The sequence below is a fragment of the Pseudomonas endophytica genome (genome assembly GCF_001411475.1).
GTDB classification, from domain to species: Bacteria; Pseudomonadota; Gammaproteobacteria; order Pseudomonadales; family Pseudomonadaceae; genus Aquipseudomonas; species Aquipseudomonas endophytica.
The window spans coordinates 1-56,895 of record NZ_LLWH01000002.1; the positions used below are offsets into that span (position 1 = coordinate 1).

Here is a 56,895-nt window from a genome sequence, read left to right on the forward strand (position 1 = left end):
TTAAAAACAAAAGATCGCAGCCTGCGGCAGCTCCTACAGCTACAGATTATTTCCCCCGCGAATCGGCAGTAGGCGCCAACGGCAAGCGCTCAGGCCGTGACCAGATCCACAGGTTGCCCAAGGTCATACCCGCAATAGCCAAGAACACCGGCCAGTCGTGGTCAAGTACGTACAGCATTAAGCCAGCACACAACACCATGCTGATGGTGGCGCTGACTTTGGCTTTGCGCTGGATGATTTTGCCGTTGCGCCAGTTAAACAAAATGGGGCCGAATAAACGGTGGTTTTCGAGCCAAGCACTCAGACGAGGGGAGCTTTTGGTCGCCGCCCACGCCGCGAGCAAAATGAATTCGGTGGTGGGCAAGCCAGGAATCACAATGGCGATCAAGCCAATGCCCAAGCTTACATACGCCAGCACTCCAAACAGGAAGCGAGCGATTTTGGATGAGGATTGCGTTGGGGGTGTCATAGGCTCAAGGCGCAGAAAAAGTTGCTCGGTCAGCGCTCGCTGACCGAGCAGATCCTGCTTAGGCCAGTTCAGGCTCAGCAGAGTAAGCGTGTTCGAGTAATACGGTAAAACGTTCAAAGGCTGCAACGGCACCTTTGTCTAAATCGGCTTCTTCTTCAGCGCTCAGTTCCAGGCCGTCGAGGGTTTTAACGAAGCGCTTCCAGCCTTCAGCACGGCCACCGGCCGGTTCGCCGAGGTGGCGAGCGCCGAAGGTTTCGCTCAGTTCCAGCGCTACTGCACGCTTGATCAAGAACGCGGCACCAAGCTTGGAGCCTTCTGAAACAAATATCCAGCCCAGCGCTTCAGCTTTGCTCGGCGCATTGACCGCGCCTGCTACTGGAGCAGGGACTTCAGTGTTCAGGTCAGCGAGGTCTGCTTTGGCTTGTTCTGCACGGCAGCGCTCAGGCAGGTCAGGCACGATTTGTTTCAAGTCAGCGTCGGTGTACAGCGCTTGAAGCTCCGACTGAAACAGGTATTGAGCGACCACAAAACGGGCAAAGTTTTCGCGGGTATCGAAAGGCTTGTGCGCTTTCACCAGCGCGTCGAGCTTTTGATGCGGCTCGTTGGTGATCTGGTTCAGGCGTTGTGAACGCAAGGCGGGACGCTGTGTGGAATCAGGGGTGGTCATGCCAATATCCTTGAGAATGAGATGCGCTTTGTAACTAGACGATCAAGAAGACGCATCACAGTAAAAATTCCTCACTGCGCAGATTAAAAGACTGCGCAGCGAGGTTTGAGGATCAGATGTCCCAGACCAGATTGACCGCAAAGTTGCGACCCGGAGCGGTCAGACGATCCATGTTGGCGGGGTTGAGCACACCGGCTTCACCGACGCTGTCGTAACCGCGAACGTCATCCCAGATCCAGTATTTCTTGTCGGTCAGGTTGTACAGGCCAGCGTTGACGGTGACGTCGTTGGTGACTTTATAGAACCCTGTAAGGTCGATGACGCCGTAGCCTGGCGACTTGAATTGTTTACTGGTGCCATCGGGTGCGAAGAAGCTGGTGTCATCCACTTGGTCTTTACGCTTGACCAGCGTCCAACTGACCAAGGCACCGTAGTTTTGCTGCTGATAACCCAGGCCCATGACGGCGGTCAGCGGGTTTACGCTGTTGATCGGCTCGCCATTGTCTTCGTTTTTGCCGTGGGCATAGGCGATCGAACCACGCGTGTACAGACCTTCTGGTGCGCCGAAGGCTCCCAGATCCAACTGCCCCTTAACTTCGGCACCTTTGATGGTGGCGCGCTTGATGTTGTTAGCTTGGAAGGTCGTTTCGCTGTAGCCGGGGGTGATGGCATCTTCGTTGATGAAGTCGCGGTACTTGTTATAGAACACCGCCAAATCGAAGGAGCCTGCCTCAAAATTGCCGCGCAGACCGGTTTCGAAACTTTTGCTTTTTTCTGGATCTAGATTCGGGTTGGCCGCGACTTTGTAACCGGCTGCCAGGTTTTCAAAAGTGCCATACAACGCTTTGGCAGTCGGTGTACGGAAGCCCTCGGCGTATTGGCCGTACCAGGTGTATTGCTCGGTCAGCGCGTAAGTCAGACCAAATTTAGGCGACACCCGGTGCCAGGTTTTTTTCTCGTCAGAGACGTTGGCTCGCTCACCCACTGGAATCGTGTTGAGGAACTCCTGAGTAATGTGCGGCGACAAGCGTGTGTGGTCGTAACGCAGGCTCGGGGTGAAAGTCCAGTCGTTCCAGCTGATCTGGTCTTGGGCGAACAGGCTGTAGGTGTTGATGGTCGGGTTCGGGAAGTCGCTGGATTTAACCAAGTAGTCTGACGGGCTGTCAGCGCCGATGGCTGTACAGCCTCTGCCGACTGCCAAACAGGTGCCCGAGCCGCTGCGCGAGCCGGTGACTTTTTGGTTTTTGTAGGTGGCGCCGTAGGTCAGCAAATGATCGGTTTCACCGATGCTGAACGCCTTGTCCGCTTGGGCGTCGAGTATCCATTGTTTTTCTTGATAGGTGGTGTCACGCGAGCGCATGACATTGCGGGTAAACGGGAAATAGTCTTCCAGCGTGGTCTCATCTGTTTTGGCAACTTGATAGTTCAGGCTGGTCTTGATGTGGTCAGCGAAAAGGCTGTTGACCGCCATGCTGTTGACCAGGCCGAAGCGTTCACGGCTTACGGTTTCGGTGCCGGTACGCGAGCGGTACATGTTTTGCCCTACACCATTGCCGACGGGGCCGCCGACGGCGCTCTTCACGTTCACGTCGAGGTGGCCTTTGTACTTCTCGTAAGTGAAGGCCAAGCGGTCATCATCGTTGTAGTTCCAGCCCGCCTTAGCCAGCACACTGGTGGTTCTCGCGTCTTCCGGGTTGGCGGCGGTGCGTGACAAGCCATTGCCGCCGCGGTTGCCGTAAGACTCGGTGTCGTGACCGTCACGCTGGCTAAAATGTAGCAAACCGTCGAACTCCCCCGAGCGACCGGCCAAGGTGCCGGACTTCAGCCAGCTGCGATCAGCAGAGCTGTAGCCGGTTTTGAAACGGGCGCCGACATCTTCGCCCGGCTTGATGATGTCATCCGGGTCAAGGGTGAAGTAGCTGACCGCGCCGCCAATCGCGTTGCTGCCGTACAGCACAGACGCCGGGCCGCGGAGGATTTCAACGCTCCTGACGATTTCTGGGTCAACGTAGTTACGTTGGGTTTGGGCATAAGGGCCGTTGAAGAAAGAATCCGGGATCTCAACGCCATCAATTTGGGTCAGGATCCGGTCGCCGTCGATCCCGCGAATGTTGTAGCCGGAGATGCCGCCGCGCTGGCCCGCGCCGCCGACCGAAACACCGGGCTCATAACGAACCAGATCTTTAATGGTGTTAACGTTTTCGCGGTCTAGGTCTTGACGGTCATGCACGGTGACAGTGCTGGGTACGGCACTGACATTTTGCTCGTTACGTGTTGCACTGATGGTCACTTGCTGCAAGGCCAAGGTGCCAGAAGCCGCGCTGCGCCTCTCGAGCACAATGTTGTTGTTGCTGAGTTTGCGGTAACTCAGGTTGGTCCCCAGGAGCAAGCGATCGAGAGCCTTTTCTGGGGTTAAAGAGCCACGAACGCCTGGCGAGGAAATGTCCTGCGCCAGCTCTGCCGGCAAGCCGACCTGCCAACCGGTCACGTCGCTAAAGTCATTCAATGCAGCCGCAAGAGGCTGTTGAGCGATCGCAAACTTGTAATTGCCCACGGTGCGATTGGTTGGCGGCGTATCGGTCGCGGCCATGACGGGGGCCGCTTGAACGCCAGCCAAAAGCATGGCAACGGTCAACAACGACAATGTGCACTGGTGCAAGCCGCCAGTGCGAGCGTTGGAAGTGGACCGACTGTTGAAACGTGTGGGCATTGATAGCGCTCCGAGGTAACAAGTCTTGTAGTTGCGAAGCTGACTCAAAATGCGAATCAGTTGCATTGATAAGTACGAGACGAATGACCTTAGGCTATCGAGTAAAAAAAGATTTAATTAATTGAGATTTGTTAATTGAGGATGACCAGCGACGGGTATTCCGAGATCCGGCTTGAGGTGATGTGGGCCAAAGAGCGCACGATGTCCAGTGGTTGATCGAGCCGGTAATTGCCCGTTACGGCCACGTTGGCCAGTTGTTCGTTCGTGTTGACGATCCAGCCGGGGTAGTAGCGGCGGACTTCATCCAGCACTTTGCTCATCGGACAATTTTCAAACACCAGCCGACCTTGGACCCAGGCCAGATCAGTCTGTGGGTTGAGCTTAGTAGGGCGGCTAAAGCCGTTAGGACCAATGCTGACGCTGTTGCCCGCCGATAAACGCATTTGCGTACCGGCACTGGCAACGCGTAAATCAACATCGCCGCGTTGCACCCGTACTTGCGCTTCGCCGTTCAGGTAACTCACGGCGAACGCGGTGTCGCGCACGCTGACGCGCACCGGGCCCGCTTCTACAATCAGTGGTAACTCAAGGTTGGCCGGGATTTCAAAAAACGCTTCGCCCTGTAACAGTCGGGCGCTGGGTTGGGCATTCACGACTTTGCTGGAAAATGCCGAGTTGGTATTGAGCAGCACCTTGGAGCCGTCTTCGAGTTGCAGACGTTGGCGTTCGCCCACCACGGTCAGGTGATCAGCTTGCAGGCGTAACGGCACGTTACTGTAACTGCCGACCGTCAACACCAACACCGCCGCAGTGGCAAGGTGCTTCCAATGTCGGCTGATGCGCCGCCATGCACTGGGTTTGCGCCGTGTTTGCAAGGTTTGGGCGGCTTCCAGCACCGGTTGCCCGTTCCAAATAGCGCTGGCCTTGGCAAATGCTTGGGCATGCGCAGGGTCGGCATTGAGCCAGTCGTTAAAAGCGCTTTGCTGTTCGTTGCTCGCACACTCAAGGGTGATCAGCCAGTCCAGTGCCTGATCCATGATGCTGTTTTGCAGCACCTCATGCGCCGGGTCAGGGGCAGCAGGTGTGTGAGTGTCCGTCACAGATGTTCCTTGGCAGTTTCGCAAGCGTTCGAGTGGGCGTTCAAAGGCAAGGTTAAGGCCGATTCACCCTGTCGGCTACCCCGATACAGATTGCCATGATCAATTTGAGTTCCTTTTGGACGGTACTCAATGAGACATCAAGCTCTTCGGCGATTTCTTGATAACTGCAACCATGCAACCGGCTGAGGATGAAAATCCGTTGCTGGCGTGCGCTTAGCTGGCTCAGGCTCACACTCAAACGCTCCAGTAATTGCGCAGCTTGATGGGCTTCTTCCGGCGTGCTGTGAGTAGAGGCAACCCCCTCAATGACTTCCACCGGCACATCTTCAACCACCGTTCGCGCTTGAATACGTCGCGCGCGCAGATGATCAAGCGCCAGATTGCGCGCGGTCTGATAGACAAAGGGTTCCAGATGCTCGACTGAGCGCTCGCTCAAGGCGCGGGTTACCCGCAAGTAAGTCTCTTGCAGCAAGTCTTCGGCGGTGCTGTGGTTATTCACCATCCGCTGTAACGTGCGCAGCAAGGTCACCCGCTGAGTAAGGAAGACTTGATTGAACTGGGACTGACTCACAGCGCTATCCGACCAATTTTGAGCGAATGATAATGCTTATCATCTGTGCGATTGGTCAAGTGATGTTTTGGATTTGTTTGGGGGCGCCTAAGATCAAGCGCTAAACAACCCTGTAGGAGCTGTCGAGGCACGAAGGCTGCGATCTTTTGTTTTTAAGATCAAAAGATCGCAGCCTTAGACAACGCCTACCTTTTATTTGTGTGCATGTTCATTGCTGCGGTGCACGCCGCGATAGGTCGTTAGACACGCCCTTTTAAATACGCGTTGTAATCCGGAATGCGGTGTTGGTGTGGCTGGTTCATGAGTGGGCTGCTAAGCAGGTAGTCCGCCGTACACTCATTGCTCGCGACGGGAATGTTCCAGACCGCTGCCACGCGCAATAGCGCTTTAATGTCTGGGTCGTGGGGCTGCGGCTCGAACGGGTCCCAAAAAAACACCAGCATGTCGATTTTCTGTTCAGCAATGTGTGCTCCCACCTGCTGGTCACCGCCCAGTGGACCACTGATCATGCTTTCAATCGGTAACTCTAGGCGTTTGCTTAATAGCTGGCCGGTAGTGCCGGTTGCGCAAAGATTATGCTGGCTGAGCGCGGCTTTGTGGCGTTCGGCCCAGTCGAGCAAAAAACCTTTGCAGTGATCATGGGCGACCAAGGCGATGCGCTTGCGCGCCGCCAAGGTCGACGTGGTGCAGCTTGCCGCTGACCTTGGTGTGATTAGCATCGAAGATCGACGACAACGGGTTGTGATTAAAGTCACTGGAAACCAGCGGCAGGCTGTTGTAGCCCAACACTTTGGAGTGCTGGCTGGCTTCTTTGAAAGCGGCGTTGACCTCGGCGGCAGTGACTTCACGGGTCAGTTCAACGGTCAGATCGACCAGCGATACGTTGATCACCGGAACGCGTACCGACATACCGGTCAACTTGCCAGCCAACTCGGGCAACACCAGACCCACGGCTTCGGCGGCACCGGTTTTGCTTGGGATCATGTTGTGCGTGGCCGAACGCGCACGGTAAGGGTCGGAGTGATAAACGTCGGTTAGATTCTGGTCGTTGGTGTAAGCGTGAATGGTGGTCATCAGGCCGTTGGCAATGCCGAACTCACGGTTAAGAATTTGCGCGACAGGTGCCAAGCAGTTGGTGGTGCACGACGCGTTGGAAATAATTTGATGCGATTGACGCAGAATGTCGTGGTTAACGCCATAGACCACAGTCGCATCGGCATTTTTACCTGGCGCCGAGATAATCACCTTGCGTGCGCCAGCGGTGATGTGAGCCTCGGCTTTGCTGCGCTCGGTGAAAAAACCGGTGCACTCAAATACCACGTCAATGTTGAGCGCGGCCCAAGGGAGTTCAGCTGGGTTGCGGATGGCCGTGACTGAAATGTGGTCACCATTGACGGTCAAACTTTCTGCATCATGCTCAACGGTCGCATCGAATGTGCCGTGCACGGTGTCGTATTTGAGCAAGTGCGCATTGATGGCACTGTCACCCAGGTCGTTAATAGCGACGATCTGTAAGTCCTGCCGGTAGCCTTGGGTATACAGTGCTCGCAGGACGTTACGGCCGATACGGCCAAAACCATTGATTGCGATTCGTAGTGTCATTGAAAGCACCTGTCATCAATTTGTTGTTGGAATTACAAGATTATTCTCATAAAAATAGAAAACAAGCCATTTAAGTGGCAATATTTTGTTTTATCTACAACGAGTGACCTGAATCAACGGGTCCGAAGGGCTGGGGCGCACGTGCGAACCCTAGTCAGCATAGGACACACACAGGTCGCCACATCCGTTAGCCTGGAGTTCAACACATGCATCCCCGCGTTCTTGAAGTCACCGAGCGTCTTATTGCCCGTAGTCGAGCTACCCGCGAGGCGTATCTGACGCTTATTCGTGACGCTGCCAGTGACGGGCCGCAACGCGGCAAGCTGCAATGTGCGAACTTTGCCCATGGCGTGGCCGGGTGTGGGACGGAAGATAAAAACACCCTCAAGCTGATGAACGCCGCCAACGTGGCAATTGTTTCGTCATATAACGACATGCTGTCCGCGCACCAGCCTTACGAGCATTTCCCTGAGCAAATCAAGCAAGCACTGCGCGAAATGGGCTCAGTAGGGCAGTTCGCTGGCGGCACACCGGCCATGTGCGACGGCGTGACTCAAGGCGAGGCGGGCATGGAATTGAGCCTGTTAAGCCGCGAAGTGATCGCGCTGTCGACCGCGGTTGCGCTCTCGCACAACATGTTCGATGCCGCGCTGATGCTGGGCATTTGCGACAAAATCGTTCCGGGTCTGCTGATGGGTGCTCTGCGCTTCGGTCATCTGCCAACCATCTTTGTGCCGGGCGGGCCTATGCCATCCGGCATTTCCAACAAGGAAAAGGCCGATGTACGTCAGCGCTACGCTGAAGGCAAGGCCAGCCGTGAAGAGCTGTTGGAATCTGAGATGAAGTCTTACCACAGTCCAGGCACCTGCACCTTTTACGGCACTGCCAATACCAACCAGTTACTGATGGAGGTGATGGGGCTGCACTTGCCTGGCGCATCTTTCGTTAATCCTTACACGCCACTGCGCGATGCGCTGACTCGCGAAGCAGCGCATCAAGTGACTCGTCTGACCCAGCAAAGTGGCGACTTCACACCGCTCGGTGAGATTGTTGATGAGCGCTCGCTGGTTAACTCCATCGTCGCCTTGCACGCGACTGGCGGCTCCACCAACCACACCTTGCACATGCCAGCCATTGCCATGGCCGCGGGTATTCAGCTGACCTGGCAAGACATGGCCGACCTGTCTGAGGTGGTGCCAACCCTGTCCCATGTGTATCCAAACGGTAAAGCTGACATCAACCACTTCCAAGCTGCGGGCGGCATGGCGTTCCTGATTCGTGAGCTGCTAGAAGCTGGTTTGCTGCATGAAAACGTCAATACGGTAGCGGGTTATGGGCTGAGCCGTTACACCCGCGAGCCTTTCTTAGTGGACGGCCAGTTGGTATGGCGTGATGGCCCGATTGAAAGTCTCGACGAGTCGATCTTGCGCCCAGTGGCCCGCGCGTTCTCTTCTGAGGGCGGCTTGCGGGTGATGGAGGGCAACTTGGGGCGCGGGGTTATGAAAGTCTCGGCGGTTGCGCCCGAGCACCAGATTGTTGAAGCCCCGGCGCGGGTTTTCCAAGATCAGCAGCAGTTGGCCGATGCGTTCAAGGCAGGTGAATTGGAGCATGACTTTGTGGCGGTGATGCGTTTTCAAGGCCCGCGCTCCAATGGCATGCCTGAACTGCACAAAATGACCCCGTTCCTTGGCGTGCTCCAAGATCGTGGCTTTAAAGTGGCGCTGATTACCGATGGCCGAATGTCCGGCGCGTCGGGAAAAATACCCGCAGCGATTCATGTCAGCCCCGAAGCGGCGATTGGCGGTGCGCTAGCGCGGGTTCAAGATGGCGATCTGATTCGGGTCGATGGCGTCAAAGGCACGTTGCAACTGCTGGTAGATGAGGCAGAATTCGCCGCGCGCACTCCGGCTGTTGGCACGCTGAGCAATGCCGTCGGTACTGGGCGCGAGTTGTTTGCGTTTATGCGTCAGGCCTTTAGTTCGGCCGAGCAGGGCGCGAGTACCTTTACCTCGTCTCTGGAATCCCTGAAATGAAACTCGCCCTTGTCGGTGATATTGGTGGCACTAACGCCCGTTTTGCCCTCTGGGAAAACGAGCAATTGCGTTCGGTCAGCGTGCTAGCCACTGCCGACTACGCCTGCCCGCAAGACGCCATCAGCGTTTACCTTAAAGCGTTAAACCTTGAGCTTGGGGCGGTGGGGTCGGTATGCCTGTCAGTTGCGGGGCCAGTGAGCGGCGATGAGTTTCGCTTCACCAATAACCATTGGCGTTTGAGTCGATCAGCGTTTTGCAACGACTTGCAGATTGATCATTTACTGTTGATCAACGACTTCAGCGCCATGGCGCTGGGCATGACGCGTCTGCAACCTGAGGATGTACGCCAAGTGTGCCCCGGTATTGCTGACCCAACGCGTCCGGCGGTGGTCATTGGGCCAGGCACCGGCCTTGGGGTTGGCACCTTGCTCAACCTTAACGGCGAACAGTGGATGGCGTTGCCGGGTGAAGGCGGCCATGTCGATCTGCCCATGAGTAACCCGCGTGAAGTGCAGCTGTGGCAGCACATCTATGACGAAATAGGGCACGTCAGTGCCGAAAGTATCTTGAGTGGCAGCGGATTGCCGCGCGTCTATCGGGCAATTTGTGCGCTAGATGGGCATGAACCGGTGCTCGACAGCGATCGGGCGATTACCGCGGCAGCATTGGCGGGCGATCCTGTGGCACTGCAAGTGCTCGAGCATTTCAGTTGCTGGCTGGGCCGGGTCGCAGGCAACAATGTGCTGACGCTCGGCGGCCGGGGCGGGGTGTATATCGTCGGCGGTGTGATCCCACGCTTTGCCGATATTTTCGTCAACAGCGGCTTTGCCAGCAGCTTTGCCGATAAAGGCTGCATGAGCGACTACCTCAAAGGCATTCCGGTGTGGCTGGTAACAGCGCCTTACCCTGGCTTGATTGGCGCAGGTGTCGCATTGCAGCAAGCATTTGGTTGAGGCGAGGTTTAACTGTAGGAGCAGCCGATCGACGCTCCTACAGGCAGTCTTTCGTCCATAACAACAATAAGGATCAGCACCTGTGAGCCCATCCGGCAAGTCCATTTTGCTGGTCGATGATGACCAAGAAATTCGAGAGCTTCTCGATATCTACCTCAGCCGTGCCGGTTTTCAGGTGCGCACCGTCGCTGACGGGGCTGGCTTTAGACGGGCGCTGAATGAGCAAGCCAGCGATTTATTGATCTTGGACGTGATGCTGCCCGATGAAGACGGTTTTAGCTTGTGTCGGTGGGTGCGGGAACATCCGCGTTTTGCGCACACGCCAATTATCATGCTCACCGCCAGTTCTGATGAAGCAGACCGGGTCATCGGCCTGGAATTGGGCGCTGATGATTATTTGGGCAAGCCTTTCAGCCCGCGCGAACTCCAAGCACGGATCAAAGCCCTGTTGCGCCGCACTCACTTTTCCAGCGCGAGCACCGGCAATGAAATCATGGCGTTCGAGGAGTGGCGGCTCAATACCGTGACTCACCGGCTGTTTCATACCGATGGAGAAGAGGTGATTTTATCGGGCGCCGACTTCGCCTTGCTCAAACTGTTTTTGGATAACCCACAGCAGATTCTTGATCGCGACATGATTGGCAACGCGACTCGAGGGCGAGATCTCATGCCGCTTGATCGCATTGTGGACATGGCGGTCAGCCGTTTGCGCCAACGCCTGCGCGATACCGATAAACCGCCGCGGTTAATAAGAACCATCCGTGGCAGCGGTTATCAGTTGGCGGCTGAGGTCAGCATCGGTAATGGACTTTAAATTTTTATCCAAACTGCCCGTTCCCCGATCTCTGTTGGGGCGCATGTTATTGCTGACCCTGCTCGCGATTTTACTGGCGCAGACCTTGTCGAGTGCCATTTGGCTTTCACAATTGCGCACCACCCAATTGGTGGGCTTGGTCAACAGTGCGCGGAGCATGGCGCATTCGATGAACGCCACGGTGACGTACTTACGCTCTTTGCCGCTGGCCTATCGTCCTCTGGTACTTGACCAAATGCGCAGTATGGGCGGCACGCGATTTGTCGTGAGCCTCAATGACAAGCCGCTGGTCATGGATGTACTGCCTACCACCCAGCGCAAACAGGCGGTACTTGAGGCGGTAGACCAAGTGCTGCGCCAGTCGTTAGGGGCTGATGTTGACCTGTCGGTGAAGTTTGTCAGCCCCCAAGACTTACGCATCTTCAACGCAGGTCTAAAGCTCGACGAACTGCCGCGTTCGTGGGCGCATTTTGCGTTGACTCTGGAGCCCGTCGACCCCCCGGTACTGGTCACGCAGATCCAGATGGCGCCGGGTGAGTGGCTGTATATAGCGTCCTTACTGCCCCAGCCTTACACCAGCCTTGAAGAAGAAGGGCTGCCTGCATTGCAGCTGTGGTTTATCGTCCTCAGCAGCCTCTTTTTATTAATGTTTATCGGTCTACTGGTGCACTGGCAGAGCCGCCCGCTTAAGCGCTTGGCCAGAGTCGCTCGCGACATGTCATTGGGCGAGGACGAGGTCCAGCCGGTCGAAGTGGGAGGGGGTAGCGAAGTGGTTGAGGTGGGGCGCGCCTTTAACACCATGCGCGCACGTATCAGCCGTTACCTGACCGAACGAGGCCAATTGTTTAGCGCTATCTCCCACGACCTGCGCACGCCCATTACTCGGCTTCGTCTGCGGGTGGAATTACTGGACGACGAGCAACTGCAATATAAGTTTGGCCGTGACTTGGATGAGTTAGAAATGCTGGTCAAAGGCGCGCTGCAATGCGTGAAAGACACAGATATCCACGAAAATATTGAGCCGGTGGATGTCAACGGCTTGTTGGATTGTTTAATCGAACCCTACGTGCTGCCGCACGGTAATGGCCGGGTCACCTTGCACGGGCGAGCCGCCAGTGCTTACCCCGGCAAGCCCTTGGCGCTGCGGCGCTGCATGGGTAACTTGATTGATAACGCGCTTAAGTACGGGACCAACGCGCATTTACGTATAGACGACAACAAGCAGGCGTTTGTACTGACCGTCGACGATGAGGGGCCGGGTGTGCCTCAACAGCGTCTTGAACAAGTGTTTGAGCCGCACTTTCGTTTAGCTGGGCAGCAACAAGGCTACGGCCTTGGGCTGGGTATTGCGCGCAGCATCGCTCACAGCCATGGTGGTGAAGTGAGTTTGCAAAATCTTCGTGCTGGCGGCCTGCGCGTCACTTTGTATTTGCCTCGAAATGTCGATTGATAGACAAATTCGCCTGTTGGGCGCTAATGGGCAGTATGCGTTCTGCTTGAGGGGTTGAGGCTTTTTCGGCCGAAAGCTTTGAGTCTCGAGCATTATGCATCGCCGCCATAATTCGATTTTCGCGCACACGCCGGCTGGTTTGGCTGAAGTGATGCTGGAGCTTTTCCATGGCGACATCATAGGGGTCGTTGCACAGAATTAACTGCCGCTCACGTTCCTCAAGTGCCATCTGTTTGGCCTGCTCGTCACCATAGCGATCAATACGAAAGCTTTTACTCAGGTTGTATCCATGAATGCGAGTTGTGGCGCGCCAATAATCAATTTGGTTGGACTGAACGCGATACACGCCCGGATGGCCGCTGGTGTTATGAGGCATTAAGCGTTGACGGTCTTCATAGCTGAACAACGGCGGCATTTTCAGCACCAACTGATTGCGTAACGCTTCGGCCGCTTCGAGGGCGGCAGTCTCGCCTCCATGTTCGGCGAAACTGAACTGGTGAACATGCACTTTGCCCGAGCGTTGAATATCAATTTTCCAAGCGTAAGGTCGGCCCTCCTTGTCTTTTAAAGGGTAAATGAAGCAATGGTTACGGGACGTTAGGTTACGTTCTGACATGGCTTAAATCTCCTGAATGGGTCGGCTTTCATTCTTTTGCTGCGACGATGATTAGGAGACTCGCTGATGTTATTTGCTGGTACAACGTGGGAAAACGACTTCGGGATGCGTCCTACAGGCAATGCGGAAAAAACCTTATTTTCTGAATCCTTAGGCAATCTCGGCGCATAGGAAGGCTCACGTTGTTCGTACTGAAATATCGCTAATTGGCTTCCACCCCCCCTGCATTCCAATTGTCACCATGTGGTGACAATCAAGCGTCTGTTCGTTACTTGAAGCGCAGGGGGCGTGGATACACTCAACCACAGCGCAAGCAAAAGACTTGCACAGCTATAACAACAAGAAAGGGCCTCTCATGAATTCATTCAATCGCCTCGCCGTCGTCATCTCACTCGCCACTCTTTTCCCTCTAAGCAGCTATGCCGCCGACTCAAAAGGTACGGTTGAGGTCGTGCATTGGTGGACCTCAGGCGGGGAAAAAGCGGCCGTCGATGTACTGAAGGCTCAAATTGAAAAAGACGGTTTCACTTGGAAAGACGGCGCTGTTGCCGGTGGCGGCGGTGCCACTGCGATGACGGTACTTAAAAGTCGTGCCGTGGCAGGCAACCCGCCCGGTATGGCGCAGATCAAAGGGCCGGACATTCAAGAGTGGGCCTCAACTGGGTTACTCGACACTGAGGTGTTGCAGGATGTCGCCAAACAAGAGCAATGGGACAACCTGCTCGACAAGAAAATCTCCGATACCGTTAAGTACGAAGGCGACTATGTGGCTGTACCGGTCAATATCCATCGCGTGAACTGGTTATGGATAAACCCGCAAGTCTTCAAGAAAGCGGGCATCGAAAAACCGCCTACCACCCTTGAAGAGTTCTACGCAGCGGGTGACAAACTCAAGGCCGCGGGCTTTATTGCGCTCGCCCATGGTGGTCAGCCTTGGCAGGACAGCACAGTTTTTGAAGCCGTTGTCCTGTCAGTGATGGGCGCAGATGGCTACAAAAAGGCCATGGTCGACCTTGATAACGATGCCCTCACGGGGCCTGAGATGGTCAAGGCGCTGACTGAGCTGAAGAAAGTGGCGACCTACATGGACGTCGATGGCAAGGGCCAAGACTGGAACCTAGAAGCGGCCAAAGTTATTAATGGCAAAGCCGGCATGCAGATCATGGGGGATTGGGCCAAGAGTGAATGGACCGCCGCTAAGAAAATAGCGGGCAAAGACTACGAGTGCGTTGCCTTCCCGGGCACCGACAAGGCTTTCACCTACAACATCGACTCACTCGCGGTGTTCAAGGTTAAGGATCAAGGCACGCAGGCCGGTCAACAGGACATTGCCAAAGTAGCCTTGGGTGAAAACTTCCAAAAAGTGTTCAGCATGAACAAGGGCTCGATTCCGGTTCGCAACGACATGTTGAACAACATGGAAAAACTCGGTTTTGACGCGTGCGCCCAGACCTCGGCTAAAGATTTCTTGACTGACGCCAAAACGGGCGGCCTGCAACCAAGCATGGCGCACAACATGGCGACCACGCTGGCGGTGCAGGGTGCGTTTTTTGATGTCATCACCAATTACATCAACGACCCGAAAGCCGACCCCGCGGATACCGCCAAAAAGCTTGGCGCTGCGATCAAGTCCGCCAAGTAACCGCCCTGTAGGCGCACGTCTCGCGATCTGTTGATTTTCTAACAGATCGCGACGCGAGCTCGCGCCTACAACTTTTCCTTTGCTCGGATTCCCTCCATGAACTCTACTGCTGCGTTCAGGAAAGTCTCACCCTTCGATGCACTGCAACGCTGGCTACCCAAACTGGTATTGGCGCCCAGCATGTTCATTGTCTTGGTGGGCTTTTATGGCTACATCCTGTGGACGTTCGTTCTGTCGTTCACTCGCTCAACATTCCTACCGAATTACACATGGGCTGGGCTGGCGCAGTACCAGCGCTTGTTCGAGAACGACCGCTGGTGGGTCGCGAGCAAAAATCTGCTGGTGTTCGGTGGCCTGTTTATCGGTATCACGCTGGTGATTGGCGTCACGCTGGCGGTATTGCTCGACCAACGCATCAGACGCGAAGGCTTTATCCGTACGATTTACCTGTACCCGATGGCGCTATCAATGATCGTCACCGGTACTGCCTGGAAGTGGCTACTTAACCCCGGCATGGGCTTGGACAAGCTACTGCGTGACTGGGGGTGGGAGGGGTTTCGTCTGGATTGGTTGATCGACCCTGACCGCGTGGTGTATTGCCTGGTTATCGCGGCCGTTTGGCAAGCCTCAGGTTTCATCATGGCGATGTTCCTCGCGGGGCTGCGCGGGGTTGACCAGTCGATCATCCGTGCTGCGCAGATTGATGGTGCCAGCTTGCCGCGTATTTACTGGAAAGTCGTGCTGCCAAGCCTTCGTCCGGTGTTCTTCAGTGCGGTAATGATTCTGGCGCACATCGCCATCAAGAGCTTTGACTTGGTGGCGGCGATGACGGCCGGTGGGCCGGGGTATTCGTCTGACTTGCCCGCCATGTTCATGTACTCCTTCACCTTTAGCCGTGGACAGATGGGCATGGGCTCGGCCAGTGCGATTCTGATGCTGGGTGCCATTTTGGCGATCATCGTGCCCTACCTTTACTCCGAGCTGAGGGCTAAGCGAAATGACTAGTCTTGTTGGCAAGCGCTCTTTAAGTCTGAGCCGCATCGCGATCTATGCGTTGTTGATGTTCGCAGTACTGCTTTATCTGGTGCCGCTGGTGGTCATGCTGCTAACCAGCTTTAAAACCCCAGAAGACATCAGCACCGGTAACTTGCTGAGTTGGCCAAGCGTGATTACCGGCATTGGCTGGGTCAAGGCGTGGGCCACCGTTGATGGTTACTTCTGGAACTCGATCAAAATCACCGTGCCAGCGGTATTGGCCTCGACTGCCATCGGTGCCTTGAACGGCTATGTGTTGTCGATGTGGCGCTTTAGAGGCTCGCAATTGTTTTTTGGTCTGCTGCTGTTCGGTTGTTTCTTACCGTTTCAGACCGTACTGCTGCCCGCTTCATTCACCCTCGGCAAGATGGGCTTGGCCAGCACCACCACCGGTCTGGTGATTGTGCATATCGTTTACGGCTTGGCCTTCACAACGCTGTTTTTCCGTAACTACTACGTGAGCATTCCCGATGCGCTGGTAAAGGCCGCACGTCTGGATGGTGCGGGGTTCTTTACGATTTTCAGGCGGATCATTCTGCCGATGTCGACGCCTATCATCATGGTCTGCCTGATTTGGCAGTTCACTCAGATCTGGAACGACTTCCTGTTCGGCGTGGTGTTCTCCAGCGGTGATTCTCAGCCCATTACCGTGGCGTTGAACAACCTGGTCAACACCAGTACCGGGGTCAAGGAATACAACGTTGATATGGCGGCGGCGATGATCGCCGGGCTGCCGACTCTGCTGGTCTATGTGGTCGCAGGCAAGTATTTCGTGCGCGGGCTAACTGCCGGCGCGGTGAAGGGGTAATCATGGCAACGCTCGAGCTTCGTAACGTAAACAAGACCTATGGTGCTGGTTTGCCAGACACCCTTAAAAACATCGAGCTGTCGATCAAAGACGGCGAGTTTTTGATTCTGGTAGGGCCTTCGGGCTGTGGTAAGTCGACCTTAATGAACTGCATCGCGGGTCTGGAGAACATCACGGGTGGCGCGATCATGATTGATGATCAAGACGTCAGTGGCATGAGCCCCAAAGACCGCGACATTGCCATGGTGTTTCAGTCCTACGCGTTGTACCCGACCATGAGCGTGCGCGAGAACATCGAGTTCGGTCTTAAGATCCGCAAGATGCCGCAGTCGGCTATTGATGAGGAAGTCGCGCGGGTTGCCAAGTTATTGCAGATCGAGCACTTGCTCAATCGTAAGCCGGGCCAGTTGTCCGGCGGGCAACAGCAGCGGGTTGCGATGGGCCGTGCATTGGCGCGTCGGCCCAAGATCTATTTGTTCGATGAACCGCTCTCCAACCTCGACGCTAAATTACGGGTTGAGATGCGCACCGAAATGAAACTGATGCATCAGCGTCTGAAGACCACCACCGTTTATGTGACCCATGACCAGATTGAGGCCATGACCCTTGGTGACAAAGTCGCGGTGATGAAGGATGGGATCATCCAGCAATTCGGTACGCCCAAACAGATTTACAACGATCCGGCCAATCTGTTCGTCGCCAGCTTCATCGGTTCCCCCCCAATGAATTTCATTGGTCTACGCTTGAAGCGTCAAGACGGCCGGCTAATGGCCGTTCTAGACAGCGGGCAGGCACGTTGTGAGTTGCCGCTGGCGATGCAGGATGCAGGGCTTGAGGGCCGGGATGTCATCGTGGGGATTCGTCCCGAGCAGATCATAGTGGCTGGGCAAGAGGCCAATGGCCTGCCAACACTTCGCGCTGAAGTCACAGTGACCGAGCCCACGGGGCCGGATACGTTGGTCTTCGTACAGCTCAATGAGGTCAAGGTCTGTTGCCGACTGGCGCCAGATACCGCGCCGCAAGTGGGCGAAAGCCTGAACCTGCAGTTCGACCCAGCCAAAGTCCTGCTGTTTGATGCTCAGACAGGTGAGCGCTTGGGCGTTTCATTGCCTGCTCTGAATACCTTGGGCGATAACGTCGCCCAATTAAAGGGGCGCTAAAGCTGCACTCAAGGACGCGTGTTGTTTCGAGCTAAAGAAGTTGTAAACCGCGTTAGATAAGAACAGTTAATAACAAAAGACGAGGATTTAGGGATGACAACGCGACACGGCAATACCCGATTAATCTGCCAACTGTCAGCGGCGGCCGTGCTGGTCATGTCTGCGAATGCGATGGCAGACGATGCTTTCAGTGCCGACTCAAAATGGATGACCGGAGACTGGGGAGGGGAGCGGACCAAGCTCATTGATCAGGGGATCGACATCAAGGCCGACTATGTGGGTGAAGTAGGCGCGAACCTGCATGGCGGCTACAACCACAACAAGACGGCGCGCTACAGCGACCAGTTTGGCTTGGGCGTGGCCTTAGACCTTCAAAAGCTGTGGGGCTGGGATAACACCCAAGCCAAGATCCAGCTCACAAACCGAAATGGTGAGAACATTTCCAATGACCGTGTAGGCGATCCGCGTGCCGGTACGTTGAGTTCGTCTCAAGAAGTCTACGGCCGTGGGCACATGGTGCGACTGACCCAGTTGTACATTCAGCATCAGTTCCTCGACGGCAAGCTGGATGTCAAAGCGGGTTACTTTGGTGAAGGCGAAGACTTCAACACCTTCCCGTGTGACTTCCAAAACCTGGCGTTCTGCGGTTCTCAGGTGGGTAACTGGGCGACCAATATTTGGTACAACTGGCCGGTTAGCCAAGCGGCTCTACGGGTGAAATACAACATCACGCCGGAGTTCTATGCGCAGATCGGTGCGTACAACCAAAACCCTTCCCAGTTAGAACATGGTAACGGCTTCAAACTCAGCGGCAGTGGCACCAAAGGTACGGTTTTGCCCGTCGAACTGGTCTGGTCGCCTCAGGTTAACAACCTACCAGGCGCATACCGCGTCGGTTACTCCCAGCGCCCGGCACCTGCGGCTGACCTGCGCGAAGACATCAATGGCCAAGACGCTGCCAGCACGGGGCAGAGTTACCGCGTGCACGACAGCAAGCACGGTTACTGGTTGGTTGTGCAACAGCAACTCACCAGCCACAACGGTGATGCGTCGCGCGGTCTGAACGTAGCAGCTAATGCGACGTTCCATGACAAAGCCACCAACATCGTCGACAACTATCAATCGCTGATGTTTGTGTACAAAGGCCCGTTCGATGCGCGTCCCAAAGATGACATCGGCATTGGCTTTGCGCGCATTCATGTCAACGATCAAGTGAAGAAAAACGCTGAACTGGCCAACGCTGCCAATAATGTCTCTAACTTCGACAACACGTTATACGCGCCACTGCGCAATACCGAGTACAACTACGAACTTAACTACGGCATCCACGTGACCAATTGGCTGACCGTGCGTCCCAACTTGCAGTACATCACTCACCCAGGTGGCGTGGACAAAGTCGACAACGCGCTGGTAGCTGGCTTAAAAATTCAGTCGGTGTTCTAAGGTTGTTGCGATAAGCTCATCGGGTTGTGCGTAATATCCGGATAGCCTGTGCTATCCGGTTTTTTTTGGGGTGTGGCGTCTTTGTTGCAACTGAGCCAGCTCCCAAAGGGTTGGGCGACATGATTTTCAGGACTGTGGGACATGCATGAGCATCCGCTTCACCGTTTTTTCAAATCAAAGCGTGAGCAGCCGATTTTCCAGTGGGAGCGTTTTCAGCAGCGCGACGTACTGGTGATCGACCATCCGCACTGTCAGGCTGTGTTCAGTCGTCAGGGTGCGCAATTGCTGCACTTCAAACCGACCGGGCAGAAGCCTTGGTTGTGGTGTGCGGCTAAATGGCCGCAGGTCGGTGCAATCCGTGGTGGGGTGCCGATTTTTTGGCCGTGGTATGGGCGTCATCCGAGCGAGAACGCTTGGCCGTCCCATGGTTGGGCGCGACTTATCGACTGGAAGCTACTGGACAGTAGCTCCGACGATGAGGGTGTGTCCCTGCACTGGCGTTTGCAGTTGTGTGATTGGCAGGTCGACCTGCATGCGCGGCTTGGTGAAAGCTTGGACCTGCGTTTGAGCACCGAGCATCAAGACGATGAACCTTGCCAAGTGAGCCAGGCGTTGCGTGCGTATTGGCGTATTGGTGATGTCGGTGAGGTAGCGCTGTCTGGGCTAGATGGCGTGCAGGGTTACGATGAGTTAAACCGCGAAGCGTGCCAGCAACAAGGCGAACTCCGGGTCGCCGGTGGATGCCAGCGAGTGTTCAAGCATGAAGGCGAAATGCAACTTAACGATCACGCTTGGCGGCGGGCGTTGAGCATTGATACGGGCGAGCATGCCAACACCGTGATCTGGCACCCCGGCAAGCGCCCCTTGCTGGGGGTGAGCTGGAGTGAGGTGATGGGCTTTGTGTGCGTTGAGTCTGCCAGCGCTGGCGCCCAGACCCAAAGCCTTGCCCCGGGCGAGCAAGCACACCTGAGCCTGCAAGCGCGGGCGGGGTTGTGTAACGCGTAATCAACAACCCCTCAATTGCTCGCGATCTTTTGATCTTTAACATCAAAAGATCGCAGCCTTCGTGCCTCGGCAGTCCACATTGCATGGGTAGTGGGGATGCAGGCAAGAATTTAGGCTGACCCCCGTAGGAGCTGCCGCAGGCTGCGTTCTTTTGATCTTTTAAAAGATCGCTCGCTCTTACAGGTTTTATGCGAGCCGTTTAGTTGAATTCATCTCCCACCGGATAACGGCTGGCATTCAGGCTCTCTTTGATTTTGCGCAGGTGCGGCTGGAAATCCACGCCTCGACGCAAGGTCATGCCGGTGGCCAGCACATCGAGCACCGTGAGCTGGATGATGCGCGAGGTCATCGGCATGTAGATGTCGGTGTCTTCGGGCAGCGGGATGTTCAAGCTCAGAGTACTGGCTTTGGCTAGCGGCGAATCTTCAGCGGTCAGACCCAGCACGGACGCACCGTTGGCGCGGGCGATACGCGCCACTTCGACCAGCTCGCGGGTGCGTCCGGTGTACGAAATAATCACGAATAACTCGCCGGTGTGCGCCACCGACGCAATCATGCGTTGCATCAGCACGTCGGCGTGGGCCGTGACCGCGAGGTTAAAGCGGAAAAACTTATGCTGAGCATCCAGCGCTACCGGGGCTGAAGCGCCCAGGCCAAAAAAATGAATCTGACGCGCCTGGATCAATAAATCCACAGCGCGACTGATGAGGTTCGGGTCCAAGGCTTGGCAGGCGCTGTCCAGCGATGCAATGGCGCTGCCGAAAATCTTTTGTGTGTAGGCTGCCGGATTATCATCCGCCTCAACGGCTCGGCTTACGTAAGCAGCACCGCTGGCTAAACTCTGCGCCAGTTGCAGTTTTAACTCTGGGTAACCACTGACCCCAAACGAGCGGCAGAAGCGGTTGACGGTCGGCTCGCTGACTGAAGCCGCCTGAGCCAGCGCAGCAATGCTGAACCGGGTCGCTTGCTGCGGGTTTTGAAGGATTATTTCAGCGACTTTGCGCTCGGCCTTATTCAGGTCTTCGAGGCGGCCCTTGATTTGTTCGAGTAAATTTCGCACGCGGTCCATTTATGTTCCTTGGTTCGGCGATGCATTAACCGTGCTAAAGCGATTCGTGAGGTGGCCTATCCTACTGATGGGCTGAGATGACCACTAGCGGGAATCTGTATTTAGAGAAAATGTTGTGTTTATTACTACATTTTTCCTTGAGTGATGCCTTGAAAAAAGGTATTTGTAGCTTAACTTGATAAAAGAACAAACATCATGTCTTTGATTACGGTTGAACCGTGCACCTTTGCCTTGTTCGGCGCCTTGGGCGATCTGGCCTTGCGCAAACTGTTCCCTGCCTTATACCAACTGGACCGCGCGGGTTTGCTACATGCCGACACGCGCATTCTGGCGCTGGCGCGTGAGCCCGGTGATGCCCCGGCACACTTGGCGAACATTCAAAGCCACTTGCGCCGGTATGTCAGTGCCAAGGAGATCGAAGATCAAGCGCTAACACGTTTTCTAGCGCGCTTGAGTTATCTGCATGTGGATTTTCTCAAGGCCGATGATTATCTGCCGCTGGCTGAAATTGCCGGGACGCAACAGCGCCTTATCGCCTACTTCGCCACTCCGGCAGCGGTCTACGGTGCTATTTGCGAGAACTTGTCCAAGGTCGGCTTGGCTGACAACACCCGCGTGGTGCTTGAAAAACCGATCGGTTCGGACCTCGAGTCCTCACGCAAGGTTAACGACGCGGTGGCGCAGTTCTTCCCCGAGAACCGCACCTATCGCATCGACCACTACTTGGGCAAAGAAACCGTACAAAACCTGATTGCTCTGCGCTTTGCCAACAGCCTGTTTGAAACCCAGTGGAACCAACGTTACATCTCCCACGTTGAAATCACCGTGGCCGAGAAAGTCGGTATTGAAGGGCGCTGGGGGTACTTCGACAAGGCAGGGCAACTGCGCGACATGATTCAAAACCACTTGTTGCAGTTGCTGTGCTTGATCGCCATGGACCCGCCTGCGGACTTGTCGGCAGACAGCATTCGTGACGAGAAAGTTAAAGTGCTCAAAGCCTTGGCGCCGATCAGTGCTGAAGGTTTGACCACCCAAGTGGTTCGTGGCCAATACATTGCAGGCTACAGTGAGGGCCAGTCGGTGCCGGGTTACTTGGAAGAAGACAACTCCAATACCCAAAGCGACACTGAAACCTTCGTCGCGCTGCGCGCAGATATCCGCAACTGGCGTTGGGCGGGTGTGCCTTTTTACCTGCGTACCGGCAAGCGCATGCCGCAGAAGCTATCGCAGATCGTGATCCACTTTAAAGAACCGTCGCATTACATTTTCGCCCCTGAACAGCGTTTGCAAATCGGCAACAAACTGATCATCCGTTTGCAGCCTGACGAAGGTATTTCCTTGCGTGTAATGACCAAGGATCAGGGGTTGGATAAAGGCATGCACCTGCGCAGCGGCCCGCTGCAATTGAACTTCTCCGACACCTATCACAGTGAACGCATCCCTGATGCTTATGAGCGTCTGCTGCTCGAAGTGATGCGCGGCAACCAGAACCTGTTTGTACGTAAAGATGAAATTGAAGCGGCATGGACATGGTGCGACCAATTGATCGCGGGCTGGAAAAAGTCCGGTGATATGCCTAAGCCTTACGCGGCGGGTTCTTGGGGGCCAATGAGCTCCATTGCACTGATTACACGAGACGGGAGGTCTTGGTATGGCGATATCTGATTTGAAACTGCCTGAGGGCGTTACTGCGCACACCTTTAAGAGCCCGGTAATACTGGCCGAGGGTTTGGCGCTCAGAGTGGCCGAGCAATTGAACGACGCCATTACCCAGCAAGGCTCTGCGACGTTAGTGGTGTCTGGTGGTCGCAGCCCGGTGGCGTTTTTTCAGAGCCTGATTAAACACCCTGTGGACTGGTTGAAAGTAACGATCAGCCTTGCTGATGAGCGTTGGGTGCCGGTGGAACATGCCGACAGCAATGCCGGTTTGCTGAAAAAACATCTGCTCCAAGGCCCGGCCGCCAAAGCGCGCTTCATCGGTTTGTACAACGTTGCTGCCAGCCTCGAGGCGGCCGCCGAGCAAGCGGATCACACCTTGGCTGAGTTACCGCCCATCGACGTTTTGATTTTAGGCATGGGCGATGACGGGCACACCGCTTCGTTGTTTCCAAACAGCCCACATCTACTCGAAGCGTTGAACCCGGACGATGCCCGTCGTTGCTGGCCGATGCTGGCCCCGACCGTGCCGCACCAACGTTTGAGCATGAGCCGCAGTCTGTTGGCGAGCGCCAAGCATACGGTGCTGTCGATACAAGGTCAGGCCAAATTAAACACCCTTAGCGATGCGCTGGGAGGCACCGACATTGCCGCCTTGCCGATTCGTGCCTTTTTGCAACCTACGTTAGAGATTTACTGGTGCCCATGAGCCAAGGATCAGCTGCCATGACAACACGCATTGCCAACGTCTCAATGGCGGAAAAAGTCGCCCTGATCGACGAGTTGTGCGCTAAAGCGCGCATTCTGCCGGTGATTACCATTGCGCGTAAGCAGGACATTTTGCCGTTGGCCGATGCGCTGGCGGCCGGTGGCCTGACCGCTCTGGAAGTCACCTTACGTTCGGAGTTTGGCCTAGATGCTATCCGTGTATTGCGTGATCAACGTCCTGAGCTGGTCACTGGCGCAGGCACTATTTTGGATCGCTCTATGTTGGCGGCTGCCGAAGCTGCCGGCTCGCAATTTATCGTCACGCCGGGCATTACCCGCGACCTGCTTGAAGCCAGTGTCGGCAGCGACATCCCACTGTTGCCGGGCATCAGCAACGCTTCCGGGATCATGGAAGGCTATGGTCTGGGCTATCGACGTTTCAAACTGTTCCCGGCTGAAGTCAGTGGTGGCGTTGCAGCGATCAAAGCGCTGGGCGGACCCTTTGGCGAAGTGAAGTTCTGCCCAACGGGTGGCGTGGGGCCAGCCAATATCCGCAACTATATGGCGCTGAAAAACGTGATGTGCGTAGGCGGTAGCTGGATGCTCGACAGTGAGTGGATCAAAAACGGTGATTGGTCGCGTATCCAAGAGTGCACAGCTGAGGCGCTGGCATTGCTGGGTTGATCAGCGAGTAACAAATTTGTTGTGTGTTCTACGGTTTTTGGTGCGCTTGGTCGGCGCACCTTTTTTTTGCCTGGCCTTTGATAGCGCGTATGTCAAAAACAAGCTGGATCGATATCAAAAGATCGCAGCCTGCGGCAGCTCCTACGGGGTATTCCGAGGTTGGCTTTTAGAGCTGGAATATAAATAAGTCACCTGTAGGAGCTGCCGAGGTACGAAGGCTGCGATCTTTTAAGATCAAAAGATCGCAGCCTTCGGCAGCTCCTACACGGTCATTTTGTGGTGTTAATGGCGAGGTTTGGGTTTCCCATGTTTAGCCCGCAATGGGTCGAGCAGATCTGAGAGTCCGTTATGGTCAATCTCTTGCATCAGCGCCAACAAACCCCCGAGTTCGCCGTTTGGGAAGCCTTCACGTGCAAACCAGTTCAGGTATTGGCCGGGCAGGTCGGCAATGATTCGGCCTTTGTATTTGCCGAATGGCATTTCTCGGGTGACCAGCAGTTCGAGTTTCTCGGGGTTCATTCAGTGGCCTTGGGTGTCTACGGCAGTAATATGAAAAATACAGGCATTTTGCATGCAGGCCAAATGACAGTTCATGCAAAAAAACCGGATGCGGATTTTTGTGTATTTGTTAACTAATTGTTTTTAAAGGATTTATTTATTATTAAAAGCTGGCACGAGGACTGCAATCATTAATGCACGATCCTCAACTCAGCAAGGAATTGAAAAATGACTGACCTCAACAAAGAAGCCATCTCTGTTCTGAACGATCTGATCGAAACCAGCAAAGATGGTCAGGAAGGCTTCAAGACTTGCGCCGAAGATATCAAGAACCCAGAGCTTAAAGCGCTATTTGTAAAGCGCTCCGCTGACTGCGGCACCGCTGCCACAGAACTGCAGGCCGAAGTGCGTAAGTTGGGTGGCGATCCAGAGACCAGCACCAGCGTCTCGGGCGATCTGCACCGCCGCTGGGTCGACGTGAAGTCGATCTTTACCGGTAAAGATGAAGAGGCGGTGCTCAACGAAGCTGAGCGCGGTGAAGATCATGCGCTGAAGGCATACAAAGAGGCGCTGGAAAAAATCTCCAAGCACAACTTGGTAGGCATTCGCGACGTGGTTGAACGTCAGTACCTGAACGTGCAGCGTAACCACGACCAAGTTAAGGCTCTGCGTAATCAAGCTCGTGACCGTGCTTAAACGCTCTAGAGTTAAAAAAACGCCGGCTAGCCGGCGTTTTTTTATGGGTTAGCCAATGCTAATCGCAGGTAACGCTGTGAGGGTCACGGTTTGCTGCTTACGCGGCGCAATGATCTCGGCTTCGCCATCAACCACGATTTCTTCGCGTTGGTTGAACACGCGGGTTGCAATACGCACGCGAAACTTAGGCAGCTTTTCCAGAATTTCAAGACGCACGGTGAGGGTGTCACCTATTTTTACCGGCTTCTGAAAGCTCATTTGTTGACCGACATAAATAGTGCCCGGCCCAGGCAGTTCGCAGGCCACGGCCGCGCTGATCAGTGCACCGCTGAACATGCCGTGGGCAATACGCTCTTTGAACATAGTGGCGGCTGCAAACTCAGGATCAAGATGCACCGGGTTATGGTCGCCAGACATGGCCGCAAAAAGCTGAATATCACGCTCTTCGACGTTTTTACTGTAGCTGGCAGTCTGGCCGACTTCGAGATCTTCGTACGGGGTGTTGGTAACCTGGGTCATCTAGCACGTGTCCTGTGACGGGTGATTGGTTTAAGGTTTTGATTTTAAAGTCTTTTCTAAAGTCTGTGGCGCGCTTATTCACTCCGCGGCGGGCGTGAGTAGCCTAGTGCCAGATTCAGCCATGCGATCACATCAGAGGTCACATCGTCACGGTTGGTTTCATTAAAGAGCTCATGTCGGGCGTTTGGGTAAAGGTTGAGTTGCAACTGTTCAAGCCCTGCCTTGCGTAACGCAGCGCTCAGATCGACCAAACGCTTGCCTTCACTGACCGGGTCACGGGCGCCGCCAATGATCAGTACGGGCAGGGAAGCGTCAATTTGCACGAGATTGGACGCTTTGCTGATTTGCTGCAAGCCACCCAGCAAATCGACCCATAACTGGTTGGTGCAACGAAAACCACACAAAGGATCGTTGGCGTAGGCATCGACCTCGATGGGATCGCGACTCAGCCAGTCAAAGTGCGTGCGACTGGGTTTGAACGCTTTATTAAATGAACCGAAAGACAGCCATTCAATCAGCGCACTGCGACCTTTAGGCCCCTGACGCCAACGCTCGAGGCAGGCGATCAGGCTCGCGCTGCGGTACAACGCAACCGCCTGAAAATTCGATCCGCTGAGAATGGCACCCTTAACGCTGGCGCTGTGATCCAGTAAATACGCTTGGGCGATGTAACTGCCCATGCTGTGACCTAATACAAAAATGGGCGTGTCAGGATGCGTCTGGTTGATGTGCCGATGAAGGCACGCCACATCGCTGACCACGGCACTCCACCCTTGGGCGTCGGCGTAATGCCCCAACGTTCCCTGTTGTGCGCTCTGGCCATGGCCGCGCTGGTCGTGGGCGTACAACCCACAGCCGGCTTCGCTCAAGGCGTGGCCTAAACGTGCGTATCGACCGCTATGCTCCGCCATGCCATGCACCAACAAGATGATGGCCTTAGGTTTAACCTCGGGTAGCCACTGATTAGCGAAAAGACGCGTGCGGTCATTCGTCTCCAGCCAAAAGGTTTCATGGAGCATGGCAGTTCCTTTGCATAAGGGCGTAGCCATGTATAGCGCATAAGCCGCATCAAAGGCGAAAACACGGTAATAAGATTCAAGATGTAAATGGCGGAGATCGACTTATTTGCCTACTACTTGATTACTGTTAACGTCCAGCACGCTGTGCTTTTACTGCATCACGGGTGCAGACAGACATGCTCAGGTAAGAGGATAAAAATAATGCAACCAGACTTCTGGAATGACAAACGTCCCGCAGGCGTTCCGCTGGACATTGATATGACGGCTTTTACGTCGGTAGTGGATGTCTTTGAGCGCTCCTGCAAAAAATTTGCAGACCGGCCTGCCTTCAGTAACTTGGGCATCACCCTTACCTATGCGCAGCTTGATCGCTACAGCGCAGCGTTTGCCGGCTACCTGCAACAGCACACCACGCTGGTGCCCGGTGATCGTGTCGCTGTTCAAATGCCCAACGTCCTGCAATACCCCATTGCGGTATTCGGCGCGTTACGTGCCGGGTTAGTAGTGGTCAACACCAACCCGTTATATACCTCCCGTGAAATGCGCCATCAGTTCAAGAGTGCGGGCATACGCGCGCTGGTGTTCCTCAACATGTTTGGTCAGCGTGTGCAGGAGGTGGTCGCAGACACCGAAATCGACTATTTGATTGAAGCCAAAATGGGCGACCTGATGCCCACGCTCAAAGGTTGGGTGACCAATCTTGTGGTCGACAAGGTTAAAAAGCTCGTACCGTCTTACCACCTGCCGCAGGCCATCCCCTTCAAAACGGTCCTTGAGCAGGGTGCGGGGCATACCCTTCAACCGCAGCAAGTTCGGCTGGATGACATCGCTGTACTGCAATACACCGGCGGCACTACAGGCTTGCCGAAAGGCGCGATGCTTACTCACGGCAATTTGGTCGCTAACATGCAGCAGATTCGTGGCTGTTTGTCCCAGCATGCCGAAGACGGTTTGCCGTTGCTTAAGGAAGGTCAGGAGATCATGGTGGCGCCGTTGCCGCTCTACCATATCTATGCTTTTACCGCGAACTGCATGTGCATGATGGTGACCGGTAATCACAACATCTTGATCACCAATCCGCGAGACATTAAAGGCTTCATCAAAGAGCTGAAAAATTGGCGTTTCAGCGCTTTCTTAGGGCTGAACACTTTGTTTGTGGCGCTGATGGATCACCCAGACTTCAAGACCTTGGATTTTTCCTCCCTCAAGCTCACTAATTCGGGCGGCACGGCGCTGGTCAAGGCCACAGCTGAGCGTTGGGAAAAACTCACTGGTTGCCGCATCGTCGAAGGCTACGGCTTAACCGAAACCTCACCGGTGGCCAGTGCCAACCCTTACGGCGGTCATGCAAGGCTGGGTACGGTGGGCATGCCGGTGCCGGGGACCCTCATGAAAGTCATCAACGATGACGGGGCTGAGTTAGGGCTTGGGGAACGCGGCGAGCTGTGCGTCAAAGGCCCGCAAGTGATGAAGGGCTACTGGAAAAACCCCGAGGCCACCGCCGAAGTACTGGATGCCGAGGGCTGGTTCAAAACCGGTGATATTGCGGTCATTGACCCTGATGGCTTTGTGCGCATCGTTGACCGTAAAAAAGACCTGATTATCGTCTCTGGCTTTAATGTGTACCCCAATGAAATCGAAGACATTGTGATGGCACATCCCAAAGTTGCTAACTGTGCGGTGATTGGTGTACCCGACGAGCGGACAGGTGAAGCCGTCAAATTGTTCGTCGTGCCACGCGCAGGCGGTGTGAGTGTTGAAGAGCTCAAGGCGTACTGCAAAGACAACTTCACCGGCTACAAAGTGCCCAAGCAGATTGTGGTGCGCGACTCATTGCCCATGACGCCGGTTGGCAAGATCCTGCGCCGAGAATTACGAGATACCGCCTGATTTGTTCAGGTAGGCGACAAACGCCCGTTTGCTTTCGGCTGACGGGCTTTTTTATTGCGTCCTGAAATAACAGGGTAGAGCGCTCTAATCGTCGGCAACGGCCCTGTAACCCCTTGTTTAAAGGGCTCGTGACTGGAATAGTGCTTGAGCTCTAATGGTGACTTAGGATTGTAGGACAGTCAGAAATGTGACGCTAGCACCCTTTTTTGGCTCTAGGCGACCTTTGGCAAAGCTGCTACTCTCGGCGCGCTTTGTGACTTCTCGGTAAGTAAAAAGCCAGAATTTCCAGTACAAAATCAAACAAATAATAACCGCACAAATGCGGTGAAGAATTCGCGACGCTGAGGAGTGGGCTTCCATGATTGAAGACTTTTGGAAGGATAAGTACCCAGCTGGGATTGCTGCAGAAATCAATCCTGACGAATACCCAAATATTCAGGCGGTATTGCGCCAATCTTGCCAACGTTTCGCCGATAAGCCAGCCTTCACCAACCTCGGCAAAACCATCACTTACGGTGAGCTTTACGAGCTGTCGGGTGCCTTTGCCGCCTGGCTGCAACAGCACACCGACCTGCAACCCGGCGATCGCATCGCTGTGCAACTGCCCAACGTGTTGCAATACCCGGTCGCTGTGTTCGGAGCCATCCGCGCCGGCTTGATCGTGGTTAACACCAACCCGCTGTACACCGCGCGGGAAATGGAACACCAGTTCAACGACTCAGGCGCCAAGGCACTGGTCTGCCTCGCTAACATGGCGCACCTAGCCGAAAAGGTCTTACCTAAAACCTCAATCAAGCACGTGATCGTCACTGAAGTGGCCGACATGCTGCCGCCCTTCAAACGGGTATTGATCAACAGCGTTATTAAGTACGTTAAAAAAATGGTCCCGGCGTATCACTTGCCTAAAGCCGTTAAGTTCAACGATGTACTGAGCAAAGGCCAAGGCCTGTCAGTCAACGAAGCCAACCCGCTCAGCACTGATGTTGCGGTTCTTCAGTACACCGGCGGTACCACCGGGGTGGCCAAAGGGGCGATGCTGACTCATCGCAACTTGATCGCTAACATGTTGCAGTGCAAGGCGCTGATGGCCTCCAACCTCAATGAAGGTTGTGAAATTCTGATTACGCCATTGCCGCTGTATCACATCTACGCATTTACCTTTCATTGCATGGCCATGATGTTGTTGGGCAACCACAACGTATTGATCAGTAACCCTCGTGATCTGCCTGCAATGGTCAAGGAACTGTCGAAGTGGAAGTTCACCGGTTTTGTTGGGCTCAATACCTTATTTATCGCGCTGTGCAACAGTGAGACATTCCGCAAACTGGACTTCTCGTCACTTAAAGTCACCTTGTCAGGTGGCATGGCGTTGCAGTTGTCAGTGGCCGAGCGCTGGAAGACCGTCACCGGTTGCCCGATTTGCGAAGGTTACGGCATGACTGAAACCAGCCCTGTCGCGTCGGTAAACCCGATCCAGAGTATTCAGATTGGCACCATCGGGATTCCGATGCCTTCGACCCTGTGCAAAGTGATCAACGACGCGGGCGAAGAGTTACCGCTGGGTGAAATTGGCGAGCTGTGTATCAAAGGCCCGCAGGTCATGAAGGGCTACTGGGAACGCACTGACGCGACGGCTGAAATCCTTGATGGCGATGGTTGGTTGAAATCTGGCGATATTGCGTTGATCCAGCCTGACGGCTATATGCGCATTGTGGATCGCAAAAAAGACATGATTCTGGTGTCTGGTTTCAATGTGTATCCAAACGAGCTAGAAGACGTCATGGCTTCGCTGCCAGGTGTCTTACAGTCAGCTGCTATTGGTGTGCCAGATGATAAAACCGGTGAGCTGATCAAAGTTTTTATTGTGGTCAAGCCGGGCATGACTCTCACTAAAGAGCAGGTAATGGCACACATGCGGGCTAACCTTACGGCTTACAAAGCGCCAAAAGCTATCGAGTTCCGTGAGAGCTTGCCGACGACCAACGTAGGCAAAATTTTGCGCCGCGAATTACGTGACGAAGAACTGAGAAAGATGGGCCTTAAAAAGTAAGGTCGCTCTGATACGACAAAGCCCCGCATTGCGGGGCTTTGTCGTTTGCATAGCGTGCTAAGCGTAGGAGCTGCCAAAGGCTGCGATCTTTAAAGGATCAAAAGAACGCGAGCAATCGGGAGTCGACCGGCAGCTCCTCCAACGCGTATTTATTTCTGCAAGAACTGCGCAAAATTCACTCCGGTGCCAGCGGGGCGTACGTCTTGCAAGTAAGAGTCTTTGTCTGCGCTCAGCTCAAGGCTCATGGTGGGCGTACGCTTGTGCGTCGCGCGGACCACCATCCCTTCACGCTTTTCGCGTAAAAATGCGGTAGTGACCTTCAGGTGCAGCAACTCGTCGGTGCTTGGCGTATGCAGAAGCAAGTGCACCCATTCGTATTGGCCAATTGCCAGACGAACCAGAGGAATATCGAACCACCAAATATTTTTATTGGTGTTCAATGTGGCGAGATGGCAGTTGTTGACGCCCAACACCGCGCCGCCAAGTTCTTGGTTTCTGCGGGCGATAGCCTGCTTTTTATCGAGTTTCATAACCTTCCTACAATTGCGGATCTTCAGCGCCATGGCCTGAATACGTTGCGCATTCTCAGGGGTTAGCGGGTAAACATAAAGCTCAACCTTTGCCTAGCGACGAAATGAACCAAGAAAATAAATGAAACTCTGCGCGAGGTCCTCAGGTCAATGTTATGTCGAGAATGACATCCGAACTTTCATCAGGAGAAATCCCATGAGCAGCACTGGCGATAAGATCAAAGGCATGGCGAACGAAGCAGTAGGTAATGTCAAGCAAGCGGTGGGTAAAGCGACCGACAATGACAAGCTGGAAGCAGAAGGCAAAGCCCAAGAGCTGAAGGGCGAAGGGCAGCAGACTGTCGGAAAGGCTAAAGATGCAGTGAAGAAAACCGTCGATAAAGCGTGATTGGGTTCTTCGTCATCTCTTAAAGCGGCCATCCTAAAGGTGGCCGTTTTTTATAGGTTTGGCGGTTAAGTGTTTCCGAAGTCGCCAATTGAACTATTTTTGAGGTAAAACCCTGTGCTTGGATCCTCGCAGAGGATGGGTTGGGCTCAATTTTTAAACGGCGAAAGGAGACGCTATGTTTTTTCCGGTCTTGAACGGCCTGCCGTTAGGCAAAGTATTGGTGCGTACGGTCAAAGAATTCGTCGACGATGAAATGTCGACGTATGCCTCAGCATTGGCCTACCAAATGCTCTTCTCGTTATTTCCGTTCATCCTGTTTTTGATCGCCCTCATCGGCTTTTTACATTTGCCCGACTTTTTCAGCTGGTTGCGTTTGCAGACCGAACTGGTGCTGCCGCCGCAAGCGTTGGAGCAAGTCAACCCGGTGATTGATCAGTTGCAGCAATCTAAAGGCGGATTGGTATCTTTTGGTATTGTCGTCGCGCTATGGACAGCTTCCGCTGGTGTGCGTTTGATGATGAGTGCCATGAATGCGGCGTATGACGTGGTTGAAGCTCGACCGATTTGGAAGCGTTTTCCGTTATCAATTTTTTACACCATTGGCATCGCCGGAATGCTTCTAGCTGCCGCTGCGCTGATGGTGCTTGGGCCGCAAGTGATGGGTTGGCTCGCCGGGCAGGTGGGGCTTGAGACGTTTGTAGTGACCCTATGGACCATTTTGCGCTGGCCGGTGATTATCTTGCTGATGATGGTGGCCGTGGCGGTTATTTACTACGTGATGCCAGACGTTGAGCAGAAGTTTCGTTTTATTACCCCAGGCTCGGTATTGGCTGTGGTGGTCTGGATTGCGGCCTCGTTGGGTTTTGCTTTTTATGTCAAAACGTTTGCTGATTACAACGCCATGTATGGCAGCATCGGCGCAATTATTGTGCTCTTGTTGTACTTCTATATTTCGTCAGCCGTACTGCTGTTGGGCGCTGAAATGAACGCTGTGATCGAGCACATGTCAGCTGAAGGCAAGGACCCAGGCGATAAAACATTTGATGAAAACGACGACCAGCCGAATGTGTCTGGTCTGGGGCGCGACCATTCCCTTAAATCCACTTCAGATGAAGCCTGACTATGATTCGTGAAATTTTGAAAATGGGTGATGAGCGTCTGCTGCGGGTGGCTCAGCCAGTGCCTCCCGAAATGTTTGACACGCCAGAACTCTGGCAACTAATCGACGATATGTTACAGACCATGGAACACGCCGGTGGAGTAGGGCTGGCGGCCCCGCAAATTGGCGTTGATTTGCAACTGGTGATCTTTGGCTTCGAGCACAGTGAGCGTTACCCGGATGCTGAGCCGGTGCCGCAGACCATTCTGATTAATCCGCTGATCACGCCGTTGACTCCCGCGGTTGAAGAAGATTGGGAAGGGTGCTTGTCAGTACCAGGCTTGCGCGGTGTTGTAGAGCGTTTTGAGAAGATCCGCTACGAAGGTTTTGACCCCAAAGGTGAGCCGATCGTACGCATCGCAGACAGTTTTCATGCGCGAGTCGTGCAGCACGAATGTGATCACCTGATCGGTCGGCTGTATCCATCGCGTATCAAGGACTTCAACAAGTTCGGTTTTATCGAGGTTTTATTCCCGGAGCTGGCGCCTAGCATTCAAGAGTAGGGTTAAGGCCCATCGCTATCATCGCTTTATTGCGTTGATAGCGAGCCAGACGCTCCTGCAATGCGTAGGGCAAGTCGGTGTCCGCGCTGAAGCCTAAACGTTGATAAAACCCTTGCAGTTCAGGGGCACAAAACAACCACACCGGCCCCGCGCAAGGTGATAACGCAGCCTCCAGCAGTGCCCCCGCAACACCTTGTCCGCGCAACTGCGGTGCGACAAATAATCCAGTCAGCCAATAGCCGCCAGCCATTGGTCGCAAGCACAACCCTGCGATGATTTCCTCTTGACGTGCGACCCACAGTTGCGCGTCTTTGCTCGCCTTCATCGACGAATGGTGGGTGCGATAAAACTTGTTCATGAGTGGCCACAATGGCGCTTCGAGTGGGGCGTAAGCAATATCAGTCATGAAGTCCACAGGCTCTGAAAACAAGCGCGCAGTATAGACAGGGTTGGCGTTGTTCACTTGCGCTGTACTTTCTGATTTCTCGCCCTACGTGCGTTTCGTCGCTCCTTGATAGCAAATGGCTTGCACCCTTCTGTTGCTCGCCTATGCTTAAAAAGTTAAGGGGCTAAACGTCCAGCCATTTGCCCCCTGAATATGCGTAATTGAAATAACCAGCGCTAACCGCGCAGACGTTTTGTTGTGCCTCTAAAACCAAAAATCATTACAAGACAGCACCGTCAGGGGGTGGGTCATGTTTAATTCGCACCGCAAAGCCGATCTGCTGGAAAATAAGCGCTTAAGTTGTTCTTTAGATGAGATGAAAGCCAAATTAATCGCCATCAATCGCACGATGGCAATTATCGAGTTCACGCCTGATGGGATCATTGTTGAAGCCAACGACAACTTTTGCCGCACGATGGGTTATGCCATTGAGGAGATTCGCGGCAAGCATCACCGCATTTTTTGCGAACAGACTTATCAGCGTAGCCCTGAGTACGCTCAATTCTGGAAAAGCTTGGCCGAGGGTGTGCCTCTGAGTGGAACATTTGCCCGCCTCGATAAAGCGGGACGCGAGAGCTGGCTGGAAGCCAGCTACATGCCGATTGTAGATGCCAGCCATCACGTGACCAGCGTGATAAAAGTGGCTGCCGACATCACCGATAGGGTGAATAAAGAGCACGAGAATCAAAGCATCGTGAATGCCTTGAGTCGCTCTATGGCGATGATCGAGTTTTCCCCTGATGGCCGAGTTCTCAATGCCAACCAGAACTTTCTCAACACGTTGCATTATTCGTTGCCTGAAATTGTAGGCCAGCATCACAGCATGTTTTGTCGCCGCAGTGAGGCTGAGTCGGCCGGCTACAAAAATTTTTGGGCCTCGCTCAATCGCGGCGAATACCAGTCTAGGCGTTTTGAACGGGTCGACAAGCATGGGCATGCTGTGTTTTTAGAGGCTTCGTACAACCCCATTTTCGATGCCAAAGGACGACTGTATAAAGTGGTGAAGTTCGCCAGTGACATCACCGCTCAAATTAATAACCTACAAATAGCTGCTGAATCGGCCCACGCAACGTCAGTCCAAAACGATGCCTGCGCGCAAAAAGGCTCGCACGTTGTTCAGCAGACGGTGCAGACCATTGAAGCCATTTCCAAAGACCTCAACGAGGCCGCTGGCAGTATTGATGCAGTTAGCCAGCAATCTGACATCATCGGAAAAATCGTGCTGACGATTCGCGGTATCGCGGATCAAACTAACCTGCTGGCGTTGAATGCTGCGATTGAGGCCGCTAGGGCGGGCGAGCATGGCCGTGGTTTTGCGGTGGTGGCAGACGAGGTTAGGAGTCTGGCGGCGCGCACCAGTGCGGCGACGGTAGAAATCGTCGAAGTGGTACGCAAAAATCATGACTTATCGCGCAGCGCAGTCACTAGCATGCAGTCGAGTTTGAGCCGAACCGAGTTGGGTGTTTCGCTGGCCAGCAAGGCAGGACAGGCGATTGTAGAAATCCAACAAGGCTCAAGGCATGTGGTCGACGCCATCAGCCAGTTCAATTCGACGTTGCAAATCAGTTAGTTGTTTAGCAACGACCTGTGGCTTGTAGGGCAATCAGGTGCTTTCGCGCAGCATTAATTCAAAGCCCATGTCTTGCACTGGCTGTTGAACCTTATTCCCCGCCATTAAGGTGAGCATCTGTTCGGCGGCGCGACGGCCAATACTTTCTCGCGGCGTACGAATGCTGCTCAGGCGCGGCACCATAAATTCGGACGAGGGCAGGTCGTTGAAGCCCAAGATTGAGATCTGTTGCGGAATCTTGATCCCGATGCGGGCGGCCTCCAGTAAAGCGCCATGGGCGAGGTCGTCATTCCCAAAAAAGATCGCATCCACGTGGGGATGACTGGTGAGTAATTGTAAAAACAGCTCTGCGCCCAAGCCAACCGAAGAGGGGCGTGGGGTCAGGACTTCAAGGTCGGGGTTGTAGAGCCCCGCGTCCAGCAAGGTGCGACGGAAACCTTCGCCTCGCAATAGGGTGCGCTGATCCAGCTGTGCCCCGATGTAAGCAAGGTGTCGACGCCCGCGGGAGATTAAATGCTGGGCCGCTGTTTCGCCGGCTTTTAATTGCGAAAATCCGACGCAGTTCAGGCCAGCACCCGCATCCAACTCCATCATGTACACACAGGGCGTTTTACTCGCTTCGATCATGCGCCGCGAACTTTCAGTACGATCAAAGCCGGTCAATAACAGGCCGCGAGGTTGATACGCCATGTAGTTGCGCAACAGGTTTTCTTCTTCATCGCGGCAGTAATGATAGTTGCCGATCAATACCTCAAAGCCTTTGGGGCGCAACACGCTGTGAATGGCCTCCAGGGTGTCAATAAACAGCAGGTTGGACAGCGATGGCACCAACACAACCACCGAGTGACTTTGCGCCGACGCTAATGCGCGAGCAGCGGGGTTGACCACGTAGTTCAGTTCGTCGGCTGCCAAGCGTACTTTTTCGACCAGTTCGGTGGCCACGCTGCTGATACCACGTAAGGCGCGGGAGGCGGTAATCGGGCTGACGCCAGCCAGCCGAGCCACTTCATTAAGGGTCGGGCGTCCCGTGGTGCGGGGGTTTTTATCGTTTTTAGAGGAGGTCATCAGGGCGGCTTGCCAAACAAAAAACAAGTCACTAAGGTAGCGCTGTCCTTGTCTGTCGGCAATTGCCTAATTGCCTGTAGGATTATTCAATATCTTTGTATGTCGAGAGCGTCACGGCGTCTCCCCATAAAAATGAGAAATAGACGTCGGTAGCCTGGTTTAAGCACTTTGCTTTCAGCTTATGAAAGTTTTGGCTAAGACAGCGCTGTCTACGGACTGAGGTGTTACATGAACCAACCTATCACTGCCCTGGTGATCATGGGCGTTGCCGGCTGCGGCAAGTCCAGTGTGAGCCAAGCGTTGTGCCAGCTTAATGGTGCAATTGCGATTGAAGGCGATACGTTTCATCCTGCGGCCAACATTGCAAAAATGAGCGCGGGTATACCACTGACCGATGACGACCGCTCAGGCTGGCTCGACAGTTTGTGCGATGAGCTGCGCGCCGCTATTGCACGTGGCCAGCGTCCGGTTCTGACGTGTTCAGCGCTCAAACTGCGTTATCGCGAGCGTTTACGTGCAGCCGTTGATGGCTTGGGTTTCGTGTATCTAGAGCTGACCCCACGCGTCGCGGCTGACCGAGTTGCCCATCGTCCGGGGCACTTTATGCCTAAGACGCTCATCGACAGCCAATTCGATGCGCTTGAATCCCCAAGCTCCGAGCCTTTAGTGCTGACCTTGAATGCGGCAACCCAAAACATCAAGGAATTGGCGAGTGAGGCCAATCGTTGGTGGGATGAACGCAAAGAGGGGGCGGCCTCATGACTTGGTTGCACAAAGACAGCGCTGTCTGTTACGGCTCAGGCTGTTCATTTGTAGTTGATAATAAAAACAAGGCAGGAGACGCTCCATGCTAGGCATGTCCCAACATACCTTTCTGCTGGTTGATGCAGTGGTGACGATCATCGGGCTGATCGTGCTGATCACCCGGTTTAAGCTCCATCCTTTTATTGCCTTGATCATCGCTTCTATTTTTCTGGGGCTGACCTCCGGCATGCCCGCTAATCAGATCCTCAAGTCGTTCCAAGACGGTTTTGGTGGCGTATTGGGCTTTGTCGGGATCATTTTGGCGTTGGGCACCATGCTCGGCAAAATGATGGCTGACTCGGGGGGCGCCGATCAGATTGCGCGTACGTTGATCCGCGCCTTTGGCAAGGAGCGGGTGCAGTGGGCGATGATGTTTGCCGCATTCTTGGTCGGCATTCCGCTGTTTTTCGAAATCGGTTTTGTTTTGCTGATTCCACTGGTGTTTATTGTTGCTCGTCGTACCGGTGTGTCGCTGATCAAAATCGGCATTCCGTTGCTCGCCGGTTTGTCTGCGGTCCACGGTCTGGTTCCGCCGCACCCTGGCCCGTTGTTGGCAATCGGTGTGTTTGGGGCTGACATCGGTAAAACCATTTTGTACGGCCTGATTGTGGCGTTACCCACCGCGATTATTGCCGGTCCGATTTTCGGGACGTTCATCTCCAAGTACATTCCGGGCAATCCGTCACAGGAACTCGTCGATCAACTGGCCAGCGAGCCTGAGTCCAGCACCTTGCCGAGCTTTGGCATTACCTTGGTCACTGTGTTGTTGCCGGTGTTCTTGATGTTGCTCAAGACCTTCGCTGACGTAGTATTGCCGGATGGCAACTTCTTCCGCGGCTGGATGGACATGATTGGCCATCCGATCAGCGCGCTGTTGTTGGCGTTGCTGCTGTCGCTTTACACGTTTGGGGCGCGGCAGGGGATCGACTCCAAGCGCATCCTGAAATTGCTCGATGCAAGCTTGGCACCCACCGCCGCGATCATCCTAATCATTGGTGCGGGCGGCGGCTTCAAGCAAATGCTGGTGGCTAGTGGTGTGGGTGACGTGATCGGTCACATGGCGGTGCAGGCACAGATTTCGCCGATTTTGCTGGCATGGCTGGTGGCGGCGGTAATCCGTATCGCAACCGGTTCTGCAACCGTGGCGACTATTACCGGGGCGGGGATTGTGTTGCCGGTGGTAGACATGATTCCGGGCGTAAACCGTGAGTTACTGGTGTTGGCGACGGGCGCGGGCTCGTTGATTTTGTCTCACGTAAACGATGCGGGTTTCTGGTTGGTTAAGCAGTACTTCAACATGACCGTGGCCGAAACCTTCAAAACCTGGACCGCGATGGAAACCATTCTGTCGATCGTTGCGTTGATCTTCATCATGCTGCTGTCGTTGGTGGTTTAAGACCGCCTGTAGTCACTGCCGTAGGCTGCGATGGGTTGCTTAGCAACCCTCAAAAGCACAAGGTTCTTCGGCCCTTATCGCAGCCTGCGGCAGTACTACAGATTTTGGATTAACTAGCGCTCAAACCATCCGCCCGAAACATCGCGCGGATACCGCGCACGGCCTGACGGATACGATCCTGGTTTTCAATCAAGGCAAAGCGCACATGGTCGTCACCGTACTCGCCAAAACCTACACCCGGTGAGACACACACCTTGGCATCGGCCAGTAGTTTTTTAGCAAACTCCAGCGAGCCCATGTGGGCATAAGCCTGGGGGATTTTGGCCCAAACGTACATCGACGCTTTCGGGTTTTCGACCATCCAGCCCAGTTCGTGCAGACCTTTAACCAATATATTGCGGCGTTGACGGTACTGTTCGGCAATGTCTTTGACACACTGCTGATCGCCTTCAAGTGCAGCAATGGCGGCCACTTGCAGCGGGGTGAAAGTGCCGTAATCGTGGTAGCTCTTGATCCGCGCCAGTGCGCTGACCAACTCTGGGTTGCCGACCATAAAGCCGATTCGCCAACCCGCCATGTTGTAGCTTTTTGACAGGGTGAAAAACTCGACGGCGACATCTTTGGCGCCAGGAACCTGCATGATTGAAGGTGCTTTCCAGCCGTCATAGACGATGTCGGCATAGGCCAGATCGTGCACTACAAGCACGTCATATTGCTTGGCCAATGCGATCACACGCTCAAAGAAATCCAGCTCGACACATTGTGCTGTTGGGTTAGATGGAAAGCCCAAAATCATCATCTTGGGCTTGGGGATCGAGCCGCGAATGGCCTTTTCTAATTCGGCAAAAAAATCGACGCCTGGAATCAGCGGCACCGAGCGCACTTGAGCGCCGGCAATAACGGCGCCGTAGATATGAATAGGGTAACTAGGGTTGGGCACCAGAACGGTGTCGCCCTGATCAAGGGTGGCGAGCATCAAATGCGCCAAGCCCTCTTTGGAGCCAATGGTCACGATGGCTTCATGCTCTGGGTCGATCTCAACGTTGTAGCGATCGGCGTACCAACGAGAAATTGCTCTGCGCAGACGTGGGATTCCACGCGAAGTCGAGTAGCCGTGAGTGTCTTCACGTTGTGCGACGGTACAAAGCTTTTCAACGATATGCGGGGGTGTCGGGCCGTCAGGGTTGCCCATGCTGAAGTCGATAATGTCTTCGCCACGACGTCGGGCGGCCATCTTCAGTTCAGCTGTGATGTTGAACACATAAGGGGGGAGTCGATCTATGCGCGCAAAGCGGCGCGGCGAACCTTGGTCTGCCATGGTTACCTCTGGAACGTGAGCGCCCGGAACCGTCCGAGCGACGTCGACCACTGCGGTGGTCTGCGGCAAGACAATAAGGGCGATAATGGCCTTTTGTCTAGATGCCTCACCTAGGATTTTTTGCGAAGCAAGTTCGGTTAGCCTTTATTCTTCTACTTACCCATGAAATCGCCTCACGCTACTTGCAATGACTGACTACCCATCAAGCCGCGGGCTTAGCCTGCCAAGACGTCAGACGGAACGCTAGGCGCAATTCGCCACGGTAGGCCTCGCCACTCTTGTACCAACCTTGGCTTAAATAAAAAGCTAGCGCTGATCTGTTGTTAGGGCTGACAGACAGCATGACTGTGCGAATCTCGGGCCAATCTTGGTTAAGGGTGTGTACTAGCAGGCGCAGACAGATTTTACCCAGCCCTTGCCCTTGAACCCGTTTGTCGACCTGCAAGGCGTGCAGGGTTGCGCAGTCCGTGTCAGCCCAATGGCTCAAAAGTGGATAACGTTTGATGAGCATGAAAGCCACAGGCTGTTCGTTTTTCAACAACACCAAGCCTTTGATCCCCGGGTGGGGCTTGGCAGGCAGTGAGTACAAAGCACAGGCTATGTCGCCACTAAACGGTATTTGTTCTGGCAACACTTCAAGGTTGCGCAGTTGCACGCACTGTTCATCCTTCAGGTCTTCGTAAGTGCAAAGGCGGACGTGCATGCAAGCTAAGCCTCGATGGGGCTCAGAGAAAGCGGCATGGTAAAGGTGAAGGTTGTGCCCTGTTGCTCATCAGACAGTACGCTCAGGCTTCCATTGTGAGACAGGGCGATCTGGCTTGCGATGTACAAGCCTAGGCCAAGCCCTGCTTGCGGGGTTTCACTGGGGGGACGAGAGTAGGGTTGAAACAAGTTTTGCAGGGCTTCGGTTGCAATAGGCTTGCCCTGATTGGTCACGCTGAGCGAAAAAATCTTACCTTTTGTCAGGGCCACAACATGCACCGGCCCCGTCGCAGAACCGTGGGCAATCGCATTGGCGAGCAGGTTAGATAGCAGTTGAGCCAAGCGGCTGCTGTCGCAGAAAACAGCCCCCAATGGCCCGGTGACCGACTCGATTTGACGCTTGGGATGGATGTGCCGAACTTCTGAGATCACATGTTCGAGTACCTGTTCGAGATCTGCACATGCCCGCATCATGACCGGAATACCGTTGCCCAATCTTCCACGGGCGAAATCCAGCACGTCTTCGACCAGTTGCGAGGCACGCACGCCGCAGGTCTTGATGTGCATCACCAAATCATGAGTTTGCGGGTTTGGGTACTTGCTCAGCAAACGCTCGGCAGCCGTCGTCATGGCGAATAGTGGGTTGCGCAGGTCATGGCCCAACACCGCAATGAACTGTTCGCGCAGCTCAGCATTTTGGCGTTCTTGAGCCAGCTCTACTTCGGCCTTTTGCAAGTTTTCTTCAGATTCAATCTGCAGCGATAGCAAGCGCGAAAAGGATTCCATCGTGGCCTGTATAGCGCTGCTTTTGAGGTTGGCAGGCTCTGGATCAAGGGCACATAGCGTCCCGAAAAAGCCGCCGTCGGTGCGGTAAACCGGGATCGTAATGTAACTCTCGAACCGATACATCTTCGGTGTGCGGTGATGTTTGTACTGGGGGTCTTCGCTGGCTTTGTCGATGATAATAGGCAGGTTTGAATTCATGCTTTCAAAGCAAAAGGTCGTGACCAAGTCCAGTTCTTCACCGGGCTTCAAGCCAAAGCCCAGGTTGTCGAGCACGGCGCAGGCCGTCCAGCTTTGTTGGGACACACGAGCAACTGCAGCAAAGCGCATGCCGGTCATTTCTACAATGACCTGAAGGATTGCCGGGACTGAGCTGATCCGATTGATCGTAGCGACATCCGCAGCGGCGCTTGGCCTCATAGAAGGTTATCTCGGCATAAAGTATTAAAGGGTGATTCTAGCGAGTCGGCGTAGTTTGATACAAATTTCTCAGATAATTATATGCATTAGTTTTTGACCCGATGAAATGCATGATCATCGGCATGGACTGCTTCCATCAGACATTAAAAAGCCCCAGTCGTCAGACAAGTGTCCAACTTCTGGGGCGTGCTTTAGAAAGCGGGCTTTAAGTTCCGCTTAAGCGGTATTAAGTGTCTTGTTTATCTTGCAGAACTTCAGTAGTTTTTGCGTCCAGGTCTACATCCCACTTAACGCCTTGGGCATCGCGCAGTTCAACTTCATACACCAGCTTGCCGTAGGAGTGATCCAGCTCGGTGTCGTGGATGGTTGCGCCTGGGTGTTTAGCCAGAGCGGCTTGATTGAGTTTTTCAAAAGAAGCGATTTCGCCAGATTTCAGCAAACCAGGAATGTGGTCCGGGCGTACATCAGCTTGAGCCAAGCCAGCAGTCAGAGTCAGGGCGGTAGCGGCGAAGATTACGTTGAGTGCTTTCATGGTTAATCCCTCTTGGGTGAACTGTTTAAGTGGGATCAGATTAACCGCGGCAACTTAATTCACCCTTAATTTTCCCTTTTGTCTAAATTCAGGCGGGTGGAGTGGTATTTGCGCTATGAATGCACTGTGTGAACTAAGGTTTGATCAAGACCGCATCCGGGAGCATATCCGCAGCGCCAGTACTGATTTTATTACGCCCAGTGTTTTTAGCGATGTACAACGCCTTATCCGTTTCGTTGAGCCACATTGAGGCGTCCTCAAACGCCGGGTGGCATGAGGCCAAACCGATGCTCAGGCTTAAGCGCAGCTCAGGCTCGTCCGCGTATCTAAAGTCGCAGCACCTGCGGCGCAGACGCTCCATTATTTCCTGCGTTTGTGCCAGAGAGCGGTTGGGTAAAATGACGCAAAATTCATCGCCGCCATAGCGTCCAGCTAGGTCTTCTGCCCGTAGGTTTTCCTTAAGCTCATTGCTGAACTGGCGTAGCACGCTGTCACCCACAATGTGCCCATAGGTGTCATTGATGCGTTTGAAGTGGTCGATATCAATCAGCGCAAGCGTGGCGTCTGAGTGTGTTCGTCTGCAGGTTTGGAAGCTTAGTTGCAGTAGATCCTTCCACGAGCCGTGGTTGAGAAGGCCGGTCAGACTGTCAGTACGGCTGAGTGCACTTAAGGTTCGCTTGTGCGCTGCCAGCGCGCTCGTCATACGATAACTGATCATGCCCACGGCAAACGGGTAAAGAACCAGGATGGGCAGGCACGCATAGATTTGCAGTGTCGTGGTGTAAGGGTTGAAGGTGAACCCGAAAACCAGCAATGAAAGGGCTATCCCTGTGCATTGTGCCAAGGTCCCGCGCACTAGCATTTTGACGCCGCCAATCGCCACGTTGTTCATGGTCATCATCGACACAATAATGATGGCCGGAAGCGGGTTGAACTGGAGGGTAGCTGCCCAGAAACCTCCCAGCACAGAGTCGATAAGCACATTGCGCTGTTCGGTCCGATAGGGGTAATGCGCGCGCGAGGAGCGTTGGTAAGCCAAGTGCGGCCATACAAAACCCGAAGCCAAGTAGAACATCCACACCCAGGTAGGCATATCCAAAGGATAGAGAGCGGGCATCATGCAGATGCAGCCTATTCCTAAGCCAAAGGTTCGCGGCACATAAATGCGCCGGGAGAACGACAAGCCTCTGCCTCTTTGATTATCCATAGTCATCTACGCAAGGTGTTAAGACACGGAATGTCGGCACTGCTCGTAAAACAGAAAAATTATCGTTTTAAAGTGTAGGTAATGTCGATCATCAATGGTGGCATTCTGCCTGAGGTTTGCTGTCAATTACCTCAAGACTAACGCTTTCGACGTTAGAACATGACGATTGACCTTCTGTCATCCAAAAAACCAGCGTAATAATTGCACTTTGTGTGCTGGAGTCTATGAAGTATGCCAAGCGAGTCTTCTAAAGCTGATGGGCTAAAGCCTGCCGAACTGCATGAAGGAAGGTTTCAAAATGAGGGCGCCAGACCGGCCGCCAGCTTGGGTAAAACCTTAGGCATTTTTTGGAAAATGCTGTTTCAAAAGCCTTCATACACCCGACCTCATGCGCCGATTCCGGTGAACCTGCTGACCCGCGAAGCCTTAGAGAAAGCACCAGATTTCAGCGTGTTTCGACTCGGGCACTCAACAGTGTTGCTTAAACTCAAGGGCAAGTTTTGGCTGACCGACCCGGTGTATGCCGAGCGAGCTTCGCCTTTGCAGTGGGCTGGCCCCAAACGCTTTCATGCGCCGCCAATCACACTCGATGAGCTTCCACCCTTAGAAGGCGTGATCCTTTCGCATAACCATTACGATCATCTTGATCAAAAAACCGTACTGCTACTGGCGGCCAAGACGCGGTACTTTTTGGCTCCGCTAGGGGTGGGTGATCTATTAATCAAATGGGGCGTACCCGCACAGAAAGTACAACAGCTGGATTGGTGGCAAGAAACCGAGCGTGACGGTATTCGATTTATTGCCACGCCGTGCCAGCATTTTTCCGGTAGAGGCTTGTTTGATCATAACCAGACGCTGTGGGTGTCATGGGTGATGATCATTGATGATGTACGGATTTTCTTCAGCGGTGACACTGGCTATTTCGACGGTTTCAAATTGATCGGCGAGCAGTTTGGCCCCTTTGACCTGACCCTTATGGAGACGGGGGCTTACAACGTTGATTGGCCCGATGTGCACATGCAGCCTGAGCATAGTTTGCAAGCCCATATCGACCTGAAAGGCCGTTGGTTGCTGCCGATTCACAACGGTACTTTCGATTTGGCTTTTCATGCCTGGTATGAGCCGTTTGAACGTATTGTGGCATTGGCTGCGCAACGCAATGTCCTTATCACAACGCCTGCCATGGGCGAGGCGTTCAATTTGTTGCAACCTCATGAAGGCCAAACTTGGTGGCTAGACGTGCAAGCCCGCAGCAACGAATCTACCTAGCAGGCTGGCCTGTGAGGAGCGAGTTATTTACTCGATAAGGGCAACATCTTTGCGGTCAAAAGGGGCGGGAGTGGAACCACGAATATTGCTGCCCCGGCTAGGTGCAAAGCCGGGGAAAAACACCAAGCCTTCGGCTTCGAGGGCGTAGGCGATGGCCAGACGAGTCACATCGCGCATCTGCTCCCCTGCTTCAAATCGTTGGATGGCCGACGCCGAAGCCCTTGAGTGCAGGCTCAGGTCTTGAAGGCTCCAGCCGAGCATTTCTCGCGCTTGAGCACAGTGCAGCGGGGTGAATTGATTAATAACAATGCGTTCAAACGTGCTGCGCATGGCTGAGGTGTGCATGAGGGATCTCCGAGGCTGAGTCAATGCTTGAAATACACTGTGTTTTTATACAGTTGTTTTCGGCGCTGTTCAAACTCATTTTTTGAATCAGTTCGGATAAGCAGGCGCTACTATTTAGGCCCATTGTTGCGCCAAGCAAGGGTCGAAAACTTCGATATAAAAATCGTGTAAGAATCTCTCGGGCAGCAGAACTGCAGGCTGCCGCCAGATAAACCCCTAGGGCTTTAAGCCAAGCGCTAGGTCAAAAAAAGGGCCACCTTGCGGCAGCCCTTTTCATCAGCAGTCAGATCAAGCCCGGAATCAATCCCAGCTCAGTGCGCCACCAGTTTGATACTCAATAACCCGTGTTTCGAAGAAGTTTTTCTCTTTCTTCAAGTCCATGATTTCGCTCATCCATGGGAAAGGGTTAGTAGTGCCTGGGTATTCTTCTTTGAGGCCGATTTGCGACAGGCGGCGGTTAGCGATGAACTTGAGGTAGTCCTCCATCATGGCCGCGTTCATGCCCAATACGCCGCGTGGCATGGTGTCACGTGCGTATTCGATCTCGAGCTGAGTGCCCTGCAGGATCATTTGCGTCGCTTCTTCCTTCATCTCGGCGTCCCACAGATGCGGGTTTTCGATTTTGATCTGGTTGATCACATCGATACCGAAGTTCAGATGCATGGATTCGTCGCGCAGAATGTACTGGAACTGCTCGGCAACCCCGGTCATTTTGTTGCGTCGGCCCATCGACAGGATCTGAGTAAAGCCGCAGTAGAAGAAGATGCCTTCCAAGACGCAGTAGTAGGCGATCAGGTTGCGCAGCAGTTCTTTGTCGGTTTCTACGGTGCCGGTTTCGAATTTCGGGTCGGAGATCGAACGGGTGTACTTCAGGCCCCAAGTGGCTTTTTTAGCGACTGACGGGATCTCGTGGTACATGTTGAAGATCTCGCCTTCATCCATGGCCAACGATTCGATGCAGTACTGGTAGGCGTGGGTGTGGATCGCCTCTTCAAACGCTTGGCGCAGGATGTACTGGCGGCACTCAGGGTTGGTGATCAGGCGGTATACGGCCAGAACCAGATTGTTGGCAACCAGGGAGTCAGCAGTAGAGAAGAAGCCCAGGTTGCGCATCACGATGCGGCGCTCGTCGTCGGTCAAACCCTCTGGGTTTTTCCAGAGGGCGATGTCGGCGGTCATGTTGACTTCTTGCGGCATCCAGTGGTTTGCGCAACCGTCCAGATACTTCTGCCAAGCCCAGTCGTACTTGAACGGTACGAGTTGGTTGAGGTCGGCACGGCAGTTGATCATCCGTTTTTCGTCAACGGCAACGCGAGCACTGGCGCCTTCGAGTTCTGCCAGACCTTCAGCGATGTCGAGCTTGTCCAATTCAGCCTTGGCGCGCTTGATGGCAGCCGAATCGGTAGCCGTGACTGCGCGGGCCTCTTGAGCAGCAACGCCGCCAGCGGCGTCAAGGCGGTCCATATTGGCTTCGGTTGCGTGGCCAGCGTTGGCGCCTTTAACGGCGGTTTCGGCTTCGTCTTCTTTGTCGAACTCGTCCCAGCTCAGCATGACGTGTCGTCTCCTGCGTGAGGGCCTTGTGCCCGTGTGGTAACACTGATGATAGGTTGTGCACACGGCCCAGAGGCCACTTGGATCTATGAAATGTTGCTGCAGTCGCGATATACGCACGCACAAACATGAATATGTTCGGGGCTAACTCGCCGTTACTCGAGGGATGCACGTGTTTCTGCATCTCGCCCTGGCCTTTGAAGCCGGAGTAGCTTGGTCGGCAGCCCGCTCAAAGGGTTTTTGCACCCGTTGGGGGGCGCAAGTATACGGCTTTTGTACAACCTATTTCAGCCAGTTTTTTTCTGAGAAGAAGCGACGAAGTGACTAAATTTTCTCAAGGCTAAGCATAGCGGGCGTTGGCGGGCAAGGAGGGTGCTACGGGGATTTTTTCGGGGCAGACTAAGCCCGGTCGAAACCGGGCGTTAAGTCGAGGCGGGCTAGCTGAAGCGATGGCCGCGGGTGCGATCGTAACCGTCTTCGGCGAAAGCAGCTGAACGAGTGTTGTCGTAACCGTCCTCAGCCAAAGAGGCCGAGTGAGTCGTGCGAGAGCCACCCTCAACAAAGTGGGCTGAGTGAGTACGGTCATAACCGTCGCCAGCCATGGCAGTACCGGCAATAACTGAAAGACTTAATGCCATAATTACAGCGAGTTTCATTTAATGACTCCTGAGTGATTAAGGTGCAGGCAGCGCGTGCTGCAATCAATACGATGACGCATTGGAAGTTGCAGTTAAGTGGGGGGGTTAATCATTTAAATAGTTAAGTTAATTGCGTGATTAACAGTGTGTTCGCCGTCCATCAACCGTTGGAGCAACCGTTACCCATGACGCGGTACTCGAGGGTGTGCTTGATGCCTTGCGAGTCCTCGTAAACCATGCGGGCCGGCACCACTTCGCAAACGCTAGGCACTTCGCTCATGGAAATGACTTTGGCAATATCAAGTTCCGAAGCGTAGGAGTAGTGCTCGACAACCGGTTGTTGCGCTGCTTGAGTGTTGGCTTCATCTGCAAAAGCACTGAGGCATACACTGCTAAGTGCCAGAACTAATAACGCTTTCATTTCTTCTATACCTGTTTAAAGGGCGAGTTGGGTCGCGCGGACATTGAGCGACTGCCTGTGAAACTTGATAAGTTGGAGCGATTAACATGCCGTCGTGGGGGAGGTTACTTAGTTAATCGCAGTGCCTTGGTTGGCGAGGTGAATTTTAGGGCGCTGCCTTATGGGCATATAGAGGGGCTTTTGATAAAGACTGTTGACAAATTCTGCAACAATCGTCGAAAACAGGTTGTGCTTTCAGGTGTTTCAAATCTGGCAGCGATGGCTTACGCGCTGTAAACACCGGTCTTGAGCCTCGCATAGTAAAAGCCATGAATTTTTTAGGTGTTTCTTACTACCAACGTCGAATGGATCTCACGCCAAGGCCCAGATACAACTGGGTCATAAAACAACAACTACAAATATAGAGGTATGAAACATGAGTGCCGCTTCCCTGTATCCCGTACGCCCTGAGGTTGCAGCTAATACGCTGACTGACGAGGCGACCTACAAGGCGATGTATCAGCAATCCGTGGTCAATCCGGATGGCTTCTGGCGCGAGCAAGCCCAGCGTCTCGATTGGATCAAGCCGTTTACGACTGTTAAACAGACCTCTTTCGACGATCACCATGTCGACATCAAGTGGTTTGCCGACGGCACTCTCAACGTTTCCTACAATTGTCTGGACCGCCACCTGGCTGAGCGCGGGGATCAGATCGCGATTATTTGGGAGGGCGACGACCCTTCCGAGCAGCGCAACATTACCTACCGCGAGTTGCACGAAGAAGTCTGCAAGCTGGCTAACGCATTGCGCGGCCAAGACGTTCATCGTGGCGACGTCGTGACTATCTATATGCCAATGGTTCCAGAGGCGGTTGTCGCCATGCTGGCCTGTACCCGTATTGGCGCTATTCACTCGGTCGTTTTCGGCGGCTTCTCGCCCGAAGCACTGGCGGGGCGAATCATCGACTGCAAATCCAAAGTCGTGATCACTGCCGACGAAGGCATACGTGGCGGCAAGCGCACTGCATTGAAAGCCAACGTTGATGTGGCGCTGACTAACCCTGACACCTCCAGCGTGCAGAAAATTATCGTGTTCAAGCGTACGGGTGGCGACATTGCCTGGTACAAGCACCGCGATATTTGGTATCACGACTTGATGGCGGTGGCCTCGACCCACTGTGCGCCAAAAGAAATGGGCGCCGAAGAAGCCCTGTTCATCCTTTATACCTCCGGCTCCACAGGTAAGCCGAAAGGGGTGCAACACACCACGGGCGGTTATCTGTTGTATGCCGCGTTAACCCATGAGCGCGTATTCGATTACCGTCCGGGTGAAGTCTATTGGTGTACCGCGGACGTCGGCTGGGTGACTGGGCACACCTATATTGTCTATGGCCCGCTGGCCAATGGCGCGACCACGGTGTTGTTTGAGGGTGTGCCGAACTACCCGGATATCACCCGTGTGTCGAAAATCATCGATAAGCACAAGGTCAATATCCTCTACACCGCGCCAACAGCGATTCGCGCCATGATGGCTGAAGGCCAAGCAGCGGTAAAAGATGCCGACGGCTCAAGCCTGCGTTTGCTGGGTTCGGTGGGTGAACCCATCAATCCTGAGGCTTGGAACTGGTACTACACCACTGTTGGCAAAGAGCGCTGCCCCATTGTGGATACTTGGTGGCAGACCGAAACCGGTGCTTGCCTAATGACCCCGCTGCCGGGTGCGCATGCGCTCAAGCCGGGTTCTGCGGCGCGTCCGTTCTTTGGTGTGGTGCCAGCGTTGGTAGACAACCTCGGCAACCTGATCGAAGGGCCAGCCGAAGGTAACTTGGTGATACTGGATTCGTGGCCGGGTCAGGCGCGTACGCTGTACGGCGATCATGATCGTTTTGTTGATACTTATTTCAAAACCTTCCGTGGCATGTACTTTACGGGCGACGGCGCGCGTCGCGATGAAGACGGTTACTACTGGATCACCGGTCGTGTGGATGACGTGCTTAACGTTTCCGGCCACCGCATGGGGACGGCCGAGATCGAAAGCGCGATGGTTGCGCACGCCAAAGTCGCTGAGGCGGCGGTTGTCGGTGTGCCGCATGACCTCAAAGGGCAGGGCATCTATGTCTACGTCACGCTCAATGGCGGTGAAGAGCCGTCCGAGGAGCTGCGTCAGGAGTTGAAAAACTGGGTGCGTAAGGAAATCGGTCCAATTGCCTCGCCGGATGTTATCCAGTGGGCTCCGGGCTTGCCTAAAACCCGTTCGGGCAAAATCATGCGTCGCATTCTGCGCAAAATTGCCACAGGCGAGTATGACGGTTTGGGAGATATTTCGACCTTGGCGGATCCGGGCGTGGTTCAGCAACTGATCGACACTCACAAGGGCATGAAGGCCGCGTAACGGCCCTTCTTATTTCGCTCGTTGAGCGATCACATTCCCTCCCCTTAAAGCTGCCGCAGGCTACGATCTTTTAAAGATCAAAAATCGCAGCCTGCGGCAGCTCCTTGGCTCGGTGTTGCCCATACAGGTGTTACCTCGTGTGTAACCGTGTGCCCAAAAAAACGTCCATATGCTACTAAAGGCACTGTTTTAGAGCTCTTGGGCAGCCCTCATTAAATAAGATGAAACGCTACACTTGCCGGAATAGAAGGGTTTGCGAATAATAGGCCCGCTATTTGCAACTCATATAGGTTCTATATCTTTTGCTCTTGCACTAATTTGAAGAGCTGTCAATGCTTTGGGTCGTCTTTCTCGGTGCATTTGTAATATGTTGTCGCATTGAGGAAATAACGGCTTGAAGCCTGTCGTTAGAATGCCGATCACTCGCTCGTCGTCGTTGGTGTGCTGAATGTTGTTCAACACCTGAAGGACGTGGCGCCGCATTCCCGGTTTAACCTCCGCATATTGGGCTCAGGCTCACTCTGCATTTTTTGCCCTTTACCGATGGAGTCCTAAGATGAAGAAACTCGTGCTTCTTGGCGCCTTGGCACTGTCCGTGCTGTCCATGCAGGCTTTTGCTGACACAAAGCCACTGAAAATTGGCATTGAAGCCGCTTACCCTCCGTTCGCCTCTAAAGCACCAGACGGCAGCATTGTTGGCTTTGACTATGACATCGGTAACGCTCTGTGTGAGCAGATGCAAGTCAAATGCGTTTGGGTTGAGCAAGAGTTCGACGGCCTGATCCCGGCGCTTAAAGTGCGCAAGATCGACGCTATTTTGTCTTCGATGTCGATTACCGACGATCGCAAGAAATCGGTCGATTTCACCAACCGTTACTACCTGACCCCAGCCCGCCTGGTGCTGAAGGAAGGTACAACTGTTTCCGATTCTCTTGATGAGCTCAAAGGCAAGAAAATCGGCGTACAGCGCGGTTCGATCCACGATCGTTTCGCCAAGGAAGTATTGGCTCCTAAAGGCGCCACCGTTGTGCCTTACAGCTCGCAGAACGAAATCTATCTGGACATCGAAGCGGGCCGTCTAGACGGCACTGTTGCAGACGCCACCCTGTTGCAGGAAGGCTTTCTGGATGCTCCGGCTGGTAAAGGCTACGCGTTTGTCGGCCCAGCGTTTACTGACGCCAAATACTTTGGTGATGGCATCGGCATCGCCGTGCGTAAAGGTGATACAGAGCTGAAAGACAAAATCGACGGTGCAATCGTAGCTATCCGTGCAAACGGCAAGTACGACGAGATCCAGAAAAAATACTTCAACTTCGATATTTACGGCCCTGAAGCCAAGTAAATCATCGCGGCTGTAAGTCTGAAATGGCGCAAGCGACAGGATGTCTGAAGTTTGCGCCATTTTTTATTCAAATTTTCGAGCTAATTTTTCGAGGGCCGGAATCATGTTGAAAGGCTACGGGGCTGTCATCCTCGATGGCGCTTGGCTGACGCTTCAACTCGCCTTGTCGTCCATGGCCTTGGCCATTGTTCTAGGTCTGATTGGTGTTTCAATGCGGCTGTCGCCAGTGCGCTGGTTGGCCTGGTTGGGTGATCTGTATTCAACAGTCATTCGCGGGATTCCCGATCTGGTGCTGATCCTGCTGATTTTCTACGGCGGCCAGAATTTACTGAACAACGTCGCGCCGATGCTCGGTTATGACGACTACATCGACCTGAATCCGTTTTCAGCCGGTGTTTTCACCTTGGGCTTTATCTTTGGTGCGTACTTGTCCGAAACCTTTCGCGGCGCTTTTATGGCGATCCCTAAAGGTCAGGCCGAAGCCGGTATGGCGTATGGCATGAGTCGTTCCCAAGTATTTTTTCGGGTGCTGGTGCCGCAGATGATTCGCTTGGCGATTCCCGGTTTCACCAACAATTGGTTGGTGCTGACCAAAGCCACAGCCTTGATTTCGGTAGTCGGTTTGCAAGACATGATGTTCAAGGCCAAGCAGGCAGCGGATGCTACCCGCGAACCCTTTACCTTCTTTTTGGCCGTGGCAGCGTTGTACCTGGTGATGACCAGTGTTTCGTTGCTGGCGTTGCGACAACTTGAAAAGCGCTACTCGGTAGGCGTAAAGGTGGCTGAACTATGATCTTCGACTACAACGTCATTTGGGAGAGCATGCCGCTGTACCTGAGCGGGATGGTTGAAACACTTAAGCTGCTGGGCATTTCGCTGTTCTTTGGCTTGCTGGTGGCACTGCCGCTGGGCTTGATGCGTGTGTCGAGGCGTCCGTGGGTCAATTTTCCGGCGTGGCTCTACACCTATGTGATTCGCGGCACGCCGATGCTGGTGCAGCTGTTTTTGATCTATTACGGCCTGGCTCAGTTTGACGCGGTACGTGAAAGCTTTGTCTGGCCCTTACTGTCCAGCGCCACCTTTTGCGCCTGTTTGGCTTTTGCGATCAACACCAGTGCTTACACCGCCGAAATCATCGCCGGTAGCCTCAAGGCTACGCCTCATGGCGAGATTGAAGCCGCTAAGGCGATGGGGATGTCGCCGGGCAAAATGTATCGCCGTATTTTGTTGCCATCGGCCATGCGCCGCGCGCTGCCGCAATACAGCAACGAAGTGATCATGATGCTCCAGACCACCAGTCTTGCGTCCATCGTGACCCTAATCGACATCACCGGGGCTGCGCGCACCGTCAATGCGCAGTACTACTTGCCGTTTGAAGCCTATATCACCGCAGGTGCGTTCTACCTGTGCCTGACCTTCATTCTGGTGCGCCTGTTCAAATTGGCAGAACGCCGCTGGCTGGGCTACATGGCCCCACGCAAGGCTTGAGAGTTGAGCGGCGCTCAACGTCTGACCCACTGTATTTGTGAGAACCGACAGCATGTACAAACTTGAAGTCCAAGACCTGCATAAGCGCTACGGCAGTCATGAGGTGCTCAAAGGTGTGTCTCTGGCAGCCAAAGCAGGTGATGTGATCAGCATCATCGGTTCTAGCGGGTCAGGCAAAAGTACCTTTTTGCGCTGTATCAACCTGCTGGAGCAACCGCACGCGGGCAAGATCCTGCTCAATAACGAAGAGCTGAAGCTGATCGCGAAGAAAGACGGCGCACTGGTCGCGGCTGATCCAAAGCAGTTGCAGCGCATGCGTTCGCGTTTGTCGATGGTGTTTCAGCATTTCAACCTGTGGTCGCACATGACTGCGTTGGAAAACATCATGGAAGCGCCCGTGCATGTGCTGGGCATGTCTAAGACCGAGGCGCGGGAAAAAGCCGAGCATTACCTGAATAAGGTCGGTGTGGCCCACCGTAAAGATGCCTATCCTGGGCATATGTCCGGGGGTGAGCAGCAACGTGTGGCCATTGCCCGTGCGTTGGCGATGGAGCCGGAAGTGATGCTGTTTGACGAGCCGACCTCGGCACTTGACCCGGAGCTGGTGGGGGACGTGTTGAAAGTCATGCAGGACCTCGCTCTCGAAGGTCGGACCATGGTGGTGGTAACGCACGAAATGGGCTTTGCGCGCGAAGTCTCAAACCAGTTGGTGTTCTTACACAAAGGGGTCGTAGAAGAGAGTGGCAACCCGCGTGAAGTACTGGTTAACCCGCAGTGCGAGCGTTTGAAGCAGTTTTTGTCGGGCAGTCTTAAGTAATTAACCGCGTCGCGAGACTGCTTTTTTGCACCAACTTAGTGCATGCTTCCCCGATTAGCGGTGGCGGATCTAGCTTGGTGGTTGCCACCTTCGGCATTAACACTGTTTACGTTTCGGATTGCATGCCATGACTGCCCATCGAATAGGTTTTCTGATTTGGCCCAGCACCAAAGCACTGACGCTGGCGCTGGCTGAGGAGGCCTTGCGTGTTGCTCAGCGGGTGCACCCTGAAGTGGCTTACGAGCTGGTGTTTCTAAGTGCCGAAGCACCGGCTGAAGCCATCGCGGGTGGTTGGCAATTGCCGGGTGAACCGTGGGCCGGAAAGCTTGAGGGGTGTCAGAAACTATTTCTGGTGGCTGATGAGCCGCCAGTCGCGATTGCGCCCGCGCTCAGCAGTGCGCTCAAGCAACTGGTGCGTGCAGGCTGCGTGATTGGCGGGTTGTCGGCGGGTGTCTATCCTTTGGCGCAACTAGGCTTGCTTGATGGCTACCGAGCGGCCGTGCACTGGCGCTGGCAGGATGACTTTGCTGAACGCTTCCCTAAAGTGATTGCCACCAGTCATTTGTTTGATTGGGATCGTGATCGTTTAAGTGCCTGCGGTGGCATGTCAGTACTTGATCTGTTGCTCGCTTTGCTGGCTCGAGATCACGGTGCGGAATTGGCGGGAGCAGTGTCTGAAGAGTTAGTGGTCGAACGGATTCGAGAGGGTGGCGAGCGCCAGCGTATTCCGTTGCAAAACCGCTTAGGTTCCAGCCACCCGAAGCTGACTCAGGCCGTGCTGTTGATGGAAGCCAATATTGAAGAGCCGCTCACAACTGACGAGATTGCGCAGCATGTGTGCGTGTCGCGTCGTCAGTTGGAGCGTATTTTTAAACAGTACCTCAACCGTGTGCCGAGTCAGTACTACCTTGAGCTGCGCTTGAACAAGGCGCGTCAAATGTTGATGCAAACGAGCAAGTCGATTATCCAGATCGGTTTGTCATGCGGGTTCTCCTCGGGGCCGCACTTCTCCAGCGCTTATCGAAACTTCTTTGGTGCAACGCCGCGCGAAGATCGTAATCAGCGTCGCAGCAGCAGCCCGTTCGAATTGTCATCAGTGCCTTCCGAGCGCGGCTAACTCGCTCTCTTTTTTGTGTCGCTTGCGTTGCTGCGGCCTTTGTTTGCGTAGGAGCTGCCGCAGGCTGCGATCTTTTGATCTTAAAAAGATCGCGAGCAATCGAGCGTCGACCGGCTGCTCCTACAGTCCATATTTGTGATCTTTTTTGTGTCGTCATATGGATGCACGCAGGCTGGCGCTCATTTGGCTTGAGAACATAGTTGCTATCGTTCGTGCGTAACCGAGTTTTTTCTCGTTACAAAAGGCTTTTCTGGGTGCGCGTAGCGTTTAAACTGCGTCTTTGCGATGCAATATGTCGCATTGCTATAAACCCTGTAAAACCGCGGTTTAGCGCTATAAGAAGTTGTCGCTTGGCGGCAAGGCCGCGTCATCATCTGTCCTTACAATCCCCCTACCGCTCGCCATTTTAGGCTGGCGTTTCTCATCAGGAGACTCCGATGTCCGTTGAGCAAGCCCCGGTGCAACGCGCCGATTTCGATCAGGTCATGGTTCCGAACTACGCACCTGCTGCTTTCATTCCTGTGCGTGGCGCCGGTTCCCGAGTCTGGGACCAGTCGGGGCGCGAACTCATCGACTTCTCAGGCGGTATCGCGGTTAATGTTTTGGGTCACGCCCACCCGGCGCTGGTTGGCGCCTTAACCGCGCAGGCGAATACTCTGTGGCACGTATCCAATGTGTTCACCAACGAGCCTGCTTTGCGCCTGGCTAAAAAACTAGTGGATGCGACGTTTGCTGAGCGTGTGTTCTTCTGTAACTCGGGCGCCGAAGCCAACGAGGCTGCTTTCAAGCTGGCCCGTCGTGTAGCGTTCGATCGTTTTGGTGAAGAAAAATACGAAATCATCGCGGCCCTCAATAGCTTTCACGGCCGCACGCTGTTCACGGTCAACGTGGGCGGGCAGTCGAAATATTCGGACGGCTTTGGTCCAAAAATCACCGGTATTACCCACATCCCGTTCAATGATCTTGACACGCTAAAAGCGGCCATTTCAGACAAGACCTGTGCCGTGGTGTTGGAACCTATTCAAGGTGAGGGCGGTGTGCTGCCAGCCGAGAAGGCTTACCTGCAAGGCGCTCGCGAGTTGTGTGACAAACACAATGCGTTGCTGGTGTTTGATGAAGTGCAAACCGGCATGGGCCGCACTGGCGAGCTGTTTGCTTACCAACATTACAACGTGACCCCCGACATCCTGACCAGCGCCAAAAGCTTAGGCGGTGGTTTCCCGATTGCAGCCATGTTGACCACTGATGCGCTAGCCGAACATTTGGTGGTGGGTACTCACGGCACCACCTACGGCGGCAACCCGCTGGCGTGCGCCGTGGCCAATGCTGTGATCGACGTGGTCAACACTCCTGAAGTGTTAAAGGGTGTTAATACCAAGCGCGAGCTCTTCAAAACCCGCCTTGAGCAGATCGGCCAGCAGTACGGTGTATTTACGCAAGTGCGCGGTTTGGGCCTGTTGATTGGCTGCGTGTTGAGCGATGCCTGGAAGGGCCGCGCCAAAGACATCTTCAACGCGGCAGAAAAAGAAAACTTAATGATCCTGCAAGCTGGGCCGGACGTCGTGCGTTTTGCGCCAAGCTTGGTGGTGGAAGATGCAGATATCACCGAAGGTTTGGACCGTTTTGAGCGTGCAGTAAAAAGCCTGATCGTCTGATCTACGCCTCCCTCTGAAGGAGCGAGCTTGCTGGCGATTTTTAAATAACTCGCAGCAAGCTCGATCCTACAAAGGCCCTATTTTTATTTTCTGGATTAAGGAGTGACACCATGCTGGTGATGCGCCCCGCGCAAATGGCTGACCTGAGCGAGGTACAGCGTCTGGCTGCGGACAGCCCGATTGGTGTCACTT

Annotated in this window: 53 protein-coding genes and 3 pseudogenes (1 of these 56 only partly in view); 32 read left to right on the plus strand and 24 right to left on the minus strand. The window is 54.1% G+C overall.

The window, feature by feature from the left end; translation table 11 throughout:
• Positions 1-46: 46 nt before the first annotated feature.
• From AQS70_RS00930 to gap, 7 genes and pseudogenes are all read right to left on the minus strand, one after another.
• Positions 47-469, minus strand: coding sequence for a YbaN family protein (locus AQS70_RS00930; protein WP_055101074.1), 423 nt, complete (start codon positions 467-469; stop codon positions 47-49).
• A 58-nt stretch (positions 470-527) separates the two neighbouring features.
• Complete coding sequence (locus AQS70_RS00935; RefSeq protein ID WP_055101075.1) at positions 528-1,136, minus strand: biliverdin-producing heme oxygenase; 609 nt, start codon at positions 1,134-1,136, stop codon at positions 528-530.
• 112 nt (positions 1,137-1,248) lie between these two features.
• Complete coding sequence (locus tag AQS70_RS00940; protein ID WP_055101076.1) at positions 1,249-3,846, minus strand: TonB-dependent receptor; 2,598 nt, start codon at positions 3,844-3,846, stop codon at positions 1,249-1,251.
• A 131-nt stretch (positions 3,847-3,977) separates the two neighbouring features.
• The gene (locus AQS70_RS00945; RefSeq protein ID WP_055101077.1) at positions 3,978-4,946 is read right to left on the minus strand and encodes a FecR family protein; all 969 of its coding nucleotides are present in this window, start codon (positions 4,944-4,946) and stop codon (positions 3,978-3,980) included.
• 52 nt (positions 4,947-4,998) lie between these two features.
• Positions 4,999-5,517, minus strand: coding sequence for an RNA polymerase sigma factor (locus AQS70_RS00950; protein ID WP_055101078.1), 519 nt, complete (start codon positions 5,515-5,517; stop codon positions 4,999-5,001).
• Between the two features lie 239 nt (positions 5,518-5,756).
• On the minus strand, positions 5,757-6,236 hold the full coding sequence (locus tag AQS70_RS00955) for a methylglyoxal synthase (protein ID WP_055101079.1): 480 nt from the start codon (positions 6,234-6,236) through the stop codon (positions 5,757-5,759).
• Positions 6,205-7,119: pseudogene (gap, locus tag AQS70_RS00960) on the minus strand (type I glyceraldehyde-3-phosphate dehydrogenase); the annotation flags it as partial. The pseudogene gap and the gene AQS70_RS00955, both read right to left, overlap by 32 nt.
• Before the next feature lie 206 nt (positions 7,120-7,325).
• Between gap and edd the strand changes: the two are divergent.
• From edd to AQS70_RS00980, 4 genes are all read left to right on the plus strand, one after another.
• Positions 7,326-9,152, plus strand: coding sequence for a phosphogluconate dehydratase (edd, locus tag AQS70_RS00965; RefSeq protein ID WP_055101081.1), 1,827 nt, complete (start codon positions 7,326-7,328; stop codon positions 9,150-9,152).
• Positions 9,149-10,105 (plus strand): glucokinase, encoded by a 957-nt coding sequence (locus AQS70_RS00970; RefSeq protein WP_055101082.1) that lies wholly within the window; start codon positions 9,149-9,151, stop codon positions 10,103-10,105. Before edd ends, AQS70_RS00970 begins: the two co-directional genes overlap by 4 nt.
• Before the next feature lie 82 nt (positions 10,106-10,187).
• Positions 10,188-10,919: a response regulator gene (locus tag AQS70_RS00975; RefSeq protein WP_055101083.1), complete on the plus strand. Its 732-nt coding sequence runs from the start codon at positions 10,188-10,190 to the stop codon at positions 10,917-10,919.
• The gene (locus AQS70_RS00980) at positions 10,909-12,369 is read left to right on the plus strand and encodes an ATP-binding protein (protein ID WP_055101084.1); all 1,461 of its coding nucleotides are present in this window, start codon (positions 10,909-10,911) and stop codon (positions 12,367-12,369) included. Before AQS70_RS00975 ends, AQS70_RS00980 begins: the two co-directional genes overlap by 11 nt.
• On the opposite strand, the gene AQS70_RS00985 is transcribed toward AQS70_RS00980, so the two are convergent.
• Entirely contained in the window at positions 12,338-12,985 is a 648-nt protein-coding gene (locus tag AQS70_RS00985; protein ID WP_055101085.1) for an AP2 domain-containing protein, read from the minus strand. The genes AQS70_RS00980 and AQS70_RS00985 overlap by 32 nt on opposite strands.
• 355 nt (positions 12,986-13,340) lie before the next feature.
• On the opposite strand from AQS70_RS00985, the gene AQS70_RS00990 reads away from it, so the two are divergent.
• The 6 genes from AQS70_RS00990 to AQS70_RS01015 all read left to right on the plus strand — a co-directional run bounded on the left by AQS70_RS00990 (position 13,341) and on the right by AQS70_RS01015 (position 20,078).
• A complete protein-coding gene (locus AQS70_RS00990) occupies positions 13,341-14,627 on the plus strand; it encodes an ABC transporter substrate-binding protein (RefSeq protein ID WP_055101086.1) in 1,287 nt (428 codons plus the stop codon).
• A 96-nt stretch (positions 14,628-14,723) separates the two neighbouring features.
• The gene (locus AQS70_RS00995; RefSeq protein WP_055101087.1) at positions 14,724-15,632 is read left to right on the plus strand and encodes a carbohydrate ABC transporter permease; all 909 of its coding nucleotides are present in this window, start codon (positions 14,724-14,726) and stop codon (positions 15,630-15,632) included.
• Positions 15,625-16,470, plus strand: a complete 846-nt coding sequence (locus tag AQS70_RS01000) for a carbohydrate ABC transporter permease (RefSeq protein WP_055101088.1) — start codon at positions 15,625-15,627, stop codon at positions 16,468-16,470. Before AQS70_RS00995 ends, AQS70_RS01000 begins: the two co-directional genes overlap by 8 nt.
• 2 nt (positions 16,471-16,472) lie before the next feature.
• A complete protein-coding gene (locus AQS70_RS01005) occupies positions 16,473-17,630 on the plus strand; it encodes an ABC transporter ATP-binding protein (protein ID WP_055101089.1) in 1,158 nt (385 codons plus the stop codon).
• A gap of 93 nt (positions 17,631-17,723) precedes the next feature.
• Complete coding sequence (locus AQS70_RS01010; protein ID WP_055101090.1) at positions 17,724-19,073, plus strand: carbohydrate porin; 1,350 nt, start codon at positions 17,724-17,726, stop codon at positions 19,071-19,073.
• A 141-nt stretch (positions 19,074-19,214) separates the two neighbouring features.
• Positions 19,215-20,078: a D-hexose-6-phosphate mutarotase gene (locus AQS70_RS01015; RefSeq protein WP_055101091.1), complete on the plus strand. Its 864-nt coding sequence runs from the start codon at positions 19,215-19,217 to the stop codon at positions 20,076-20,078.
• Between the two features lie 199 nt (positions 20,079-20,277).
• On the opposite strand, the gene AQS70_RS01020 is transcribed toward AQS70_RS01015, so the two are convergent.
• The gene (locus tag AQS70_RS01020) at positions 20,278-21,138 is read right to left on the minus strand and encodes a MurR/RpiR family transcriptional regulator (protein WP_187331758.1); all 861 of its coding nucleotides are present in this window, start codon (positions 21,136-21,138) and stop codon (positions 20,278-20,280) included.
• A gap of 204 nt (positions 21,139-21,342) precedes the next feature.
• On the opposite strand from AQS70_RS01020, the gene zwf reads away from it, so the two are divergent.
• From zwf to AQS70_RS01035, 3 genes are read left to right on the plus strand one after another with little or no spacing between them, the layout of a single operon-like run.
• Positions 21,343-22,812 (plus strand): glucose-6-phosphate dehydrogenase, encoded by a 1,470-nt coding sequence (gene zwf, locus AQS70_RS01025; RefSeq protein ID WP_055101093.1) that lies wholly within the window; start codon positions 21,343-21,345, stop codon positions 22,810-22,812.
• The gene (gene pgl / locus AQS70_RS01030; RefSeq protein ID WP_055101094.1) at positions 22,799-23,512 is read left to right on the plus strand and encodes a 6-phosphogluconolactonase; all 714 of its coding nucleotides are present in this window, start codon (positions 22,799-22,801) and stop codon (positions 23,510-23,512) included. Before zwf ends, pgl begins: the two co-directional genes overlap by 14 nt.
• Before the next feature lie 17 nt (positions 23,513-23,529).
• The gene (locus tag AQS70_RS01035) at positions 23,530-24,195 is read left to right on the plus strand and encodes a bifunctional 4-hydroxy-2-oxoglutarate aldolase/2-dehydro-3-deoxy-phosphogluconate aldolase (RefSeq protein WP_055101095.1); all 666 of its coding nucleotides are present in this window, start codon (positions 23,530-23,532) and stop codon (positions 24,193-24,195) included.
• 282 nt (positions 24,196-24,477) lie between these two features.
• On the opposite strand, the gene AQS70_RS01040 is transcribed toward AQS70_RS01035, so the two are convergent.
• Positions 24,478-24,714: a DUF3820 family protein gene (locus AQS70_RS01040; protein WP_048379563.1), complete on the minus strand. Its 237-nt coding sequence runs from the start codon at positions 24,712-24,714 to the stop codon at positions 24,478-24,480.
• A gap of 207 nt (positions 24,715-24,921) precedes the next feature.
• On the opposite strand from AQS70_RS01040, the gene AQS70_RS01045 reads away from it, so the two are divergent.
• On the plus strand, positions 24,922-25,389 hold the full coding sequence (locus tag AQS70_RS01045) for a ferritin-like domain-containing protein (RefSeq protein ID WP_055101096.1): 468 nt from the start codon (positions 24,922-24,924) through the stop codon (positions 25,387-25,389).
• Between the two features lie 48 nt (positions 25,390-25,437).
• On the opposite strand, the gene AQS70_RS01050 is transcribed toward AQS70_RS01045, so the two are convergent.
• Both AQS70_RS01050 and AQS70_RS01055 read right to left on the minus strand, forming a co-directional pair.
• A complete protein-coding gene (locus AQS70_RS01050) occupies positions 25,438-25,908 on the minus strand; it encodes a MaoC family dehydratase (RefSeq protein ID WP_055101097.1) in 471 nt (156 codons plus the stop codon).
• Between the two features lie 74 nt (positions 25,909-25,982).
• A complete protein-coding gene (locus tag AQS70_RS01055) occupies positions 25,983-26,927 on the minus strand; it encodes an alpha/beta hydrolase (RefSeq protein WP_055101098.1) in 945 nt (314 codons plus the stop codon).
• A gap of 201 nt (positions 26,928-27,128) precedes the next feature.
• Here AQS70_RS01055 and fadD2 point away from each other — a divergent pair, with 201 nt between their 5' ends.
• Together fadD2 and fadD1 are read left to right on the plus strand one after the other, a co-directional pair.
• The gene (gene fadD2 / locus AQS70_RS01060) at positions 27,129-28,817 is read left to right on the plus strand and encodes a long-chain-fatty-acid--CoA ligase FadD2 (RefSeq protein WP_055101099.1); all 1,689 of its coding nucleotides are present in this window, start codon (positions 27,129-27,131) and stop codon (positions 28,815-28,817) included.
• A gap of 358 nt (positions 28,818-29,175) precedes the next feature.
• Complete coding sequence (gene fadD1, locus AQS70_RS01065) at positions 29,176-30,867, plus strand: long-chain-fatty-acid--CoA ligase FadD1 (protein WP_055101100.1); 1,692 nt, start codon at positions 29,176-29,178, stop codon at positions 30,865-30,867.
• A 149-nt stretch (positions 30,868-31,016) separates the two neighbouring features.
• Here the strand turns inward: fadD1 and AQS70_RS01070 are convergent, their stop codons facing one another.
• Positions 31,017-31,397 (minus strand): hypothetical protein, encoded by a 381-nt coding sequence (locus tag AQS70_RS01070; RefSeq protein ID WP_055101101.1) that lies wholly within the window; start codon positions 31,395-31,397, stop codon positions 31,017-31,019.
• 196 nt (positions 31,398-31,593) lie between these two features.
• Between AQS70_RS01070 and AQS70_RS01075 the strand changes: the two genes are divergently transcribed.
• The 3 genes from AQS70_RS01075 to def all read left to right on the plus strand — a co-directional run bounded on the left by AQS70_RS01075 (position 31,594) and on the right by def (position 33,447).
• Positions 31,594-31,785: a CsbD family protein gene (locus tag AQS70_RS01075; RefSeq protein WP_055101102.1), complete on the plus strand. Its 192-nt coding sequence runs from the start codon at positions 31,594-31,596 to the stop codon at positions 31,783-31,785.
• A gap of 175 nt (positions 31,786-31,960) precedes the next feature.
• Entirely contained in the window at positions 31,961-32,905 is a 945-nt protein-coding gene (locus AQS70_RS01080) for a YihY/virulence factor BrkB family protein (protein WP_055101103.1), read from the plus strand.
• A gap of 2 nt (positions 32,906-32,907) precedes the next feature.
• Positions 32,908-33,447: a peptide deformylase gene (gene def, locus AQS70_RS01085; RefSeq protein WP_055101104.1), complete on the plus strand. Its 540-nt coding sequence runs from the start codon at positions 32,908-32,910 to the stop codon at positions 33,445-33,447.
• Here def and AQS70_RS01090 read toward each other — a convergent pair.
• Positions 33,431-33,853, minus strand: coding sequence for a GNAT family N-acetyltransferase (locus AQS70_RS01090; RefSeq protein ID WP_055101142.1), 423 nt, complete (start codon positions 33,851-33,853; stop codon positions 33,431-33,433). The genes def and AQS70_RS01090 overlap by 17 nt on opposite strands.
• Positions 33,854-34,241: 388 nt before the next feature.
• Here AQS70_RS01090 and AQS70_RS24250 point away from each other — a divergent pair.
• Positions 34,242-34,910: pseudogene (locus tag AQS70_RS24250) on the plus strand (PAS domain-containing protein); the annotation flags it as partial.
• Between the two features lie 126 nt (positions 34,911-35,036).
• A pseudogene (locus tag AQS70_RS24255) lies at positions 35,037-35,462 on the plus strand (methyl-accepting chemotaxis protein); the annotation flags it as partial.
• A 33-nt stretch (positions 35,463-35,495) separates the two neighbouring features.
• Here the strand turns inward: AQS70_RS24255 and gntR are convergent.
• A complete protein-coding gene (gntR, locus tag AQS70_RS01100; protein ID WP_055101143.1) occupies positions 35,496-36,527 on the minus strand; it encodes an HTH-type transcriptional regulator GntR in 1,032 nt (343 codons plus the stop codon).
• Positions 36,528-36,755: 228 nt separating this feature from the next.
• Between gntR and AQS70_RS01105 the strand changes: the two genes are divergently transcribed.
• Positions 36,756-37,289 (plus strand): gluconokinase, encoded by a 534-nt coding sequence (locus tag AQS70_RS01105; RefSeq protein WP_055101106.1) that lies wholly within the window; start codon positions 36,756-36,758, stop codon positions 37,287-37,289.
• Between the two features lie 85 nt (positions 37,290-37,374).
• Positions 37,375-38,727: a GntP family permease gene (locus AQS70_RS01110; protein ID WP_055101107.1), complete on the plus strand. Its 1,353-nt coding sequence runs from the start codon at positions 37,375-37,377 to the stop codon at positions 38,725-38,727.
• A 109-nt stretch (positions 38,728-38,836) separates the two neighbouring features.
• Here the strand turns inward: AQS70_RS01110 and alaC are convergent, their stop codons facing one another.
• The 5 genes from alaC to AQS70_RS01135 form a co-directional block, all read right to left on the minus strand.
• A complete protein-coding gene (gene alaC, locus AQS70_RS01115; protein WP_055101108.1) occupies positions 38,837-40,045 on the minus strand; it encodes an alanine transaminase in 1,209 nt (402 codons plus the stop codon).
• Positions 40,046-40,247: 202 nt separating this feature from the next.
• Positions 40,248-40,748, minus strand: coding sequence for a GNAT family N-acetyltransferase (locus AQS70_RS01120; protein ID WP_055101109.1), 501 nt, complete (start codon positions 40,746-40,748; stop codon positions 40,248-40,250).
• Positions 40,749-40,753: 5 nt separating this feature from the next.
• Positions 40,754-41,950: a GAF domain-containing sensor histidine kinase gene (locus AQS70_RS01125; RefSeq protein WP_055101110.1), complete on the minus strand. Its 1,197-nt coding sequence runs from the start codon at positions 41,948-41,950 to the stop codon at positions 40,754-40,756.
• A 226-nt stretch (positions 41,951-42,176) separates the two neighbouring features.
• Entirely contained in the window at positions 42,177-42,482 is a 306-nt protein-coding gene (locus AQS70_RS01130; protein WP_055101111.1) for a PepSY domain-containing protein, read from the minus strand.
• A 133-nt stretch (positions 42,483-42,615) separates the two neighbouring features.
• Positions 42,616-43,689, minus strand: coding sequence for a diguanylate cyclase (locus AQS70_RS01135; protein ID WP_055101112.1), 1,074 nt, complete (start codon positions 43,687-43,689; stop codon positions 42,616-42,618).
• A 231-nt stretch (positions 43,690-43,920) separates the two neighbouring features.
• Here AQS70_RS01135 and AQS70_RS01140 point away from each other — a divergent pair, with 231 nt between their 5' ends.
• A complete protein-coding gene (locus tag AQS70_RS01140; protein ID WP_055101113.1) occupies positions 43,921-44,958 on the plus strand; it encodes an MBL fold metallo-hydrolase in 1,038 nt (345 codons plus the stop codon).
• Between the two features lie 27 nt (positions 44,959-44,985).
• Here the strand turns inward: AQS70_RS01140 and AQS70_RS01145 are convergent, their stop codons facing one another.
• The 4 genes from AQS70_RS01145 to AQS70_RS01160 all read right to left on the minus strand — a co-directional run bounded on the left by AQS70_RS01145 (position 44,986) and on the right by AQS70_RS01160 (position 47,913).
• The gene (locus tag AQS70_RS01145) at positions 44,986-45,303 is read right to left on the minus strand and encodes a helix-turn-helix domain-containing protein (RefSeq protein ID WP_055101114.1); all 318 of its coding nucleotides are present in this window, start codon (positions 45,301-45,303) and stop codon (positions 44,986-44,988) included.
• Positions 45,304-45,603: 300 nt separating this feature from the next.
• Positions 45,604-46,854, minus strand: a complete 1,251-nt coding sequence (locus AQS70_RS01150) for a ribonucleotide-diphosphate reductase subunit beta (protein ID WP_055101115.1) — start codon at positions 46,852-46,854, stop codon at positions 45,604-45,606.
• A 437-nt stretch (positions 46,855-47,291) separates the two neighbouring features.
• Positions 47,292-47,510: a hypothetical protein gene (locus tag AQS70_RS01155; protein WP_055101116.1), complete on the minus strand. Its 219-nt coding sequence runs from the start codon at positions 47,508-47,510 to the stop codon at positions 47,292-47,294.
• Positions 47,511-47,652: 142 nt separating this feature from the next.
• Entirely contained in the window at positions 47,653-47,913 is a 261-nt protein-coding gene (locus AQS70_RS01160) for a DUF2790 domain-containing protein (RefSeq protein WP_055101117.1), read from the minus strand.
• Between the two features lie 415 nt (positions 47,914-48,328).
• On the opposite strand from AQS70_RS01160, the gene acs reads away from it, so the two are divergent.
• From acs to aruF, 8 genes are all read left to right on the plus strand, one after another.
• On the plus strand, positions 48,329-50,284 hold the full coding sequence (gene acs, locus AQS70_RS01165; RefSeq protein ID WP_055101118.1) for an acetate--CoA ligase: 1,956 nt from the start codon (positions 48,329-48,331) through the stop codon (positions 50,282-50,284).
• A 556-nt stretch (positions 50,285-50,840) separates the two neighbouring features.
• On the plus strand, positions 50,841-51,626 hold the full coding sequence (locus tag AQS70_RS01170; RefSeq protein WP_055101119.1) for an ABC transporter substrate-binding protein: 786 nt from the start codon (positions 50,841-50,843) through the stop codon (positions 51,624-51,626).
• A gap of 103 nt (positions 51,627-51,729) precedes the next feature.
• Entirely contained in the window at positions 51,730-52,419 is a 690-nt protein-coding gene (locus AQS70_RS01175) for an ABC transporter permease (RefSeq protein WP_055101120.1), read from the plus strand.
• Positions 52,416-53,114 (plus strand): ABC transporter permease, encoded by a 699-nt coding sequence (locus AQS70_RS01180; RefSeq protein WP_055101121.1) that lies wholly within the window; start codon positions 52,416-52,418, stop codon positions 53,112-53,114. The genes AQS70_RS01175 and AQS70_RS01180 overlap by 4 nt, the downstream gene beginning before the upstream one ends.
• Before the next feature lie 52 nt (positions 53,115-53,166).
• Positions 53,167-53,931, plus strand: coding sequence for an ABC transporter ATP-binding protein (locus AQS70_RS01185; RefSeq protein WP_055101122.1), 765 nt, complete (start codon positions 53,167-53,169; stop codon positions 53,929-53,931).
• 127 nt (positions 53,932-54,058) lie between these two features.
• Positions 54,059-55,048: a transcriptional regulator ArgR gene (argR, locus tag AQS70_RS01190; RefSeq protein WP_055101123.1), complete on the plus strand. Its 990-nt coding sequence runs from the start codon at positions 54,059-54,061 to the stop codon at positions 55,046-55,048.
• A 437-nt stretch (positions 55,049-55,485) separates the two neighbouring features.
• Positions 55,486-56,703 (plus strand): aspartate aminotransferase family protein, encoded by a 1,218-nt coding sequence (locus AQS70_RS01195; protein ID WP_055101124.1) that lies wholly within the window; start codon positions 55,486-55,488, stop codon positions 56,701-56,703.
• A 110-nt stretch (positions 56,704-56,813) separates the two neighbouring features.
• Positions 56,814-56,895, plus strand: partial view of an arginine/ornithine succinyltransferase subunit alpha gene (aruF, locus tag AQS70_RS01200; RefSeq protein ID WP_055101125.1) — the start only. Its footprint extends 938 nt past the window's final position; 82 of the gene's 1,020 nt are visible here — the first part of the coding sequence; it begins with the start codon at positions 56,814-56,816; its stop codon lies beyond the right edge, outside the window.

Excerpts from the sequence above, each read along its gene's own strand:
- AQS70_RS00930 (WP_055101074.1), bottom strand. The coding sequence starts at position 469 with ATGACACCCCCAACGCAATCCTCATCCAAAATCGCTCGCTTCCTGTTT.
- AQS70_RS00935 (WP_055101075.1), bottom strand. The coding sequence starts at position 1,136 with ATGACCACCCCTGATTCCACACAGCGTCCCGCCTTGCGTTCACAACGC.
- AQS70_RS00940 (WP_055101076.1), bottom strand. The coding sequence starts at position 3,846 with ATGCCCACACGTTTCAACAGTCGGTCCACTTCCAACGCTCGCACTGGC.
- AQS70_RS00955 (WP_055101079.1), bottom strand. The coding sequence starts at position 6,236 with ATGCTAATCACACCAAGGTCAGCGGCAAGCTGCACCACGTCGACCTTG.
- edd (WP_055101081.1), top strand. The coding sequence starts at position 7,326 with ATGCATCCCCGCGTTCTTGAAGTCACCGAGCGTCTTATTGCCCGTAGT.
- AQS70_RS00970 (WP_055101082.1), top strand. The coding sequence starts at position 9,149 with ATGAAACTCGCCCTTGTCGGTGATATTGGTGGCACTAACGCCCGTTTT.
- AQS70_RS00980 (WP_055101084.1), top strand. The coding sequence starts at position 10,909 with ATGGACTTTAAATTTTTATCCAAACTGCCCGTTCCCCGATCTCTGTTG.
- AQS70_RS00985 (WP_055101085.1), bottom strand. The coding sequence starts at position 12,985 with ATGTCAGAACGTAACCTAACGTCCCGTAACCATTGCTTCATTTACCCT.
- AQS70_RS00990 (WP_055101086.1), top strand. The coding sequence starts at position 13,341 with ATGAATTCATTCAATCGCCTCGCCGTCGTCATCTCACTCGCCACTCTT.
- AQS70_RS00995 (WP_055101087.1), top strand. The coding sequence starts at position 14,724 with ATGAACTCTACTGCTGCGTTCAGGAAAGTCTCACCCTTCGATGCACTG.
- AQS70_RS01000 (WP_055101088.1), top strand. The coding sequence starts at position 15,625 with ATGACTAGTCTTGTTGGCAAGCGCTCTTTAAGTCTGAGCCGCATCGCG.
- AQS70_RS01005 (WP_055101089.1), top strand. The coding sequence starts at position 16,473 with ATGGCAACGCTCGAGCTTCGTAACGTAAACAAGACCTATGGTGCTGGT.
- AQS70_RS01010 (WP_055101090.1), top strand. The coding sequence starts at position 17,724 with ATGACAACGCGACACGGCAATACCCGATTAATCTGCCAACTGTCAGCG.
- AQS70_RS01015 (WP_055101091.1), top strand. The coding sequence starts at position 19,215 with ATGCATGAGCATCCGCTTCACCGTTTTTTCAAATCAAAGCGTGAGCAG.
- zwf (WP_055101093.1), top strand. The coding sequence starts at position 21,343 with ATGTCTTTGATTACGGTTGAACCGTGCACCTTTGCCTTGTTCGGCGCC.
- pgl (WP_055101094.1), top strand. The coding sequence starts at position 22,799 with ATGGCGATATCTGATTTGAAACTGCCTGAGGGCGTTACTGCGCACACC.
- AQS70_RS01035 (WP_055101095.1), top strand. The coding sequence starts at position 23,530 with ATGACAACACGCATTGCCAACGTCTCAATGGCGGAAAAAGTCGCCCTG.
- AQS70_RS01040 (WP_048379563.1), bottom strand. The coding sequence starts at position 24,714 with ATGAACCCCGAGAAACTCGAACTGCTGGTCACCCGAGAAATGCCATTC.
- AQS70_RS01045 (WP_055101096.1), top strand. The coding sequence starts at position 24,922 with ATGACTGACCTCAACAAAGAAGCCATCTCTGTTCTGAACGATCTGATC.
- AQS70_RS01050 (WP_055101097.1), bottom strand. The coding sequence starts at position 25,908 with ATGACCCAGGTTACCAACACCCCGTACGAAGATCTCGAAGTCGGCCAG.
- AQS70_RS01055 (WP_055101098.1), bottom strand. The coding sequence starts at position 26,927 with ATGCTCCATGAAACCTTTTGGCTGGAGACGAATGACCGCACGCGTCTT.
- fadD2 (WP_055101099.1), top strand. The coding sequence starts at position 27,129 with ATGCAACCAGACTTCTGGAATGACAAACGTCCCGCAGGCGTTCCGCTG.
- fadD1 (WP_055101100.1), top strand. The coding sequence starts at position 29,176 with ATGATTGAAGACTTTTGGAAGGATAAGTACCCAGCTGGGATTGCTGCA.
- AQS70_RS01070 (WP_055101101.1), bottom strand. The coding sequence starts at position 31,397 with ATGAAACTCGATAAAAAGCAGGCTATCGCCCGCAGAAACCAAGAACTT.
- AQS70_RS01075 (WP_055101102.1), top strand. The coding sequence starts at position 31,594 with ATGAGCAGCACTGGCGATAAGATCAAAGGCATGGCGAACGAAGCAGTA.
- AQS70_RS01080 (WP_055101103.1), top strand. The coding sequence starts at position 31,961 with ATGTTTTTTCCGGTCTTGAACGGCCTGCCGTTAGGCAAAGTATTGGTG.
- def (WP_055101104.1), top strand. The coding sequence starts at position 32,908 with ATGATTCGTGAAATTTTGAAAATGGGTGATGAGCGTCTGCTGCGGGTG.
- AQS70_RS01090 (WP_055101142.1), bottom strand. The coding sequence starts at position 33,853 with ATGACTGATATTGCTTACGCCCCACTCGAAGCGCCATTGTGGCCACTC.
- gntR (WP_055101143.1), bottom strand. The coding sequence starts at position 36,527 with ATGACCTCCTCTAAAAACGATAAAAACCCCCGCACCACGGGACGCCCG.
- AQS70_RS01105 (WP_055101106.1), top strand. The coding sequence starts at position 36,756 with ATGAACCAACCTATCACTGCCCTGGTGATCATGGGCGTTGCCGGCTGC.
- AQS70_RS01110 (WP_055101107.1), top strand. The coding sequence starts at position 37,375 with ATGCTAGGCATGTCCCAACATACCTTTCTGCTGGTTGATGCAGTGGTG.
- alaC (WP_055101108.1), bottom strand. The coding sequence starts at position 40,045 with ATGGCAGACCAAGGTTCGCCGCGCCGCTTTGCGCGCATAGATCGACTC.
- AQS70_RS01120 (WP_055101109.1), bottom strand. The coding sequence starts at position 40,748 with ATGCACGTCCGCCTTTGCACTTACGAAGACCTGAAGGATGAACAGTGC.
- AQS70_RS01125 (WP_055101110.1), bottom strand. The coding sequence starts at position 41,950 with ATGAGGCCAAGCGCCGCTGCGGATGTCGCTACGATCAATCGGATCAGC.
- AQS70_RS01130 (WP_055101111.1), bottom strand. The coding sequence starts at position 42,482 with ATGAAAGCACTCAACGTAATCTTCGCCGCTACCGCCCTGACTCTGACT.
- AQS70_RS01135 (WP_055101112.1), bottom strand. The coding sequence starts at position 43,689 with ATGGATAATCAAAGAGGCAGAGGCTTGTCGTTCTCCCGGCGCATTTAT.
- AQS70_RS01140 (WP_055101113.1), top strand. The coding sequence starts at position 43,921 with ATGCCAAGCGAGTCTTCTAAAGCTGATGGGCTAAAGCCTGCCGAACTG.
- AQS70_RS01145 (WP_055101114.1), bottom strand. The coding sequence starts at position 45,303 with ATGCACACCTCAGCCATGCGCAGCACGTTTGAACGCATTGTTATTAAT.
- AQS70_RS01150 (WP_055101115.1), bottom strand. The coding sequence starts at position 46,854 with ATGCTGAGCTGGGACGAGTTCGACAAAGAAGACGAAGCCGAAACCGCC.
- AQS70_RS01155 (WP_055101116.1), bottom strand. The coding sequence starts at position 47,510 with ATGAAACTCGCTGTAATTATGGCATTAAGTCTTTCAGTTATTGCCGGT.
- AQS70_RS01160 (WP_055101117.1), bottom strand. The coding sequence starts at position 47,913 with ATGAAAGCGTTATTAGTTCTGGCACTTAGCAGTGTATGCCTCAGTGCT.
- acs (WP_055101118.1), top strand. The coding sequence starts at position 48,329 with ATGAGTGCCGCTTCCCTGTATCCCGTACGCCCTGAGGTTGCAGCTAAT.
- AQS70_RS01170 (WP_055101119.1), top strand. The coding sequence starts at position 50,841 with ATGAAGAAACTCGTGCTTCTTGGCGCCTTGGCACTGTCCGTGCTGTCC.
- AQS70_RS01175 (WP_055101120.1), top strand. The coding sequence starts at position 51,730 with ATGTTGAAAGGCTACGGGGCTGTCATCCTCGATGGCGCTTGGCTGACG.
- AQS70_RS01180 (WP_055101121.1), top strand. The coding sequence starts at position 52,416 with ATGATCTTCGACTACAACGTCATTTGGGAGAGCATGCCGCTGTACCTG.
- AQS70_RS01185 (WP_055101122.1), top strand. The coding sequence starts at position 53,167 with ATGTACAAACTTGAAGTCCAAGACCTGCATAAGCGCTACGGCAGTCAT.
- argR (WP_055101123.1), top strand. The coding sequence starts at position 54,059 with ATGACTGCCCATCGAATAGGTTTTCTGATTTGGCCCAGCACCAAAGCA.
- AQS70_RS01195 (WP_055101124.1), top strand. The coding sequence starts at position 55,486 with ATGTCCGTTGAGCAAGCCCCGGTGCAACGCGCCGATTTCGATCAGGTC.